Source organism: Streptomyces sp. NPDC052910 (assembly GCF_055585605.1).
The window spans coordinates 1-57,671 of sequence record NZ_JBVJJR010000017.1 but is presented as its reverse complement, the minus strand read 5'-3'; the positions used below and the strand labels follow the sequence as shown (position 1 = coordinate 57,671).

The following is a 57,671-nucleotide window of genomic DNA, read 5'->3' as shown; positions in this document are numbered from 1 at the left end:
TCTCGTTGACCGCGTGGATCTGGGCCTCGGGTTCGCTGAGGCCGATGAGGAGGATCTCGGTGGCGGGGTAGAGGGCGGCGAGGGTGTTGCAGAGGGGGATGGAGCCGCCCATGCCGGCGGTCTGCATGTCCTGGCCGGGGTAGGCGACGCGCATGGCGTCGGCCATCGACACGTACGCGGGGCTGGTGGTGTCGGCGCTGAACGCCTCGCCCTGACCGACCAGTTCGGTGGTCACCCGGGCGTTCCACGGGACGTGGGACTCCAGGTGGGCGCGGAGGAGGTCGGCCGTGTCGGCGGCGTTGACGCCCGGGGGGACGCGGAGGCTGATCAGGGCCGCCGCGTGGGCGTGGACGGAGGGGGTGGCGCCGACGACGGGCGGGCAGTCGATGCCGAGGACGGTGACGGCGGGGCGGGCCCAGAGGCGGTCGCCGACGGTGCCGGAGCCGATCAGGTCGACGCCGTCCAGGACCTTGGCGTCGGCGCGGAAGTCCTGCTCCGGGTAGTGCAGGCCCTCCCAGGTGCCGTCCGGCTCCAGACCGTCGATGACGGTCGAGCCGTCGGGTGCGCGCAGCGAGTCGAGGGTGCGGATCAGGGCCGCGAGCGCGTCGGGAGCCGCGCCGCCGAACATGCCGGAGTGCAGGTTGCCGGCGAGCGTCCGCACCTCCACCCGCATCAGCATCATGCCGCGCAGGCTGGCGGTGACGGTGGGAACGCCGAGACGGAAGTTGCCGGCGTCGCCGATGACGATGGTGTCGGCGGCGAGCAGTTCCGGGTGCGCCTCGGCGTACCGCTGGAGACCGCCCGTGCCCTGCTCCTCCGAACCCTCCACGATCATCTTCACGGCGACCGGCACACCGCCGTGGGCCTTGAGAGCGCGCAGCGCCGACAGGTGCATGATGAAGCCGCCCTTGCAGTCGGCCGCGCCGCGCCCGTACCAGCGGCCGTCGCGCTCGGTCAGCTCGAACGGCGGGGACAGCCACGCGTCCTCGTCCAGCGGCGGCTGCACGTCGTAATGCGCGTAGAGGAGGACGGTCGGGGCGCCCTCCGGGCCCGGCAGGTAGCCGTAGACGGACTGCGTACCGTCCGGGGTGTCCAGCAGGGCGACGTCCTCGAAGCCCTCGGCGCGCAGCGCCCCGGCCACCCAGCTCGCCGCCGCCTCGCACTCGCTCTTCGGGAACTGCGCCTCGTCGGCCACCGACCGGAACGCGACCAGTTCGGCCAGTTCGGCGCGGGCACGGGGCTGGAGGGAGGCGACGGTCGCGGCGAGCGCGGCCGAGTCGGGCCGGGGGGCCGGGGCGGTGTCCATGGAACGCTCCTCGGGGGCACCACGTCGTGGTGTACGGACGGGACGGATGACGGATGTCGCCTTCGATCCTTTCATGGCGGCCCGGGAGCCTCCGGCGGGCCGTCGCGGCTTCCCCGGGCGGGTGGCCCGGCGGCCGGGCCGTAGGATGCGGGCGGAACGGCCGGTACGGCCGGCGGCGGCTGACGAGCGGGAGCGGAAGCACAGGTGACCAGCGACAACACAGCCCGGGAGACGGGCCACGACGACGTGCCGGCGGACGGCGGGCCGGTGTGGGACGTGGTCGTGGTGGGCGCCGGGCCCGCCGGGGCCTCGGCGGCGCACGCGGCGGCCGGCGCGGGGCGCCGCGTCCTGCTCCTGGAGAAGGCCGAGCTGCCCCGTTACAAGACCTGCGGCGGCGGCATCATCGGCCCGTCCCGCGACGCGCTGCCGCCGGGCTTCGAACTGCCGCTGCGCGACCGCGTGCACGCCGTCACCTTCTCCCTCAACGGCAAGCTGACGCGCACCCGCCGGTCGAAGAAGATGCTCTTCGGGCTCGTCAACCGGGCGGAGTTCGACGCCGGCCTGGTCGAGGCGGCGAAGGCGGCGGGCGCCGAGGTGCGGACCGGTGTGACCGTCGCCCGCGTCGAACAGCACGGTCCGGCCGTCCCCGACCGGCGCACGGTCGCCGTCGTCCTCGGCGACGGCTCGACGGTCCTGGCCCGCGCGGTCGTCGGCGCGGACGGCAGTGCCGGCCGCATAGGAGCGCACGTCGGGGTGAAGCTCGACCAGGTCGACCTCGGCCTGGAGGCGGAGATCCCGGTTCCGGCGTCGGTGGCCGAGGACTGGGCGGGCCGCGTACAGATCGACTGGGGCCCGATGCCCGGCAGTTACGGCTGGGTCTTCCCCAAGGGCGACACCCTCACCGTCGGCGTGATCTGCACCCGCGGCGAGGGCGCCGCCACCAAGCGGTACCTGGAGGACTTCATCGCCCGGCTCGGGCTGTCCGGCTTCGAGCCGAGCATCTCCTCCGGCCACCTGACCCGCTGCCGCTCCGACGACTCCCCGCTCTCCCGCGGCCGCGTCGTCGTCTGCGGCGACGCCGCCGGACTGCTGGAGCCCTGGACGCGCGAGGGCATCTCCTTCGCGTTGCGCTCCGGCCGGCTGGCGGGGGAGTGGGCGGTACGCGTCGCCGAGGCGCAGGACGCGGTCGACGCCCGCCGCCAGGCGCTCAACTACGCCTTCGCCGTCAAGGCCGGACTGGGCGTCGAGATGGGCGTCGGCCGCCGCGTCCTCGCCCTGTACTCCCGCAAGCCCGGCGTCTTCCACGCGGCGGTCACCGGCTTCGGGCCCGCCTGGCGCGCGTTCGCCCGGGTCGTCCAGGGGGCGACCACGCTCGGCGAGATCGTCCGGACGCATCCGGTGGCGCGGCGCGTCGTCTCGGCGGCGGACCGGATGCCGGCCGCTCGGTCCTGAGGCGGGGAGCCGGGGCCAGGGCCGGGGCGGGGACGGAGATAGGAGCGGGGGATTGGGGTCGCTTCCGCGTCGGCGTCATTCCGGGGGCGGTATGCGGTAGCGGTGTGCGGTAGCGGTATGCGGTATGCGAGGGCGTTTCGCCGGTGTGGTCCTCCGGGGCGGTCCGAGTCTGTGTTCCGATCGGTCGGCTTGGGCTGGACGGGCTCGGGTCGGACCGGCTCGGCGTGGACCGGTCCGACTCGGACCAGTTCGGCTCGGCTTGAACCGGACCGGCTCGCACCGGCTGGCTCGGTTCGGGCCGGTTTCCCCGGGCGCCCGTTTCCGGCCCCGGTCCTGCCGCCGTCCTGGTCCCGCTTGCGGTTTCGTTCCCGTTCCCGTGCCGGCCGGTCCCGTTTCCGGTCCTCCGGGCCTCCGGTCCCGATCCCGATCCGTCGCGGGTCAGGCCGGTTCCTCCAGCAGGTCGTCGAGGTACTCGTTCAAGTCCGCCGGCAGGCCACCGCGGTCGATCGCGCGCAGGGGGGCGAGGTTGTCCGCGTCCGTGAACCCGCCGGCCCCCAGCTCGAAGAGGGCGTGCAACTGCGCCTCCAGCGCCCGGTGATCCGTCTCGCGGGCCGCGCACGCGGTCAGGGTGTCGACCAGGGTTCGCCCGTCGGCCGCCGAGTAGCCGGTCGGCCAATCGGCCGCCTGGTCGGCCCCGAGTGCCCTGTCGCGGGCGTCCGGCGAGGTGATGCGCCGGACCAGTTCGCCGAGGCGGCCGGAGTTCATCCCCGCACCTGCTTCCGTTTCTTCTTCCGGGTCTCTTCCCGGGCAGCGAATCGTCCCGCGTCAGGATCGTAGTGGGGTACCCCGGCAGCGGGGGTCCCGGCCGGGCGGCGGGGGAGGAAGACGGTGGGGGACACGCGCCGCAGACAAGGCGTGGTCCGCGGGCTAGGGTGTGCGCGTACGCGGCCGGCCGACCCCCTGGGGGCTCCTCGATGGCGCGCAGACTCCGCCCTGTGGGCGCCGATTTCGCCGGTCCGGAGGGCGGCCCGACGGCCAAGCGGGCCCGGCGCTCGCGCACGGCGGCCCCCGATGCCGTCGCGCCGCTGCGGTTGACGTTCGTCGCCCCGATGACGGCGCCGCCCGCGCGGGTGTACCGGGCGCTGGCCCGGGAGGTGACCGCCTGGCCCCACTGGTTCCGCGCCGTCACCCTGGCCCGGCCCCTGGACGGGGCGGGACGGCGGCGCCGTGAGATCCGGCTCGTGGGCGGGGCCCGGTTCCACGAGACGGTGGTGGCGGACGACGCGCCCCGCCGGTACGCGTACCGCGTCGACAGCACCAACGTTCCGTTCGTCCGGGCCGTCCTGGAGGACTGGCGGCTCACGCCGTCGGGGAGCGGCACCCTCGTCCGGTGGACGGTGGCGCTGGATGCTCCCTTGCCGGTCCGCTGCCTCGCCCTCCTCGGCCGCCCGGTCCCGGCCCGGGGCTTCCGTGACGCGCTGCGGGCCCTGGACGCGCGGTTGGCCGCGGAAGCGGTTCCGGCGGGGGAGCCGGGGGTGGAGCCGCAGCCTGAGCCCGAGCCGTAGGCGGGTGTGGGTCGCGGTGCGCGAGCGGGTGCGGTGTCTCGGCGTACGCCGGGCGCGGCGCCGCCTGTCCGGCCGCCCGTTGGGGTGGCGGCGTAGGACGGCTCGCGGCCGGAGCGCGGGCGCGCGCCCCGTGCCGGGTGTCCGGTCTGCGGAGGCCCGGTGCCCCCTTCGTGACGAGATGCTGTCGGCGTCCGGCACGCGGATTTCCGCCGTGCGTGCACGACGCGCCGTTCGCGCGGGAACGCTTGGACGCGCGCCTCGGCCGGGCGCGCGGTCGTGTGCGGGGCGCCGCCGGAGCGCCTTCGCGGAGCGCGAACGAGACGGAAATCGGACCCTGGTGCGGGCACCGGCGCGCGGGCACACTGCGCAGCAGACATCCATCGGCCGAGAGGCGGTGCACCGTGGGGGAACCCGATTTCCAGGCGACGGGGGTACGGATCGAGAAGTCGCTCCGCTCGCTCACCCGGGCCGGCCAGGTGAAGATTCACAACGGTCGTCTGGAGCTCCTGACCAGCTTCGGGGTGGAGATCGACAGCGCTCCGGTGGACGCGGTGCAGGCGCGCAAAGCCTGGTTCGCGGCGCGTGACAGGGCGCGCGCCACGCTCAACGGCAACCGGTACGTCCTCGATCTGGGCGAGTCGGGCCAGGATCCGGAAGCGGCGGTCCGCCGGTTCCTGGAGGCGGTCGAGGCCGCGCGCGGCGACGGGCCGGAGTGAGTCGCGCGGGGGGAGACATTCGGTGGGTGGGTGGGTGACCGGGCGAGTCGTCCGGACGCGTGAACGGTGAAGAGCGAGCGGTGAAGAGCGAACGGTGAAGGGTGATGGGGTGCCTGGTGCGGAGGGGCGGGGACGGGCGGGTGCTCCCCGGGCGGCCGTTCGGCAGCGCGCGTCCGGGCGGGTGCCGGGTGCTGGGTGCCGGGTGGCGCGTGCGGACGGGCGGCGCCCGGCAGTCGACGACTGCGTTCCGCATCTCGCGCGGTCCCCGACCGGAAGCCGGTACCCGCGAGGCGGCCAGGATCCACGACCGGCCAGGCCTTGCTACCCACGACCGCGACCCGCGCAGCCCCCGACCTGCGAGCCGCGAAACCCGCGAGGCGGCCAGGACCACGACCGGCCAGAACTCGCCCCCCGACCGCGATTCGCGACTCGCGCAACCGCCGACCCGCAAGCGGCGACCCGCGCGGCGGCCAGGACCACGACCGGCCAGAACTCGCCCCCCGACCGCGATTTGCGACCCGCGCAACCGCCGACCCGCGAGCCGCGACCCGAGCGGCCAGGGCCTACGGCCGGCCAGGCCTTGCTACCCCCGACCGCGATTCGCCTCTCGCGGAGCCCCCGACCCGCAAGCGGGGCCCGCGAGCCGCGACCCGCGAGACGGCCAGGGCCCACGATCGGCCAGGACTCGCCACCTACGATCGGCCAGGACCCGCGACCGTCGACCGGACGAAGCGAATGCCGCCACCCTCGCCCCGCCACCCTCGCCTGCGGCCCCGCCTATCCCCCCGCCCCGACCCGCGCCCCGAACCAGTCTCCCCGTCCGCTCGCGCACCCGCCGGAGCGAGCGCGCGACAGGGGCGGCATGGGTGCACGGTGGGGGCGCACGAGTTGCGTCGCCGACGGCGAAGGCCGACCCTTGAGGCGTACCAGCATCACTGAGGGTTCATCGACGGTCGCGTTCCGGATCGGTTCCGTCGTGCGGTCCGGCCCGCCCGCCGGACCGGGACGGGCGCGTACCGCGCCACGTATCTGCATCAGGCTAGCCCTACTTCTTCAGGGAGTCGCAGCCGTGATCAGCCGAGTGAACAAGCACTGCACCGTCGAGCTCCAAGCCCTGCCGCAGCGGATCCGGCAGGTGCGCAGAATCGTCTCTGCGCAGTTGCGTTACTGGCATCTCGATCCGCTCATCGATCCTGCCGCGCTCGGCGTCACCGAGCTCCTCACCAACGTCCACCAGCACGCGGAACCGGACAAGCGGTGCACGGTCGAGATCTCCCTCATGCTCGACCGGCTCACCGTGTCCGTACGTGACCACGACCCCCGGCTGCCGCGCGTCGGCGCTCCGGACGAGACCAGCACCCACGGGCGCGGCCTCGCCCTGGTCGCGGCGCTCAGCGCCGGGTGGGGTGTGCAGCCGCGGCACGACGGGGGGAAGGCCGTGTGGTTCACCCTCCTCGTGCCGGCCTCCACCCTCGCCGCCGACCCGTGGCGCGACCGCGGCGCCGAGCCGACGGTGACGTTCGAACGGGCGACGGCCTCCCTGACGTCCCTCGGCGCCGCGGCCTTCAACGAGCCCGCGGCCCTGCACCCGGCGGGCGCTGGGGCCGTGCCGGCGGTGGCGCGGGCGCATTCGGCGGTGTGAGGAAGTGCTGAGGTGACCGGTGTCGGCGACTGGCTGCCTCGCTTCCGTAGGGACGCTATATTGCCGCTATGGCGACGACGACGATCCAGGTCTCCCGGGCGACACGCGACCGCCTCGCGGAGCTGGCGAAGGAACAAGGGCTGAGTATCGGCCAGTTGGTGGAGCAACTGGCCGATCAGCAGTTGACCGCCGCTCAGCGGGCTGAGCGGGTGGCGGCCGATAGGGAGGTCATCCGCAGTCTGTTCGGCGTGGACATCAGCGACGAGGAATTCGAGGAGGCCCCGGACGTCCTCGGCAACATCTACAAGATCGCTGCGGAGAAGGTCCGGGCCGCCGCGCGGGGTACGGCCGCGTGATCGTCCTCGACACGGGCGCCGTAGTGGCGCTCGCGCGGGGGCACAAGGCGTTGCACCTGCTGGCAGGCAACGTCGCCAAGTCGCGGGGAGACCGGTTGGTGGTTCCTGCCACGTGCCTGATGCAAGCGGAGTCGGTCGACGACATCTCCCGGCATGCCCTCGCCCTTTCCGCTGTTTCCGTCGACGACTTGGACGCCGTCGCGGCGGTCACGGTGGGGACGATGATCCGCGACGGTTACGGCGGCCCGGACGTGTGTCACGCCCTGTACTGCGCGATGCCGCGGGCCGAGTTCGCGGGCATGTCCATCCTGCTCACCGACCGGGAGAGGGCGTACCCCCCGGGCGTGATCACGGTCGACATCGATTCCCCCGGGATGCTCGGTTTCTTCTGAACCGGCCGGGGTGCTGGGCTGAGGGCGGCCGCCCCCCGCCCTCAGCCCAGCACCCCCAGCGGATCGTCCAGCACCGGCTGCCACGCCGCCTCCGCCGCGCCGACGAGGCTGTTGTGGTCGAGGGTGGCGGGGAGGATGGGGACGCTGCCGCTGCGGCCCCACAGGCTGCGGTCGGCGACGACGGCGCGCAGGCGGTCCGGGTCGGCCGCGAGGAGCTCGCGGTGGAGGCCGCCGAGGACGATGCGGTCGGGGTTGAGGATGTTGACGAGGCCGGCGAGGCCCAGGCCGAGGCGGTCGGCGATCAGTTCGGCGGCCTCGCGGACGGACGGGTCGTCGTAGGAGCTCCGGAGCAGCTCGGTGGCCTGGTGCAGCAGGGAACTGTCCGGGCCCGGTGTGCGGCCTGCGGCGGTGAGGAAGGCCGCCGGGTCGGCTTCGACATCGAGGCAGCCGCGGCTGCCGCAGTGGCAGGGCAGCCCGGCCGGGTTGACCGTCAGGTGGCCGACTTCCAGGGCCAGGCCCGAACTGCCGCTGTGCAGGCGCCCGTCGAGTACCAGCGCGCCGCCGACGCCGCGGTGGCCGGTGGCCACGCAGAGCAGGTGCCGGGCGCCGCGGCCGGCGCCGTGGCGGTGTTCGGCGAGGGCGGCGAGGTTGACGTCGTTGCCGGCCACGCCGGTGACGGGGAGGCCGCCCGGGCCCAGGACGCCCGCCTTGGCCAGGGCCTCGGTGAACAGCGTGCGGACCGGCGCGCCGGCGGGCCAGGAGAGGTGCAGTGGGTTGAGGGCGGTGCCCTCCGGCTCGGCCACCGCCGACGGGACGGCGAGCCCGGCGCCCAGGCAGCGCCGGCCGGTCTCGCGCAGCAGCCCGGCGCCCGCCTCCACGACGGCGTCGATGATGCGCGCGGGATCGGCGGGAACCGTCATACAGCCGGGCGCCGTGGCGACCATCCGCCCGCCGAGACCGACGAGCGCGGCCCGGAAGCCGTCCGCGTGGATCTGTGCCGCCAGCACCACCGGGCCGTCGGGCGCGACGGACAGCCGGTGCGAGGGGCGGCCCTGCGACCCGGAGGACGCCGTCGGGCGGGCGTCCACCCGGATCAGTCCGAGCGCCTCCAGTTCCGCGGCGACCGCGCCGGCGGTGGCGCGGGTCACGCCGAGTTCGGCGGTGAGGACGGCGCGCGTGGGGGCGCGCCCGGTGTGGACGAGCTCCAGGGCGGGGCCGAGGGCGGCGCGGCCGCGCTCCAAACGTGTTGTCCGAGTCTGGGTCACGCCCCTATTCTGACTTTGTGCCGACGCTAAACAAAATACGGACGGCCCTTCGGGGGGACCAGCGTGTCATCCCGGCCGATCCGTCGCTCCGCCGCCTCCGTACCGCCCTCACCGTCTTCTTCGCCCTCGACGGCTTCCTCTTCGCCGGCTGGGTGGTCCGCATCCCGTCGATCAAGGAGCGCACCGGCGCCTCCGCCGGTGCGCTCGGCCTCGCCCTGCTGGGCGTCTCGGCCGGTGCCGTCGCCGTCATGATGCTGACGGGGCGGCTGTGCCGGCGCTTCGGCAGCCACCCCGTCACCGTCGTCACGGCCGCCGTCCTGGCCCTCGGCATCGCCCTGCCGCCCTTCGCCCGGTCCGCGCCCGCCCTCGGGCTCGTCCTCCTCGTCTTCGGCGCCGCCTACGGCGGCATCAACGTCGCCATGAACAGCGCGGCCGTCGACCTCGTCACCGCCCTGCGCCGGCCGGTGATGCCCAGCTTCCACGCCGCCTACAGCGTCGGCGGCATGCTCGGCGCGGGGCTCGGCGGGCTGGTCGCCGGACGGCTTCCGGTGACCCACCACCTCCTGATGCTGACCGCCGTCGGGCTCCTCGTCACCGCCGTCGCCGGCCGGGCGCTGCTCGCCCACCCGGCGCCCTGCCCGCCCGAGAGGATCGCTCCCGCCCCGGACGGCGCGTCGAAGCGACCGGTGGCGGAGCGGCCGGTGGCAGAGCGGGTGGCGTCGGAGCGGCCGGGCTCGAAGCGCCCCGCGCCGCCCGTGCGGGGGCGCGGCCTCGTCGTCCTCTTCGGTGTCATCGCCCTCTGCTCCTCGTATGGCGAGGGGGCCCTCGCCGACTGGGGAGCCCTCCACCTCCAGCAGGACGTCGGCGCGGGCGCGGGTGTCGCGGCCGTCGGGTACTCCGTGTTCGCCCTGGCCATGACCGTGGGCCGGCTGTCCGGCACCGCTCTGCTCGAACGGCTCGGCCAGACCCGGACCCTCGTCGCGGGCGGGGCGACCGCCGCCGCGGGCATGCTCCTCGCCTCCCTCACCCCGGCTCTGTGGGCGGTGTTCGCCGGATTCGCCCTGACCGGACTCGGGCTCGCCAACATCTTTCCCGTCGCCATCGGGCGTGCGGGTGAGCTGACCGGGCCCGGGGGTGTCGCCGCGGCGTCGACGTTCGGGTACGGCGGCATGCTGCTCGGGCCGCCGGCCATCGGGCTGCTCGCGGACCGCTTCTCGTTGCCCACCGCCCTCACGACGGTCGCCGGGCTGGCCGCCATGGCGGCCCTGATCAGTGGCGTTACGCGGCGGTGGACGCGGCGCGCCTGACGGCGAGGGGGGAGCCCCGGTCCCTCCCTCGGAGGGGGCACCCCCATCTCGCCGTTTCCCGGGACCGCGCCCCAGATCCCGCTGATCGCGGCTCCGCCGCTCGTCCTCAAGCGCCGGACGGGCCGGAGTCAGCCAGTCCGGCGCTTCGGGGTGCCGGAGCCGCCCCCCCCCGCGAGAAACGGTGAGTCCATGGCAGGGTGGCTCGACGGAAACCGCCTGCCTCCGGAGGATGAACAACAGCGATGGCACCCCCTGGCTGGCTCTGCGCCGGCCCGCGCTGGAGCGCGGACGGTCCGGCTCTGCTGTGGCTCCACCCCGAGCACGGTGAGCGCCGCTCCCCGCTCCCCGCGGGTCGGCCGCTCGCCTTCGTCACCGGTGCGCGGCGGTACTGCGTCGGCGTCCGGCGCGCCGGACGGTACACCCCGTGCCCCGCCGGTGCCGTCGTACCGGTCGGCGCGGTTTCCGCCCGGTGCCCGGAGTGCGCGCGACTGGACCGCTCCCACTCCGTCGCGGCCGATACGATCGCCGACGACCCGCGGCCGTACGACGTCTACCTGGCCTGGTTCGCCCCCGGGCTGGTCAAGGCGGGCATCACGGCCACGGAGCGCCAGGGCGTCCGGCTGCTCGAACAGGCCGCCCTCTCCTACGTCCTGCTCGGCCGCGGCCCGCTGATGGCGGCCCGGCGGACGGAGGCCGTGCTCGGTGCCGCGCTGGGCGTCCCGGACCGCTTCCCGTACGCCGCCAAGCGCGCGGCGCGCCACCCCGCGGCACCGCAGGACGAACGCGCCGCCGAACTCGCCGCGCTCCACGGGCGTGCCCGCGGCCTCCCGGGCTTGCCGGAGTCGCTGGACGTGCTGCCCTGCGCGCCCGTCCACCACGACCACGCCTTCCGCCTGGACCGCCTGGGCCGGCCCGGCTCCCGCCCCGGCGTCGTGGACCTCTCACCCGGGTGCGCGGTCGTCGGGCACGTCCTCGCCGTGGCGGGCCCCGACGTGTATCTGGAGACGACGGACGGCCGGCCGGTCCTGGTCGACGCGCGGCGGCTGGCGGGCTGGGCGGCGGAGGCCGCGCCGGCCGGGGCGCGGACCACGGCGACGGTCCGAGCCCCGGAACAAGGCGGTCCGGAGGGGCTGTTCTGACCCGCGGGGCGGTCCGGCGCCCGCAGCCGGGCGGGAACCCGCTCGACCGGGGCGTCTTCCGGCGGAGATGATCAGGCATGGAATTCCTCTGCTACCACCGCGACCGCCCCGGCTCCCGGCCGCTCCGCGACGGGCTGCTGGCGCGGCACCGGTCCTATATGGACCGGTACGCGCGGGAGATGATCGCCCGAGGTCCGACCTTCGCCGAAGACGGCGAGACCTGTACCGGCAGCCTGCACATCCTCGACCTGCCCGGCCCTTCCGCCGCCCGCGCGTTCGCCGTCGACGAGCCGAACCAGCAGGCCGGCGTCCACCGGGACGTACTGCTGCGACGGTGGCGCAACGCCCTGGGGCGCACCATGTGGGACTTCCGCGGCGGCCGGAGCGGCGGCGACCGGTTCTTCGTGCTCGGCCTCGACGAAGGCCCGGCCGCCGACCTCGCCCTGCCGTCCTGCCGGGACGAGTTGATCGCGTACGGTCCGCTGCTCTCCGACGACGGCACCGCCTGGCTGGGAACGGCGGCCCTGCTCCGGGCGCCGGACGCGGAGGCGGCACGCGCCGTCCTGACACCGGACCGGTACGCCTGCGTCGAGGTGCACGACTGGGAGTTCGGGGGGCGGCCCGAGGACGACCGGTGACGCCCCGGCCTGGCGGTACCGGGTCGGTGGTCGAGCGGTGCCGGTACGTCGATGGCCGGGCGGTGCCGGTACGTCGGCGATCCGGACCCCCGGTTCAAACTCCACGGTCCGGGCCCCACGGTCCGGGCGTCAACGATCGTCCTCGGGCCGGCCGGCCGGAGCCGCGGGGGCCGAACCCGCCTGCCCGAGCGGTCGCGTGGTGCGGCGGTCGCCCCGCGGTGCCGGCGGGGAGCCGCCGTCGCGGCGGGTGTCAGGCCGCCGGTTCCCCGAGCGTCTCGCGCCGCCGGGTGCGGAACCGCGGGCCGCGCAGGAGTTCGCGCGCCGACGGGCCGCCGAGCAGGCACCACAGGGCGATGACCGGGTCGCAGATCGCGCACCCGAGCGACGAGGTGTGCGCGAACGGGACGATGGGGTTGCCCTTGATGTGGTGCACGACGTCCCACGCCGTGTGCAGCAGCCAGCCGACGCCGACGAACGTCCAGGAATCCAGGGCGCGGTACGCGACGTACGTGGCCAGCGCGGCGAACGCGAACTCCCAGCCGCCCATCCCGCCGCCGCTGAGGTAGGCGGCGCCCGCCCCGGCGACCATGACGGCGTTGAGCCGCAGCCGGTGGGCCTCCCCGACGAGGGACATCACCAGCGCGTAGAGAAGGCCGATGCCGACGGGTGCGATGTACTGCAGATACTGCATGGGAGTGCCTTCCGTGGTGGGTGCGGGGTACGGCGCGGGCGGGCGGTGACGGGGGAAACCGGCGGCACCGCGCCGTACGGATCACACGGTAGGAAGGCCGGCCCGCAGGCCACAGGGGCATTGCCGACAGGTTCCGACGGATTACCGCCGCGCCGTCCCGACGCGGGCGGAGGTACCGTCCGTGCATGCACACGGTCGCCGTCCTCGCCCTCCCGCGCGTGATCCCGTTCGACCTCTCCACCGCGGTGGAGACGTTCGGCCGGGTCCGGCTGCCCGACGGAAGCCCCGGCTACGCGATACGCGTGTGCGCCGAGCGGCCGGAGGTCGACGCGGGGCAGTTCACCCTGCGGGCGCCCTGGGGGCTGGACGGGCTGCGCGGCGCGGACACGGTCGTCGTGCCCGGCACCGCCGACCCGACGGCGCCGCTCGGCGCGGCCGTCCGCACCGCGCTGCGCCGGGCCGCCGACGACGGCGCGCGCGTCGCCTCCCTCTGCTCGGGTGCCTTCGTGCTGGCCGCCGCGGGGCTGCTGGACGGGCTGCGGGCGACGACGCACTGGCTGGCCGCCGGGCGGCTCGCCGCCGACCACCCGACGGTCGTCGTCGACCCGGACGTCCTCTACGTCGACAACGGGCGGATCCTCACCTCGGCGGGCGCGGCGGCCGGCCTGGACCTGTGTCTGCACATGGTCCGCCGCGACCACGGGTCCGCGGTGGCCGCCGACGCCGCCCGGTTCTCCGTGATGCCGCTGGAACGGGAGGGCGGCCAGGCGCAGTTCATCGTCCACGACCACACGCCCGTCCCGGCGGGCTCCGCGCTGGAGCCCCTGCTGGGCTGGCTGGGGGACAACCTCGCCCGGCCGCTCACCGTGGACGACATCGCCGCCCGGGCCGGCGTCAGCGCCCGGACGCTGACCCGGCGCTTCCGGGAGCAGACCGGCACCACACCGCTCCAGTGGCTGCACCGCGCCCGGATTCGCCGGGCCCAGCAGCTTCTGGAGACCACCGTCCGGTCCGTCGAACACATCGGCGCGGAGGTCGGGTTCGGCTCGCCGACCGCCTTCCGCGACCGCTTCCGCCGCACCACGGGCGTCAGCCCCCGCGCCTACCGCCGCGCCTTCGCCGGGGAGCCGGCCCGGTGAGACGCCGCCGGTCCGGTGGGAACCGGTCCGGTGCGGCGGCGGTCCGGCGCGGCGCCAGGCCGGCCCGGGCCGGGGCCGCGACGGTGACGCGGTTCAGACCCGGCCACGCACCACCCTGACCTCCGCCACGCCCAGGAGCCCCGCCAGCGGCACCTCGGCCCTGGTCTGCCGCAGGTCCACGGTGAGGCCGTCGGCGCGCACCCGGTCCAGCAGCGACTCGGCCAGCGGCATCACCATGTGCCGGCCCCAGCAGCGTTCCGAGACGTGGCCGAACGGCAGGTAGCCCGGGTGGTCGTCCGGGTCCAGGCCGTCCCAGCGCTCGGGGCGGAACACCTCGGGGTCGTCCCAGAGGGCCGGGTCGCGGTGGCTGAGCAGCGGCAGCAGCAGGACGTCGTCGGACCGGCCGATCCGCGCGTCCAGGGCCGGGTACTCGGGGGAGGCGTGACGCAGGATGTTCCACGACGGGGGCAGCAGCCGCAGCGCCTCGTACAGGATGTTCCGGTTCGGCGTCCCCTCGGCGAACGGGGCGCCCAGCCACAGCGCGTTGGCGACGAGCGTGGAGACGGTGAAGCAGACGGGGGCCGCCGCGCGCCGGTACAGGCCCATGGCGTGACGGCGGCCCTGGTACCCGTCGGCGCGGGCGGTCAGGCCGGCGATGGCGGAGAGGCGAGTCCCCGGCCGGGGGCGGCCGGGGAGGGCGGCGCCGGCGGCGATGACCGTCCAGGTCAGCTTGGGCGTCAACTCCAGGTTGCGGTCCATGAGGACGCGCAGCCGGTACGGGTCGGGGCCGAGGACGAGGTCGCGCAGGAAGACGTGGCCGACGTGCGGCCAGGGGCCGGTGAGGTCGAGGTCCGCCGGGACCGGGCGGCGCAGGGCGGCGCGGACGTCGCGGCCGATGGCCTGCATGACGGTCGACGCCTCGGTGCGCGGGATGGACCGGCCGTGCAGGGGTTTGAACGTCGGGCGCTCGCGCTCGCCGGCCGGTCTGGCGGCCAGGATCCGGTCCGTCAGCGCCGGACCGGCGACGCCGACGGTGGTGGGGTCCAGACGGAAGAGGTCCTCGCCGAGGTGGCCGTCGAGGAGGGCCTGGAGCCGTGGGGCGAAAACGGTGGTGCGGGTGCGGGTGCGAGTGCCGGTGCCGGAGAGGGACAAGGGGGGCCTCCACAAGCGGAAGGCCCGCGCCCGGCGGTGGCGGAGCTCCGCCACCGCCGGGCGCGGGCCGCGGACGGAACGCGCCTACTGCGGCTGCGCGTTCGGGCGGACGGACCCTTCCGGCCTAGTACCAGTGGTACCAGGCGTACGCCTTCAGGCTCTTCTCCGGCGTCAGCTTGTCCTTGAGGGCGAACAGGAGCTTCACAACAGACCTCCCAAGTGGGGAAACGGTTCGGGTCGTGATCGCGATCATGCTCGTGCGGTGGTGCGTCCGGCCGTGCACGGGAACGGACTTCGTGTAGGAGTTCGTTTCCGTGTACTGCCGGGAAAAGTGAAGCTTGGAGGGAAAGACGTTGTCAATGGGTCGGTTTTCCGACATGGTCGCATTGGGCGGAACCGGTGGGCGGGACGGTGTCGATGCGCACATGGGACGAATCCGTCGAAAGGTAGACTCGTCGGGCACCGCGTTCCGAGAGGTCTCCCCATGCACACCGTCCGTTTCGAACTCGCTCACGCCGGCTCCGGCCGCGGCCGACTCCGGGTACGGACCTCGCACACCTGGACGGGGATCGTGCCCGGCTTCGGGCGCGTGGAGCTGGTCTGCCCCGCGGAGGAGGACCTGACCAGGGAGACGCTGACCACCTGGGTGACAGGGGAGGGGATCACCCCCACCAGCTTCACCGGTGTCGGCTTCCGGGGCCGGCCGCGCATGGCACGCATGAAACTGACCTCCGGCGGACGGGCGGCCCGGCTCAACCGCCGTCACCTCGCCGTCTCGGCCGCCCGGCGCGCCCTGCGCATTCGGATCGCCGGGCGCGACTACCGCTACCGGGCGCTCGCCGGCCGCCGGCACGAGCTGCGGCGGGACGGTGCCGTCGTCACCGTCGGACGGTCGGCGGAACGGCACCCGCGGGCCCTCACCGGCGAGGGCCGGGGGACGTGCGACGGCATGGACATCGGCCTGGCGCTGCTGCTGGAGGGCGTGTACACCCGCAACCTCACCTTCGGCGGGGCGCTGTACTCCTGGCCCGGCCGCTTCCTGACGCGGGTGGAGATCCCGGACTTCTGACGGGCGGACGGGCGGACGGGCGGGTGGAGGGACGGGCGGACACCCGTACTTACGCGGGGCCGCCGCTCGGACACCCCTCCGCCCACCCGTCACGGCAGCGTCGGCAGGTCCTCCGCGTACAGCAGGGTCAGGTCGTCCTTGCTCGGATGCGTCAACTGGGCCACCCGGCCCGCGTGGCGCTCCACCATGGCCTCGAACGTCTGGCGGGCCGTACGGCCGTTGCCGAAGGCCGGGCCGCGGGGAACCGAGCCGAAGTACCGGAGGAGGGCCTCGGCCGCGCCCTCGCCGATGCGGTACTCGTGCTCCTCCGCCTGCTGTTCGACGATCCGCAGCAGCTCCTCGGGCGCGTAGTCGCCGAAGGTGATCGTGCGCGAGAAGCGGGACGCCACCCCGGGGTTGACGGTCAGGAAGCGCTCCATCTCGGCGGTGTAGCCGGCGACGATCACCACCACCGCCTCCCGGTGGTCCTCCATCAGCTTCACCAGTGTGTCGATGGCCTCCCGGCCGAAGTCCCGCCCCGAGTCCTCCGGGGCGAGCGCGTACGCCTCGTCGATGAACAGGACGCCGCCCCGGGCCCGTTCGAACGCCTCCTGGGTGCGGATGGCCGTCGAGCCGATGTGCTCGCCCACCAGGTCGACCCGGGAGACCTCCACCAGGTGGCCGCGCTCCAGGACGCCCAGCGAGGCCAGGATCTCGCCGTACAGCCGGGCCACCGTCGTCTTGCCGGTGCCGGGGGAGCCGGTGAAGACCAGGTGCCGGCGGACCGAGGCGGCCTTCAGGCCCGCCTCCTGCCGGCGGCGGCCGACCTCGATCATGTCGGTGAGCGCGCGGACCTCCTTCTTCACGCTCTCCAGGCCCACCAGCGCGTCCAGTTCGCCGAGCACGGCCGTCGGCGGCCGGACCGGTGCCGCGTCCGGCCGCGACACCGACGCCGCGGCAGCGGGAGCGGACGGAGCGGCGGGTGGCGGCACGACGGGAGCGTGCGCCGGGGGAGTCGGCCGCGAGCGGTCCGCCCCGGTCGGGGCGGGAACCGCCGGGGCCGGGACGCGCAGCGGCACCGGCTCGTCGCTCGTGCAGCCCTCGCTCAGCGGACCCGGACCGCCGCCCTCCGGGTGTCCGGCACCGTCCGCGAACTCGTAACCGCCGCGCGTACAGCGCTCCGTGTGGCACCGGGTCAGCGTGGCCCGGCACCCGTCGATGACGTGGAAGCCGTAGCCGCCGCTCCCCGACACCCGGCAGTGCCGGAACGTGCCCCGGCCCTCGGCCGACACGTAGAACCCCGCCTCCAGCGGCGAAGTCACCGAACAGTCCTCGAAGGTGGGGTCCGCGCCCTTGGTGACGATCACGCCCGTGGCCGTCGCGTCCACGGCGCAGCCCGTCAGCGTTCCGCCGCTGCCGTGGTCCCGGAACCAGGCGCCGGTCGTCGCCTCCCGGATCCGGCAGTCGTCCAGCCGGGCGGTCGCCCCGCCGCTCACCGACACCGCCGTCCCGCGGATGCGCGCCAGATCGCTGTCCGTGACCTCCGCGCACGAGCCGCGGTCCAGGACGAACAGCGCGTCCGGCACGTCGTGCACCCGGCAGGAGGAGAGGACGGCCGTGGCGCCGTCACTCACCCACACCGCCGGGTAGTCGCCCGTGCTGTCCTGGAGTTCGCAGCCGACGGCCTCCGCCCGGGTGCCCGGATCCCACACCGACAGCCCGTTCCGCCCGAACCGGCGCACCGTGGACCGGGCCATCGTCAGCACCGAACGCGCCCTCAGGTCCACGGCGTTCTCGGGGACGTCGTGGATGTCGCAGTCGTCCAGCGCCAGTACGGCCCCGGTGTCCAGCGTCACGCCGTCCGCCGTCACCCGGTGCACCCGGCAGTCGGAGAGCCGGCCGGCCGCCCGCTCCGCCATCCGCACGCCGGCACCCCGGATCTCGTAGACCTCGCAGCCCACCGCCTCCAGCGTGCTGGCCTCGCCCGTCACCGACAGTCCGGCGCCCCGCGCGTGGTGCACCTTGCAGCGTTCCAGGCGCGGGCCGCCGCCGCCGTGCACGGATACGCCCGACTGCCCGGCCGCCAGCACCTCGCAGTCCTCGAAGATCCCGCCGGCCCGGTCCAGCACCGCCACGCCGACGCCCGCCGCGTTGTCGACCGCGCAGTGGCGCACCGTCGGCCGCGCGCCCCCGCGCACCTCGATGCCCACGGACGAACGCGTCACCACCCGCAGCCCGACGAGCTCCGGCGCGCCCCCGTCCACCAGCAGCGCGGGCACCGCCGCGTCCTGCCCCTCCACCTGGAGGTCCCGCAGGACCGCCGCCGACCGTACGGTGAGCGCCACGCCCTCCGGCGGGGCGATCCGCACCGAACCGGGCGCCCCGTCGGCCCCCCGCAGGGTGACCGAGCGGGTCACCACCAGGTTCTCCCGGTAGGTGCCGGGCGCGACGGACAGCACGTCGCCGTCCGCCGCCGCCTCCAGGGCCGCCGCGAGCGATACGTACTCCCCGGTGCGCCGCCGCCAACGCGACGGGCCGCCGTGCGTCACCTGGACCGAGCCCTGTGCCATGGTGCTGTCGCGCCCCCACCTCGTGCGTCTGCCGCCCGGGACGGATGTGCCGCCCGGGGCCGATGCGTACCGGCCGCTCCACCGTAGCGTGCGCGGGACACGGGAGTTGACCGTCCGGGCACCGCTCAGCTCCCCGCGTCGGCCCGGCCCCAGGTGTGCCCGGCCCGCTCCCAGGCGCGGTCCCACCGCTCGTACCGCCGCCGGGTGACCCGCCACATGACCAGGCGGCGCAGCCCGTGCACCGCGCCCGCCGCGGCCACGGCGGCGCCGGCACCGGCCAGCGCGGCGTGGACGGACGCCGTGGTGCCGTCCAGCGGCCGGCCCGCCAGTCGTCCCCGGTCGTCCGTCCAGAGCGGGAACCGGCGGCCGGGCGCCTCGGCGCCCCTGAGCGGTACGAGGCCGGTGCGCCGGCCGCCGTCCGGGCGGGGCCAGCGGGCCAGGATCCGGTGGTAGCCGTCCCGTCCCGGCACCCCCTCGCGGTCCCCGGCGGCGCCGGGCACCGGCTCCGGGCGCAGGGCGACCGCGGTCACCAGGTGACGGTGGGCCCGCTGTTCACGGGCCGTCTGCCGGAGCACCGCGTGGGCGGACGTGCCGGCCAGCAGCCCGGTCAGCGGTCCGACGACGAGCATCAGGAGCACCGCGGCCACCGCGATCCAGTTCTCCAGGACATCGGTGGGACGGCGCAGCGGGTTGCGCCGCCAGCGCCAGGCGGACCGCCGGGCCCAGGCCCGCATCCGGGACGTCGCGTTCATGAAGCTCACCCCCCTGCGTCTCATTACCTCACAACAGGCGGCGCATGCGGGAACACCCGACGTGGAGGGCGGAATCACTCCCGGCGGACGTCCGGGGGCCGCGCGTTGACGCGCCGGGGCGCACGGCGGCGCGCCGGCGCACGGGGGTTGAGGGGAGGGGAGAAACGGGGGCGTCGGGGTTTTCGGGCGCGGCCCGGTTCGCTCCGGTTTCGTGCCGTTCGCGGGGGCCGGGGGCCTTCCGGCCCGGCGTCCGGTGGTTCAGCCGAGGACCTCGAACGGGTCGCCGGCCCGCAGCACTCCGGGGTGCTCGGGGATGAGGTTCTGCCCGAAGACGAGTCCGGTCGCACCGCGCCGGTGACGGGCCAGGGTGTGCAGCGGCTCCCGGCCGCGCGCGGCCGTGCGCTGGTCGGTGGTGGTGACGACACAGCGTCCGCAGGGTTTGACGACCCGGAAGGTCACCTCGCCCAGTCGTACGCGGTGCCAGTCGTCCTCGTCCCACGGGGCGGTACCGCCGACCACCACGTTCGGGCGGAAGCGGTCCATCGGCAGCGGTCCCTCGTCCGGATGGTCGCCCCGGGCGATCAGCGCGTTGAGCGCCGCGAGCGACGCGGCGGAGGCGAGCAGCAGCGGGAAGCCGTCGGCGAACCCGACCCGGTCTCCCGGGCGCCCGTACCGGAGGTCGACCGGGCGCCGGACCGCCGGATCGTCCATGTGCACCAACCGGGCCCCGACACCGAGGAAGGCGGTCAGCCAGGCGTCCGCCTCGGGGCCCGCGGGCACCGCCTCGACCTTGTCCCGGAACACCTCGACGGTGACCGTGCCCCGCCGCGCGGGGTCGGGCACCGGCGCTTCCAGGGGCGCGATCCCCGGTCCGGTGATCCGCACCCCGCCCCCGGGCAGCCCGCGGGCGGCCCCCAACGCCAGCCGCGGGTGCTGCCGTTGGGTGAGGAACCGGCCGTCGGGCGTGGTCACCATCCACCGCCGGTCCCCGGCGAGCCCCCACGGCTCCACGGCCGCCTCCCCGGGAGAGCTCCCCGCCATCGACTTCACCGGGTGGACGTGGATCGACAGCAGGGTGGGCGAAGAACCGGAAGAGGCAGCCATGCGGCCATCCTGCCCGGCCGGACCGGGCGCGCACCCGCGGATACCGGGCGCGCACCCGCGGATACCGGGCGCGCACCCGCGGACGTCCGCGCGGTGCGTCCGCCCCGGGCGCGCCCCGGTCCGTCCCCCCTCGGCGCCGCCGGCCTTCCGTGCCGTCCGGGACCGCCCGTGCCGCCCCGCCCTCGTCGTCGGTCAGTAACCGCCGCCGGGGCCGGAGTACGGGCGCTGCTGGTACGGGTCCTCGTACGGTCCGGGCTGGCCCTGCTGCTGCGCCGCCGGGCCGGGAGCCGGACGCGGCGCCACCGGGCGCATCGCGTCGTAGCCCGCCGGGCCACCGGGCGTGGGCGGACGCTGCTGGTACTGCTGCGGGCCGGGGTAACCGCGCGGCGCCGAGGCCTGCTGCGGGATGTAGGGCGCCGGGGCCTGCTGGAGGCCGCCCTGCTGCGGGCCGCCGTGCCCGTACTGCGGGGGCTGCGGGGCGTACCCGCTCTGCAGCGGCTGCGGCACCTGCGCGGCCACCGGACCGGGGCCGTGGCCCGAGGGGCCCGAGGGCAGGGCGGGCAGCGCGGGGAGCTGACTCCCGCCGTCGAAAGGCGCCGACACCCGGATCGGGGCGATCTGCGGGGTGCCCCGCTCGGCGACGAGGCTGTCGTAGATAGGGGTGTCCGGGAACGACGACGCGGAGTAGTAACCGCTGCCGTAGGCACTGCGGGGGGAGGTCATAGCCCTTAAGTTAAGCCCACGATGTGCCGGTTGGGGAGTCAGGTACCCGGGTTGGTTCCGGAGGCCCCTGCGGCGCCGACGACCAATCGGGGCGAAGGCGGAGAATTCGGGGACCACGGTACGTTGGACCGGTGTAAGAGACCGGATCGTTCGGGGCCCGACCAGGGGCCCGTCCGGGAATCGCGCTACAGGGGTGGCAGATGGGGATGCTGAAGGGCACCAATGTCCGGATTCCGGCACCGGCGGTGCGGATAGAACTGGGCTGGCGGACCGGCCCCGGCGTACCCGACGTGGACGCCTCCGCGCTGCTCCTCACCGGCGGCCGGGTCCGCTCCGACGCGGACTTCGTCTTCTACAACCAGGCCGTGCACACCTCCGGCGCGGTACGGCACGAGGGCAAGGTGCCGGCGGCCGGCGCGGTGACCGACACCCTGGCCGTCGACCTGACCTCGGTCGAGCCCGAGGTGGAGACCGTGGTGCTCGCGGCCTCCGCCGACGGCGGCACGTTCGGGCAGGTGCCGGGACTGTACGTGCGGGTCTTCGACGCCGCGGGCGGCGCGGAGCTGGCGCGCTTCGACAGCGAGGACGCGACGGTCGAGACCGCCTTCGTACTCGGCGAGCTCTACCGGCGCCAGGGGGAGTGGAAGTTCCGGGCCGTCGGCCAGGGGTACGACAGAGGGCTCGCCGGGCTCGCGTCGGACTTCGGCATCTCGGTGGACGATCCGGAGCCCGCGCCCGCGCCCCCGCCCGCCCCCGCCGCGCCGCCGGCCCCGGCGTCCGCCCCCGTGGCTCCGCCCGTCCCCGCCGCCCGGCCCGCTGAGGCGCCGGAGTCCGCGGCCCCCGCCGCCCGGGCCGTGAACCTGACCAAGGTCACGCTCACCAAGGAGGCCCCGTCCGTCTCGCTGACCAAGCAGGGCGGCACCTCCGGCGCGCTGCGCGTCAACCTCAACTGGCAGATGCGGCAGCAGGAGCCGGCCAAGGGCGGCGGCTGGGGCCGCCGGCTCACCCGGGCCCTCCAGGGAGACCTGGACCTCGACCTCGGCTGCCTCTTCGAGCTCAAGGACGGGACGAAGGGCGTCGTCCAGGCCCTCGGCAACTCCTTCGGTTCGCTGCAACGGCCGCCCTACATCCACCTCGACGGCGACGACCGCACCGGCGCGGCGGCCCAGGGCGAGAACCTCACCGTCAACCTCGACCACAGCCGTGACTTCCGGCGCATCCTCGTCTTCGTCACGATCTACCAGGGGGCGACCAGCTTCGCGGGCCTCCACGCCACGGTCACCCTCCAGCCGCAGCACGGCGCGCCCATCGACTTCTCGCTCGACGAGTGCACCGTGCCGTCCAACGTCTGCGCGCTGGCGCTCATCACGAACAACGGCGGCGACCTCGTCGTCCAGCGCGAGGCCCGCTACCTGGTCCCCGACCGGGGCGTCAGCCCGCAGCGCACGCTGGACCGCGCCTACGGGTGGGGCATGAACTGGACGCCCGGCCGGAAGTGATGCCGGGCGTCCGCGTGCGGGGCCTCAGGGCTCCCGGGGCGCGGCCTCGGGGCGGGCGTACGTCCGCCCCTTCCAGGCCGCGCCGCGGCCCCGGTAGTGCTGGACCGCCGAGTCGACCGTCATCAGCAGGTACAGCGCGGCGGTGAACGGGAGCAGCGGCGCGAGCCACGGCGGCTGCCGGTAGTAGCGCAGCATCGGCAGGTACGTGCCCGTCATCACCGCCCACGCCGCCGCCCCGGCGGCCAGAAGCGGGGCGTCCCCGGTGACGGCGCCCGCCACCGCGGCCGTCGGCGGGGCGAGGTAGACCACGGCCAGCCCCGCCACCGTGGCGAGCAGCAGCAGCGGCTGGTAGAGGAGTTGCGCATAGGCGCTGCGCGACACCATCCGCCACAACTGTCCCAGGCGGGGGTAGGGACGGATGCTGTCCACCCGTTCGGCGAGACCCAGCCAGATCCGACCGCCGCCGCGCTTGACCGCCCGCGCCAGCGTCACGTCGTCGATCACCGCGTGCCGGATGGCGTCCGGGATCCCGGCCCGTTCCGCCGCCTCCCGGCGCAGCAGGACACAGCCGCCGGCGGCCGCGGCCGTCCGGCCGCCGGGCCGGTTGACCCAGCGGAACGGGTAGAGCTGCGAGAAGAAGTACACGAAGGCGGGAACGATCAGCCGCTCCCACGGGGTGACCACCCGCAGCCGGGCCATCTGCGACACCAGGTCCAGGTCGGCCGCCCGGGCCGCCTCGACCAGCGCGCGCAGGCTGCCGGGGGCGTGCGCGATGTCGGCGTCGGTCAGCAGCAGGTACTCGGCGTCGGTGCGGGCGCGGGCCAGCGCCATGCCGTGCCGGACGGCCCACAGCTTCCCGGTCCAGTCGGGCCCGGGCTCGCCGGGGGAGTCGACGGTCAGCGGCAGCCCGCCGTGACCGGCCGCCAGCGAGCGGGCCAGGTCACCGGTGCCGTCCGTGCTGCCGTCGTCGACCAGGAACACCTCGGCCCGGCCCGGATAATCCTGCGCCAGCAGCGACGGCAGGCTCTCCGGGAGCACTTCCGCCTCGTCCCGGGCCGGCACCACGATCGCCACGGAGGGCCAGCCGTGCGGTAGGCCGCCGTCGGATGGCCCGTCGTCGGATGGCCCGCCGTCAGGTGGGCCGTTCTCTTCCCGCGGCTCGCTCCCCAGTGGCCGGCTGCCCGACGGGCCGCCGTCCGGTGGGCGTACGCGGGTGCGGCCGTCCGGCAGGCGCACGTCCGTGCGCCAGAAGAAGCCCTGGCCCAGCAGCAGCCACAGCCACGCGGCCAGGGAACCGACGGAGATCCATGTCAGCGCGTTCACCCGTCGCAGTCTGCCCCACGGGCCGCCCGGGCCGGGGTGCCCGGAGCGGGGGAGTCGGGGAGGAGTCAGGGGGAGTCGGGGGACGAGCCGTGGCGGAGACGCGGAGGAGTCGGGGCGAAACGGGCGGCGAAACGGGCGAGGGGGGCGGGCTTCGGACACCGTCCGCCGTCCCCGGTGGGCCGTTCGCCACCCCCCGGCGAGCCGTCCGCCGTTCCCTCCGCGAGCCGTCGGCCGTTCCCCCACCTACCCGTGTGCCGCCCATCCATTAAAGTGACCGGGTGAAGATCGCGCTTATGGACTCCGGCAACGGCCTCCTCGCGGCGGCGGCCGCCGTGCACCGGTTGCGGCCCGACGCCGATCTGGTCCTCTCCTCCGACCCCGCCTCCATGCCCTGGGGCCCGCAGGCTCCGCAGGACATCATCGAACGCGCCCTGCGCTGTGCCCGCGCGGCCGCGGCGTACCGGCCGGACGCCCTGATCATCGCCTGCAACACCGCGTCGGTCCACGCGCTCGCCGCCATCCGGGCCGAGCTGGAGCCCGGCCTCCCGGTGATCGGCACCGTGCCCGCGATCAAGCCGGCCGCGGCCGGCGGCGGGCCGGTGGCCATCTGGGCCACCCCGGCCACCACCGGCAGCCCCTACCAGCGCGGCCTGATCCGGGACTTCGCGGCCGGCGTCGAGGTCACCGAGGTGGCCTGCCCCGGGCTCGCCGACGCGATCCAGTGGGCCGACGACGCGGCCGTCGAGGCCGCCATCGCCTCGGCGGCGGACCGCACCCCGCGCGACGTCCGCGCCGTCGTCCTCGGCTGCACCCACTACGAGCTGGTCGCCGAGCGCATCCGCGCCGCCGTCCAGCCGCCCGCCGGGCCGCCCCTGGTCCTGCACGCCTCGGCCGGTGCGGTGGCCGCCCAGGCGCTGCGCCGGATCGGCGCCGGCCCGGCGCCGGACGCGGAGCCGACGGGGCGCCTGACGGTGCTGCTCGGAGGGCGCGAAGACGTCCTCGACGCGGCTTCGCTGAGCTACCCGGAGGGCCGCGCCCTGACGACCGTGGGGGCGGGCCGCCCGTAGGGAATGCGCGGTGCTCCCCTGGGGCATCCCTGGGGGGAGTACCGGGTGAGCACCAGGGGGACGCCCTTGGGGGACGGCGGCCCGGCGAGTCCGGGCCGTCCCCGTGGAGACCCCTGCCGCCGGGGCGGAACCTCGGTACGCTGCCTGGTATGAGGGACCAGCCGAAGGCCCCGAAGGGCCACGACAAGGGTCACGATCAGGGGCGCGAGCAGGGGTACGGGGACGGCGAGCCCGCCGTCTGGACGGGCCGCGCCACCAACCGTGTGCAGTGGCTGCTGGCCGCCGCCGGAGCCGCCTGCATGGCGCTGGGCATCGACCTGGCCGTCGCCCACCCCTGGACCTCAGGCGTCATCCCGCTCGTGATGTCCGTCGTCGGCTGTGTCGCCGCCGGTCTGCTCATGCTCTACGGGACGATCGCGTTCGTGCACGTGGCGGTGCGGGTCGACCAGGAGACCCTGGAGGTCCGCTGCGGCCACATCGGGCTGCCGCGGACCCGTATCCCCCTCGCCCAGGTGGTCGACGCGGTGTTCGCGCCCCGGGTCACCCCCCGCCAGTGGGGCGGCTGGGGTTACCGCTGGCGGCCGGAGCAGGGGACGGCGGTCGTGGTGCGCCGGGGCGAGGGCTTCGTGGTCCGGCTCGGCGACGGCCGCTCGTTCACGGTCACGGTGGACGACGCGGAGGCCGCCGTGCGGGTGATCCGCGACCGTCTCGGCCTCGCCGGCGGGCGACCCGCTTCCGTCTGAGACACCCCTCCTCCGGACCCCTCAGGGCGTTCCCCGGATCTGAATGCCCCCGTCGTGTGACGTGTGCCGGGCGCCCGGGCCCGCCGCCGCATGACGCACCGGCCGTCGGAGGCCAGTTCACAGTACGCGAGTTCCAGCGTTCGAAGAAAAACGCGGAAACAAATTCGGCCACTCCCCGGCCGTGTCACTTGAAGTCCCCGACCTCCGCTCTATCCGGAATCCGTTTGCTTTGCTAACGTGTGGGGTGCGTATTCTTCCGAGCGCAGTCGGGAGTCGTTGAGGATGCACCGCAAAAGCATATGATCGACCGCTCGATCCCACGTCAGTGAGTGCGGCTTTTCCCGCCGGGTGACAACCCGCGGGAAGAGCATTCTGACGAACCGGACGGCGGGGGTGCCGCGGCCTCTGATCGCCTCTGTCGATCAGGATGAAGCCCGAGGTCAGGACGGCAGCCGTCCCTATCGCATTGCGCACTGTCAAACCCTCCGGGCCTTATGCCCACCTCGGTTCAGGGAGCTTATTCTCGCCTGTTCGAGCTGAATGCAGGGACGCGCATGAAAGCTTTTCGGGTCACTCGCGAGTTTCCTCTCGCATTGCGACTGCTACTGATCAACCAGTTTGGCATCGACATCGGGTTCTATATCCTCGTGCCATTTCTCGCGGCATATCTGGGACAGGAACTCGGAATGTCCGACGCGCTCGTCGGCCTCGTGCTCGGCGTGCGCAACCTCGGCCAGCAGGGCCTGTTCCTCCTCGGCGGCTCGGCCGCCGACCGGCTGGGCCCGCGCGCGGTCATCATCACCGGATGCGCGCTGCGCACACTGGGCTTCTCGCTCTTCGCCTTCGGCACCACGCTGCCGGTCGTCCTCGGGGCCTCGCTGCTCAACGGACTGGCCGCCGGCCTCTTCTATCCCTCGGCCCGGGCCTACGTCGCCCTGGAGGCGGGTGACCGCAAGGCGGAGGCGTTCGCCCTGCTCAACGTCTACGCGACCATCGGCTCACTGATCGGCCTGCTTCTCGGCAGCGTGCTGATCCGCGCCGACTTCCGGATCTGCGCCGTGGCCGCAGCCGCCGTCTACGCGCTGCTGACCATCGTCCAGGCCATGGTCATCCCCGACCGGCCGGCCCCCGCCGCCGACCGCAGCACCGTGCTCGGCGACTGGCTGGAGGTCTTCGGCAACCGCCGGTTCCTGCTGTTCTCCCTCGCCACGACCGGCATGTTCACCGTGGAGAACCAACTCTGCCTGCTGCTGCCCGCCGGGGCGAAACAGGCGTCCGGCTGGGAGGGGGCCGCCGGGGTGCTGCTCGGGGCCGGAGCCGCCGTCAACCTCTTCCAGATGCCCATCACCCGGGCCCTGGAACGGCACGGCGGCGGCAGCCGGTGGGTCGGCGGCGGGCTCGTCCTCATGGGCCTGGGCTTCGTCCCCCCGCTGCTGATCTGCACCGACGGTCCCCCCGACGGGCTGCGGGAGGTCGTGCCACGGATGACGATCATGCTGATCGGATCGCTGCTGCTCTTCGTCGGCACCATGGTCGCCCACCCCGCCGTACTGGAGATGATCCCCCGGTTCGGGCGCGAGACGCTCGCCGGCACCTACTTCGGACTGTTCTACGTCTTCGCCGGGTTGACCGCCGCCGGCGGCAACGCCGTCGTCGGCTGGACGATGGACATCGGCAAACAATACGAGTGCCCGTGGCTGCCCTGGATCGGCTGCGTCGCCTTCGGACTCTCCTCCGCCCTGGCCGTCACCCTCCTCTACCGCACCAGGCTGCTCCCGGACCGCCCGGCGGCCTCCGCGATGGAGGGCACCGTCATCCCGTCCGGACTGCCCGAGCGAGGCGGCGCGGTGGCCGCGGAAGCCACCTCCGGCCCGGCCGGACCGACGGGCGAGAGCGTCGGGCGCTGGGACGCGGGCCTCTTCGGCCGCACCCGGCTCCCGGGCCCGAGCCGCCCGGCCCGGGCGGCGGACGAGACACGGGAGAAGCCACCGCGATGAGAGGCGCCCGGGCGGCGCGCCGGTGGTGTCGGGGGTGGGGGTGGGTGGGCGGTTGGGGCGGGTGCTCGTGGGGGAGGGGGTGTCTTTTACGGGTGCTCGTAGGGGTGGGGCCCGGCCCTGTGGGCCGGGCCCTGCCTGCGGGGGCGGGCCTTGTCCGTGGGGGGCGGGCCCGGTACTTGCGGGGCGGCCCTTGCCCCAGCGGGTGGGGCTTTGTTCCTGTGGAGCGGGCCTTGTACCTGCGGGTCGGGCCTTGTCCCCGTGGGTGGGGCTTTGCCGCTGTGGGCCGGGCCTCGCCCCTGTGGGTCGGGCCCTGCCTCTGCAGGTAGGGCCCGATCTCTGCGGGTAGGGCCTGGTGTCCGCGCCCACCGGAGCGGCGTCGGGGCCCACCGGAGCGGTCCGCGCCCACCGGTACCCCACCCGGTAGCCCCCCGGTATACGGGCCGCCTTGCGCGGGCAGGCGGAGCGCCGCAAGGTCGAGACGAGGAGACCCGGTACTGCCCCGGTGCCACCCCGTCGTCGTCGCCCCGGCGCGCGGCCGGGCGGAGGCGGGGGCGCCGAGCCGCCGTCGGGTGCCCGATGAAGGCACCGGCACCGGCACCGGTACGGGTCGCCGAGCCGCCGCAGAGGAAGGACGCCCATGCCCATCGCCACGGTGAACCCCGCGACCGGCGAGACCCTCAAGACGTTCGAGGCCCTGACCCCGGACGGGATCGAGCGCCGGGTGGCCGCCGCGGCCGCCGCGTTCCGCCACCACCGGACCCGGGACTTCGCCGAGCGGTCCCGGCTCCTCCGCCGCGCCGCCGACCTCCTGGAGGAGGACGCGGACGACATCGCCCGCACCATGACCCTCGAAATGGGCAAGCCGCTCGCCGCCGCCCGCGCGGAGGCGGCCAAGTGCGTCAAGGCGATGCGCTGGTACGCCGAGCACGCCGAGGCCCTGCTCGCCGACGAGCACCCGCCGGACGACGCGGTCGCCGACTCGGGCGCGTCGGCCGTCCGCGTCCACCACCGCCCGCTGGGCCCCGTCCTGGCCGTGATGCCGTGGAACTTCCCGCTCTGGCAGGTGATCCGGTTCGCCGCCCCCGCGCTCATGGCCGGCAACGTCGGGCTGCTCAAGCACGCCTCCAACGTGCCGCAGACGGCCCTGTACCTGGAAGACCTCTTCCGCCGGGCCGGCTACCCTGAAGGCTGCTTCCAGACGCTGCTCATGGGATCCGGCGCCGTCGAGTCCGTCCTGCGCGATCCCCGGGTGGCCGCCGCCACTCTCACCGGCAGCGAACCGGCGGGCCGCTCGGTCGCGGCCGTCGCGGGCGACGAGATCAAGAAAACGGTCCTGGAACTGGGTGGTAGCGACCCGTACGTGGTCATGCCCTCCGCCGACCTGGCCCGTGCCGTACGGACGGCGGTGACGGCCCGCGTGCAGAACAACGGCCAGTCCTGCATCGCCGCCAAGCGCTTCATCGTCCACGCGGACGTCTACGAGACGTTCCTGGAACGCTTCACCGCCCGCATGGACGCCCTGACCGTCGGCGATCCGCTGGACGAGGCCACCGACGTCGGTCCGCTCGCCACCGAGCAGGGCCGCGCGGACGTCGAGGAACTGGTCGACGACGCGGTGCGACTGGGCGCGACGGCCCGCTGCGGCGGCGGCCGGCCCGCCCTGCCGGGGAAACTGGCCGACGGCTGGTTCTACGAACCGACCGTGCTCAGCGACGTCACCCCGGAAATGCGGATCCACCGCGAGGAGGCGTTCGGCCCGGTGGCCACCGTCTACCGCGTCGCGGACCTCGACGAGGCGGTGGAGGTGGCCAACGACTCGCCGTTCGGCCTCAGTTCCAATGTCTGGACCCGGGACGAGGACGAACAGCGGCGCTTCGTGCGCGACGTGGAGGCGGGCGGCGTCTTCTTCAACGGCATGACCGCCTCCCACCCGGCCTTCCCCTTCGGCGGCGTCAAACGCTCCGGGTACGGCCGTGAGCTCGCGGGGCAGGGCATCCGCGAGTTCTGCAACGTCACCACGGTGTGGTACGGAGCGGACCCGGGCGCGGACGGCTGAACCGGCGCCGGCTCAGCACCCCCAGCGCAGGGCGGCCGTCCGCACGGGCGCGTCCCACCACCGCAGCATCTCGTCGTCCACCTGACACAGCGTCACCGAGGCGCCGGCCATGTCCAGGGAGGTGACGTAGTTCCCCACCAGCGTCCGGGCCACCGGCACCCCGCGCTCGCGCAGCACCCGGTGCACCTCCGCCGCGAACCCGTACAGCTCCAACAGCGGTGTTCCACCCGCCCCGTTGACCAGGACCAGTACCGGACCGGTGGGGTGCAGGTCGTCCAGCACCGCGTGGACGGCGTAGTCCGCGATCTCCCCGGACGTCATCATGGCCCGGCGCTCCCGGCCCGGCTCCCCGTGGATCCCCACCCCGAGCTCCAGCTCACCGTCCGGCAGGTCGAAGGTGGGACCGCCCTTGCTCGGTGTGGCACACGCCGACAGCGCGACCCCGAAGCTCCGCGACGCCTCGTTCACCCGCCGCGCGACCGCCTCCACACGCGCCAGCGGCGCCCCCGCCTCGGCCACCGCACCGGCGATCTTCTCCACGAACAGCGTGGCCCCCGTACCCCGGCGTCCGGCCGTGTGCGTGCTGTCGGTCACCGCGACATCGTCGTTGACGAGCACACTGGCCACCTGGATGCCCTCGTCCTCGGCGAGCTCGGCGGCCATGTTGAAGTTCAGGACGTCACCGGTGTAGTTCTTCACGACGAACAGCACACCGGCCCCACTGTCCACGGCAGCCGCCGCCCGCACCATCTGGTCAGGCACGGGACTCGTGAAGATCTCCCCAGGGCACGCGGCATCCAACATCCCCGGCCCCACGAACCCCCCATGCAACGGCTCATGCCCCGACCCACCCCCCGACACCAGCCCCACCTTCCCCGCCACCGGCGCGTCCCTCCGCCGCACGACCCGCCCCTCGACATCCACGGAGAGCTCGGGGTGAACGGCGGCCATCCCCCGCAACGCGTCGGCGACGACGGACTCGGGAACGTTGATCAACATTTTCACAGGGGGCTCCTTCGGTGACGGGCGGTTAGGTCTCTGACCTACATTTCCGCAGGTCAGGTGAGGTGACAAAAGTGATTGATCTTGGCGGACTCTGGCGGCTGTTCACGGTCTGTGGCGGTACTGATGCTGACCTAATGCTGACTTTTCTGATGGGCCATCAGTTGCTGCGGCTTGTCACTGAGCGTAATAGAGGCACGGTAGCCAAGAGTGACAGCAGGTGGAAGCCGACTGAAGTGGCTCGCATCGTGCGTGCCGACTGGTTGTGGCAGCCATCCGTTCTTCGAAGGCCGGTCGGGTCACAGAACCTCGCCCAGTGTCGTTGCGGCTGAGGTCATGCGGTCGCGCTGGTCGACCCCAGCCGGATCGAGCCCCGTGGGGATGCCCGTGCCGCGTGTCGGGACCGGCATGGGGACGCGGACGAGCTGACCGGGTACGGACGATGAAAAGGCCGACCCAGCCGTGCAGGCTTGTCGCGACGCCGCGGGTGCGCTCGATGATCCAGTCCAAATGCTCGGCTCCAGAACGTACTTGCTTTCGCCCTGGCCGCCGAGCTGCGGAACCTGCAGGTTCTTCGTCTGCTGGTGGTACACGACCGTACTCGCTTTTGACCTGCGACAACGGGCGTAAGCGCCCGCTGCGGCGTCGGGTTGGCCCGCACCGGGTCCGGATCTTGGCACGTGGTGTCACAGCGGAGAACCTTCCTGCGGTACCACATGGCACAGGTAGGCGGAAGCGTCTTCTGGCGTCCACGTGGTCCAGGGCGCTGCCGTTCATGCAGGTAGGGCCGCCGTGGTCCAGGTGTGTCGACGGTGTTGGTGACAGCAATGTGACAGGTGATGGCCACTGAGATTCCCGCCGGGCAGGTGTCGACGGGGAGTCTTGCGGTCGGGGACTGTTTGGTTCGCGGTGCTCGGCGCGATCTTGCTGTGCTCGGCTCACCGTTCACTACGCGACGGAAGGGGCGAGGCGGCGGTCGAGGTGACGCGTTGACGGCGCATTTTGGCGGCTGGGGGTCGCGATGCGCGCGCGGGCGCCCTGTTCTGTGGTGACGAAGATCGTGGGGGCGCGTGGGCGCTGCTGGGCTTCGGCAGGGAACGCCTCGGTGAGGGGCAGCGGTGTACTGGTGATCTGCAGGTGGAAGGGATGGCAGCGTTACTGCCGTCGTGCCGTGATCTGGCTCCTGACTTTTCTGACCGAAGTGTCCTGACGATCCTCCGGCGTTCGCGGGGCGAGGCAGTGCGCACAGACGCCGGCCCGGGTGAGCGTGTCTGGAGGACTGCCGTGCGTGAAAATCTGCACCGTGTCACCGACGACCGCTCTCCGGGCCAGTGGCGACGCTGATGCGCAACTACTGACGGGAGTGGATGAACGATCGAATCGACAAGCTCTGCTCCTTCCACGGTTCCTCCTCCGGGTGCGGAAGAGGTGATTCTTGGGGTGGACACCCACCGAGATGTTCACGTGGCTGCCGTGATTTCGATGACGGGGAAGACGCTGGCCATCGAGAGCTTCTCGACCACCGTGACCGGGTATTGTCAGCTCGCGCAATGGCCATCTCGGTTAGGTGTCGTTCGGCGTGCGGGGGTAGAAGGATCTGGCAACTACGGGGCGGCCCTGTCCCGGTATCTGCTGTCGCAAGGCATCGATGTCATCGAGGCCCCTGGGCCGGGGCGTGCCGCTCGTCGCCGGCAGAGCAAATCCGACCAAGGCGATGCAGAAGCTGCCGCTCGTGCCGTGCTCAGTGGCCGTGCGTGCTCCCGAGCGAAGTCAGGGAACGGCCCGATAGAGATCGCGCGTATGTACAACGTGGCCAGGGACTCCGCTGTCAAAGCCTGCACCCAGGCCACTAACCAGCTCAGGGCGGTCCTGGTCACTGCCGATCCAGCGCTGCGGGAAGAGCTGGCCGGCTTGAAGCGCCGAGCCCTCATTCGTGCCTGTCTGCTGCTCGGCGAGGAGGCCGGCGGGACGGATCCTGTACTGCGGGCTACGAGGTTCACGTTGCGCACGCTGGCTGAGCGAATCGAGCAGCTCAACGTGCAGGCCCGAGAACTGCAACAGCGTCTGTCGGAGTTGATCGAGGAGCACTACCCCCAGCTGTTCGCCGCTGTGGGGGTTGGACCGCAGAGCGCCGCTGTTTTGCTGGTCGCCATGGGGGACAACGCGGGCCGCTTGCGCGGTGAAGCGTCATTCGCTGCTTTGTGCGGGGCGAGCCCGGTTGAATACTCCTCGGGCAGTAGATGCCATCGTCGGCTCAACCGTGGCGGAAACCGGCAGGCGAATGCTGCCCTGTACCGCATTGTGTTGACTCGGCTGCGCTGGGACCCGCGTACCCAGGTGTATTACGAGAGGCGGGTTACGGAAGGGAAGACCCGGCGTGAGATCATCCGCTGCCTGAAGCGGTATGTGGCCCGGGAGATCTACCGTCTCGTCCAGGGGCAGCGCCAGGGCCCGGGTTGCTCATGAACGCCCCTTGAGCGCGCTCTGACTGAGGGTGCGGGGAGCGGCGCGACCGGCCGCGGACGGCGCACTGGTCTTCCAGCGGAGAGCTGCGCGACGGTCGGCAGACCGCGGGAACTTCGATTGTCAGTGGCCGCCGCTAGCCTCGTCGTACGAGCTGGATCACGCGAGCGGCAGGGGGCCTGCAGCTGTGGGGATGTCGTGGCGGGACCTCGTCCTGAGGCAGAGCCTCGTCGAGGCGCGGTGTTACTTGGCGGATGAGGCGAGCGGGCGGTCCACTGCCCGTGAACTCAAGGCGCTCGTCGATGAGATGATCACGCCTGGGTATGAGGGACGCGTCCTGATAGAGCTGCTGCAGAACGCGCACGACGCACATCCGGCGAACCAGCGCAGCGGTCAGATCGAGTTCCAGTTGTGCGAGGACGAGGGTGAGCACGGCGTCCTTCATGTGGCCAACGGTGGACGGCCGTTCAGCACCCAGGACTTCACGGGGGTCTGCACGGTCGGCCTGTCGCCCAAGAGTCCCGACGAAGGCATCGGGCACAAGGGCATCGGCTTCAAGAGCGTCCTTCAGCTCACCGACGCTCCCGAGATCTACAGTGTGTCCCGCCAGGATGCGCGCACCTTCGACGGTTTCTGCTTCCGCTTCGCCCAGCCGGCCGACTTCGACCAGATCGCCGAACAGGTGGCGCCTGGAAGTCCCGCGGCGGCGCAGCAACTGCGCGACGGGGTCAGCGCCTTGAAGCTGCCGGTGCCAATGGACGACGTCCCGGAGAGCGTGCGGTCGTTCCGGCGGCGAGGTTTCGTCACCGTCATCCGGCTTCCGCTGCGCTCGGCGCAGGCACGCGCGGAGGCCGAGCGGCAACTCGCCGATCTCACCGCTCCTCAGGCACCCTTCGAGCTGTTCCTGCACCGCCTGGCGAAGGTAACCATCGCGCGGCGCGGCGGTAAGGACAAGAAGCGGGTGCGCCCCGAGACGTATGAGAGGAAGGTCCGTACCCTCGTCTCGGCCGACGGGCTGCGCGTGCAGGAGGTGGTGTTGCGGCGCCGCATGCGTCTCATCGTGGTGCAGACCCAGGTGGACGAGGGCACGGCTCGGGAGGCGATCGAGCGGGCCGTCGACGCGCGCGTGATGAGCAAGGTCTGGTGTTCGTGGCGAGGCGCGGCGGAGGTCAGCGTGGCCGTTCCGGCAGGCGACCCCTTGGACACAGGACGGCTGTACGCGTTCTTGCCGATGGGGGACGAGGCACCCTGTCCTGTGCCCGCGTTCGTCAACGCACCGTTCTTCACCACCTTCGAGCGCCGGTCGTTCTCCGAGGCCGTGTCGTGGAACGCTCTTCTGCTCGACGCGGCGGCCCAAGCGTGTGCACTGGCGGCGCTGCTGCCCGGAGAGAGCCGGGTGTGCATTCCGCCGGCCGCGCTTGTCGACCTGTTGTGCTGGCGCGTTTCGCAGGTGCACCGGCTGGAGTCCGCGATGCGGGTGCTGGGCCAGCAGCTCGACAAGGTCGCGTTCCTGCCGGTGCTTCACCCAGCTGGCGATCACACATCGCTCGCGTGTGGCTTCGTGTGGCAGAGGCCCGAGAAGGCGAGGGTGTTCACTCCGGAGGCGCTGGCTGCAGCGGGCGTTGAGGATCTCATCGATCCGAGGCTCCATCCGACGCGGCTGCAGCGTCTGAAGATGCTCGGCCGACGGTACAACCTGCGCCTTGAGCCATGCACGGAGGAGCTTGCGGACTGGGCGGAGCAGCTCGCCACAGCGTTGCACAGCAGCCGTATAGACCTGGATACGTGGGCGGATTTCTACTCCGATCTATCGCTCTGCCTCGCAGACGACGGCCGTGCGCTGCGCGGCAGGCGGATCATCCTCGGCTCCGGTGGCGAGCTGCTGCCTGCCGGGGGCACGGGAGTGTTCCTGCCACAGCCGAAGAAGCCGGCAGCCACAAGCACGGCTGCTCCCGCTGGCCCAGCCACAGACACGGCTGTCGCCGCCATTGCGCCGGTGCCTGGGCGGCTCGCGGAGCACATCCGATTCGTGCACGGCGGAATTCCCTGGTGCGGGAAGCGGGCCACGCGTCGCACGCAAGGGCTGCGCTGGCTGGAACAGCAGGATCTGGTACATGCGTATGCACCCCAGGCAGTCCTCGACGTGGTGGCCAAGGCCATGGCCGACGAGCGAGGCGACGATGGTGCGCTGCGCGAGTACCTGAGGTACGCATGCGTGGTGTGGGCGGCGAGCTTCGCGGAGTCGGGCGGGGCCGGTCTGCGGGTGAGCGGACTGCTGGGGCCGGCGAGGGGTGGTTGGATCACGCTGGACACTGCGATGTTTGGTGCGGGCTGGCCGGGAGGCCAGCGGCACGTTGACGATGTTCTGGTGCGTTTCCTCGCCCGGGAGTCTGCCGGGTCGGAGGAGTTGGCGCGGCTTGCGGGGCGCGTCCTCGAGTCACCGGAGGAGATCCTCGGGTCCGGCGACGCGGCCGGTCTGGATACCGGCACGCTGCAGCGTTTCCTGGAGCGGCAGGGCGTCAGCCATGGACTGCGGCCACGGCGGCATGCGGCAGACGGGCCGTCCGACTATGTGAAGGGCAGCATCCTCAACTTGCCCTACAGCTTCTCCGGGTTCCCCAGCCTGCCGCTGACGCGGCAGGAGCTGATTAACTGGCGTTCGGCGGCGGTCCGCTGGCCGCGTCGGCGGCGGGGGCTCTACAGCACGGTGTCCTACCAGTCGCAACAGCCGCTGCACACACTGCCCGGCCAGAGCGACTACGAGGAATTCGACGACGACAGCCGCAAGCTGTACGCGGAGTTGATCCTCCACGGCCTCAACGCCTGGCCGGACACCGTCTTGGAGACGACCTATACCGGCGGCTCCGACCGGCACGGCACGCCCTGGCCGACACCGCTGGCGGGGTTCCTCGCCCAAGCGCCTTGGATCCCACAGCAAGATCCCCGCCCCGAGGCCGAGCAGACCGCAGAGTCCTGCTTCGCGGATGCGAGCAGCGCGTGGTGGTCGGGCGAGGAAGCGCCACCCGAGTACCTCACCACGGCGCCCGCCTCCCTGCGCGCGCGAGCCACGGACCGCGTCCGCGCGCGCCTTGCCCTGCTGGGCGTGCGCAGTTGGGACGACCCGGATACCGCGCTCGCCCGGCTTGATCACCTGGCCGAGCTGGTCTCGTCCACGCCGAGCCTGCGGCACGGACGGCTCGGCCATCTGGTCCGTAAGGCCAACGAGAAGGCGTGGAGCGATCTGCTGCCCGCGCACGGGCCGGCACCCTCGGCCGTCGGGAAGGTCACCGATCTTGTGGTCTCGCGTGAGGGCGCACTCGAAACGCTCGGAGAGCGGGCAGACCCGGAACGGGGACGGAGCGCGGCGCAGGGCGAAGGAACGCCGGAGGACGGACGTGCCGATGAAGCCCACCAGCCCGAGACCGTGTACGTCCCCGATGATCAGGGCGCCATCGAGCGCAGACTCCTCGACACCGTCGCGGTCCCCGTGCTGCCGATCGGCACCGGTCCCCTTGCCGACCGCGTCAACTCCCACCTGAATCACCACAGTTCATTTCCCATCCGCCGGGCCAGCGCAGCCAAAGTGGAGGTCCTTGCGGACGGACTGCCCTTGGACCACGCCTCCGGTGATCCACTGGCGGAGGTGGCAGGGCCATGGCTGGGTACGCTGGTGGCGGGACTCGTGGAGTTCGATACCGAGCGGGCCTTGCGGCTCATGGATGTCTCGCCCGCCTCGATCACGCAGCGGATCGGCACCTGCCGGCTCATGCGGGCCACGCACACGGTGCAGTATGTCGACGGTCACGCCGTGCCCAGCGAGACGACGGAACGATCGCTGTTCCTGGGGACACCGGAGCAGGGGCTCGTCGTAACGGTCCACCCCGAAGGCGACCACGCTCCGGAGTGGGAGATCCTCCAAAACGCGGCCCCCGCAGTGGCAGTGCTCGTAGGGGCTCCGGTTCTTGGCGAGCGTCTTCAACTGGCCCTCTTCAAGCTGGCCCAGCGATGTGCCGAGCCGCGTGACATCGGTGAGGCGGACCTCGCGGACGTCCTGCGCGTCCCCGTGGGCAAGCTCGAAGCCGTGCTCTCCGACCGGTCCTCCGTGCGCTCCGGCAGCGCGCGCCTCGTCCCGCTCCTGGCCTGCGTGGATACCGCATGCGCCGAGGAACTCCAGCGCCTGCACGAGACATTCCCCGATCGCGCTCAGCTCCACGACTGGCTGGCCTCCCGTGTGGACCCCAGAACCACCCGCACGCTGATGCGTCTCATAGATGACGACGACTGGCAGCGCAGGCTCACCACGCTCGGAGTCGAACTGGCCGACGCGAACCGCGTATGGCGGAGCCTCGGACTGGCACCCGTGCACAACAGAGCGGGTCACGCCCGCCAGTTCGCGCATTGGCTGCAGCAGAACCGGGCCCGTCTCGTCGATCACGTACGCGATGCCTTCATCCCGTCGTATCGCGCCGGGGCGGCGCTTGAGGCATATCTCAGACTGCGCGAGCTGCCCGGGCTTGAAGCGGCACCGGAGTGGCTCGACATGTACTGGGATGTGCCGGCCGATGTCCTCTCCGCGCACGCGGAAGAATGGGCCCGCTCTCACCTGCCAACCCCGCCCCCTGCGCAGAGCAAGAAGCCAGGCAAGAGCGGCGCCTCGACGCGCACGGTCGCTGAGCTCCGCGACGCGTCCATGGGAGTCCTGCACGAGCAGCTTCCGCGACTGCGCACTCTCATGAACACATGGGCACGCATGCATGGCGCCGCACTTACTCAGGAGCTCCCCTCCATCGCGGAGGTCACGCGGGCCATGGACGCGGAGGGGCTCCTCGACTTCGAGCGACTGAGCAAGCGACGGCTGACGCGCTGGCTGAGCGACCACGGCCACTGGCCCGACGGCATGCCTCTCACCCACCGCTCCACCGACCTGGGCCCGGACACATCCCACTCCGCCGGACAAGACGAGCCGCAGGCCCTCCTCGCGGGAGCGCGGCCGATCGCCGCGCGCCCTCACGTGCTGCTCAGTGGAAAACGCCTGCTCATAGGTCGGGACGACCTGCGCGTGCTGGCCCGCGAGGTGGCAGCCGATGTGACCGAGGATCAACTCGCCGTTTCACCGGCGCCGTTGGCCATGTTGCCGCCGACGATCCCCCGGCCCCGGGGGGAGCGCGGCGAAAGCGGTGAGGGCTACACGGTGACGCCTGCGGATCCCGAGACGAAACTGGCCATCGGGCTTGCCGGAGAGAGGATCGTCGGCGCGTGGCTGCACCGCCACTACGGTGTACCGGAGCAGGAATCGTGGCGCTCCGGCCTGCGTGCGCACGTCTATCCGGACGGCATCGGGGACGACCGGCTCGGCTACGACTTCCGTGTCAGCACCCCGGAGCGGACCCTGTACTTCGAGGCCAAGGCGTCCACGGGCGCCGACGGAGAGATACAGCTGGGCGAGTCCGAGGTCGAGCGTGCCCGCACCCTCAAGGCTGACGAGACGTACATCATCGTGTACGTCTCGCATGTGTGGGACGGCGCCCGTCGCTGCATCACGCCCTTGCCCAACCCCTTCGGGGCGCCCGGACTTGCGGGGTACCGCCTGGTGGGCAATGCGTTGCGGCTGCGGTTCACATTGCCCAGATCGTAATGGCCGTCCAGGGGAGCCCAGCCGGTCCAGGAGGGGTACTCAAGGCCAGGTCAGGGCCTCATGTCTCGACGTCCATCGCACCCCCTGAGCTGGGGTGTTGCGACTACCACTAGAACCCAAGGGGTGCTGGATGGGGTTCCAGCGTCCGAAGACTGCCTGCTCCGCGACGTTCGGCGTGATCTTGCTGTGCTTCGGATCACCGTTCTCAACGAGACGCGAGGGACGAGGTGGTGACTGAAGACGCCGCATTGAGAACGTATCCCGGCAGCGGGGGTTTGCGTGCGCGCGGGCGCGCTGCATCCACATTCCCCCGACTTGAGGCTATTCAGGATGAAAGAAGCTCAGCGCGTTGGTGCCCCCGCGGTCCTTGCGCCCCGACCCGAAGAAGCGATTCCGTTTGGGCCCCGTACGTTCCGGGTGTGTTCCAGCGAACGGGGGCATCAACCTGGAGACGGGTACGGTCACCCGTCTGCGAATTCAAACGTCGAGTTCCGGACGTCCAAGCCGCCCTGCCCCCCTTAGTCATTGATGGTCAGCACTTGGTCTTTCTATAGTGACGGCCGCTACCTCGGGGACGGTTCGGCACTGTTGTGGGAAGGGTTAACGATGTCACCAGGCGACGAGGCGCTGGACCAGCTGATCGCCCGCGATGGCCCGCTCCCACCCGAAGCCGTAAGGAAGTTGGCGGTGCGGCTTGCCGCAGCACTGGCGCCCTTGCACGCTGCCGGTGGCGCCCACGGCGGCTGCACACCGGCCGGCATTCTGATGACCCAGGCTGGCCCCCGGCTGACCGGCGCCGGTACCCCGGCCACCGGCAGCAGCGCAGCCGAGGACATCCATGCCCTCGGCGCGGTCTTGCACTTCGCGGCAACCGGCATGCCGTACCCGGGCCCACACCCGCCGGACATACCCGACCCCGCTTTACGCACCTTGATCCTCGACTGCCTGGTCCCGCGCCAGGCCGCCCGGCCCACCGCCCCACAACTGCTCCAGCGCCTGCAGCACCCGGCTGTGCCCGCCCCGCCCCCGTACCCTCCAACTCGCCTACCGGGCAGTCGAATGCCAGGATGGCGCGGCCCCACTGCCCTGCTCGCCGGAGTGCTGGCCGCGATCCTCGGTATCGCCGTCGGCCTGGCCTACTGGACCACCGACTCCTCCGCCGGCTCCCCACCATCCGCCTCCGTCCGTCCCGGCACTTCCCCCCATCACCGGGCGGGAGGCTTCACTTGGTCACTGACCGAGGGGGATACCGGAGCTTTCGTGGGCCTGTGGAAGACCGCCTCCTCCGTAGTGCTGGGCACCAGATCCGGCCTGACCGCCTACAACGCGGCCACCGGGCACAGACTCTGGTCCTGGAAACCGCCGAACAACGGCATGTTGTGCAATATGAGCCACAACGCCCCCGATGGGGCCGGCGCATTCAGCTACGGCACGTTCGTCCCCAAGCCCGGTATCGAGAAGTGCGACCAGTTGCAGACCATCTCCCTGGCCTCCGGCAAAACCAGCTGGGCACAGGCAGTGAGCCTGGTGGGCCGCGGATCGACCGGCTTCCCGGACCTGACCGGTGGTGCCTCGCTATCCATCGGCGACGGCGTGGTGACCGCGTCCTTCGCCGGACCCAGGACTCATGAGCACGGCAGCAGCGGCCTGCTGATCGCCGACGCACGAACCGGCCGGGTGCGATGGTCCGCCGACGCCGACGGAAACGCGCTGCCAGGCGGATGCCAACTCAGTGGCCACGCACAGGCCGTGCTGAACAAGGTCTATGCCCTTGCCAACTGCGTCTCCCATGCCATGCTCTTCTCCTTCCCTGGCGATACCGACACCCCGGCTCCCCAGCCGGTAAGAATGCCGATCGATTGCAGCGGCCCCATCAGCAACAAGACCATCTCCGGCATGATGACCGCCAACGCTAGCCATCTCCTGATCGGTTGCGGCCCGGACTACCCGGCAGGCCGGCTCTTCACCGTGTCCGCCGCCACCGGTGACCTACACCGCGTGGCTACCAACGGAGTCGCCACCGGCACCGTCGCCTATCTCTACGGCGGCGCCCATGCCCCGGTCAACCTGCTGATGAACGGTGACACCCTCTACCTCCTCAAGGGCGGCAACAGCATGGGCGGCAGCCGCAGCGATGGCGTGGTGGCCGTGGACCTCAACACCGGCCTCCAGCGCTGGAGCAGCTCTCTGCCGGCAGTCTCCTCGGTGACACTGCTGGCCCCCACATCCTCGGGCGTGGAGGTACTGGCGAGCAGCGGGGACCAGCGGTCCCGGTACACCGTGACCGGAGCCGGTCAAGCGGTGAAGGGCCCCCCGCTCAACGCCGACCAAGACAAGGTCTTCGCGGCGGCCACGGGCTCCAACACTCCCTATGCCGTGCTGGCGGGCGACTACCTCGCGGTGGGGTTCACCGGCTCATACCGGCCGGACCAGACGATCCTCGGCATCCTCCCCTCGGCGGTGCGCCATGACTGACCCCACGCCGCCGGAACCGCCCGGCTACCAACGGGCCCCGCACTACCGGCTCCTGCTCGGCTGCGCGGTGGCCTCCGCCGTGCTGGCCGTGGGCGCGGCGGTGGTGAACTTCGGGCTGCAGCCGGACCCCGACCTGCCCACCGTTCCCGGACTCCCGACAGCACCCCACGGCCTGCCCTCGGGACTGCCTACCGGCCTCCCCAAGGGCCTGCCCACCGGTCTGCCAAGCCTCCCCACGGACTTGCCCACCAACCTGCCAGGCTTCCCCCAAGACCTGCCCACCAGCCTGCCGACCGGCCTCCCGGGCCTGCCCGGAGGATCGTCATGAGCCAACTCCCCCCGCGGCCCCCGGCCTCCGACCCCCGGATGCGCGGAGTGCTGCTGATCGCGGTCCTGTTCTCCGCCCTCTACGGCCTTCAGGTGGTCATCGACCTGCTGCGCCCGCACCTTCCCTTCGAGGAAGCCCATGCCCTGGTGGGCTGGTTCAACCCGCCCCCGAAGGGAATGCCCGATCCTCCCTTCGCCTGGTACCGGGTGTCGTTCTGGTGCTACGTACTCAGCCTCCCGGCGGCCCTGGGCCTGTACCTCACCGGCCGCCGGGGCGGGCGCTACTTCCCCCACTGGCAGGCGGCCGCCGCCGTGGTGCTCTTCTTCCCCTATCCCTTCTGGACACTGGACACCTTCGCCCACAGCCTGACCAGTCTCCTGCTCTGTCTGCCCAGCACCGCCTATGCGCTCTGGCTGGTCCACCGGATGCAGCGCTTCTCCCGCCTCCCGGTGCGGCTGCTGCTGGCCATGGCGGGCTGGGGCGCGGTGATGGGCACTGGCTTCAGCGGCTCGATGAACCATTGGTGGTTGGATTACTCCTCCAACTATCTTCTGTCGGGTCGGGATCACCTGATGCCGCTCGACCTGGCCCGGATCCACGACCAGGTGGTCGCCGTGGGCCTGTTGCACGCCGGCCTCTTCGAGGAACTGGGCAAGGGGGCCGGGATGGCCATCGTCTTCCTGCTGCTGCGCAGGCACATTGACGACATCGTCTCCGGGATTGTGCTGGGCGCCGCCGCCGGCCTGGGCTTCAATTTCACCGAGAGCGCCCAGTACATGACGGCACACCATGGCGCCGATGCCTCCACCCAGTACTTCCTGCGCCAGTCGCTGGGACTGCTGACCGCCCACATGGCGTTCACCGCCGTAATAGGCGCGGGTTTCGGCATCGCCCGCCAGCTGTCCGACCGGCGTTCCCGACGCATCGTCATCGTCTGCGGATTCGGCATTGCCATGGCCGCGCACTTCGCCAACGACGTGTTCATCAGCTACTACAGCCGGGTCAAGGAGGACTGGTTCTCCCCTAGCCACGTCATGGATCTGCTGGTGCTCACCCCGCTCAGCTTCGTGGTCCTGCAGGGACCACTGGTGCTGCTCTACCTGCTCCTGCTCCGGCGTGGGTTGCGTGACCAGGCGGCAGCACTGGCGGTCGAACTGCGCGCAGAGGCCGCCACCGGCCACGGGGCGGTGACCGCCGCCGAGGTGCCGGTGCTGCTGCGCCCGGCCCGCCGCTTCTACCTCCGGCTGCACGCCCTGCGCCACCAGGGTTTCGGCGCCTACCGGCAGTTGGGCCGCCTGTACGCCGCACAGCTGCGGCTCGGCATGGCCCGCTGGCACCGCAGCCGGGACGAGTACGACCCGTTCGCCCCCGACGAACAGGCCCTGCGCCGACACGTTCTCGGCCTCAAACACCAGCCCCGTCCTGCCGTTGCGGCCGGCCGTCCCCTTCAGGCGGCGTCATGAGAACCCGCGAGGTGACGCTGCGCTCGGCCGCGGTGGCCGGCCTGCTCTGCGCGCTCTGGCTGTTCGTTCCGGCTCCCGCCGCCTATGCCGCGCCCTGCGGCCAGGTCAGCTATGACGACGGTGGTCCGGGCAAGCCCCCCGTCTTCCCGGGCGTTCCGGCCACCGACCCCTGTGCCGAGCAGGCCCACACCGGCACGGCCGTGGTCGCCGCCGGAGCAGCTCTGGCGGCGGCAGCCGCCGCCGCGGCGGGCATCAGCCGAGGCCGAGTGCCCGACCCGGCGGAACTGGCGGCCAGCCCGCAGGCAGCCGCCGCACCGCCCTCTCCCGCTGTCGTCGGCACCGGCCAGGCCGCTGACGGCAATGCGCGATGCCGAACCGGCGGCGACCCGGTGGACGTGGTCTCCGGCCAGATGATCACCGATGCAACCGACATCGAACTGCCCGGACTGCTCCCTCTGTTACTGCGCCGCGCCTACGCTTCCGGCTACTCCGGCGGACGGCTGTACGGCCCTGGCTGGTCCTCAACGCTCGACCAGCGCCTGGAGTTCGATGCCCAAGGTGTCCACTACTTCGGCGATGATGCCCAGACCCTGCGCTACCCCTACCCCGCCCAGCCCGGTCAGTCCGTCCTGCCGGCCGAGGGCGCCCGCTGGCCCCTGCACTGGGACTCCGACGGCACCATCCGCATCGAGGACCCGCAACTCGGCCTGACCCGCCACTTCACCGCATCCGCCCAGCCCGCCATCCACCTGATCAGCGCCCTCTCCGACCGCAACGGCCACCGCATCACCGTCCACCGCGACGAGGACGCACCGGCACAGGTCGAGCACTCCGCCGGCTACCGGGTGACCGTCGACACCGCCACCACCCCGGCCGGACCCCGAATAACCGGTCTGCGGCTGCTGGACGGACCCGACGACCCCCAGGGCACCGTCCTCCGCCGCTTCGGCTACGACGACCTCGGCCGGCTCACCACCGTCACCGACCCCACCGGTGTGCCCTTCCGCTACGCCTACGACCAGCACCACCGGATCACCTCCTGGACCGACCGCAACGGCTTCACCTACGAGTACCGCTACGACGACTCCGGCCGGGTCGTCCAGGGCACCGGCCCCCGCGACCATCTCTCGGCCGCCTTCGACTACCACCCACTGCGCCGGTGCACCATCGTCACCAATTCCCTGGGCGAGCGCACCGAGTACCACTACGACCGCCACCACCACATCACCCGGACCGTCGATCCGCTGGGCCACAGCGTGCTCACCGAGTCCGACCGCTACGGCCGTCTCATCGCCCACACCGATGAACTGGGCCGCACCATCAGCTACACCCTCGACGACCACGGCAACCCCACCCGTATCGAGCGCCCCGACGGTGTTTCCCTCCACTTCCATTACAACGAACTCCACCTCCTCACCAAGGTGACGGGACCGGGCAGCACGACCTGGCAGTACGACTACGACCCCCAGGGCAACCTCCGCACCGAAACCGACCCCACGGGCGCCCGCACCACCCACAGCTATGACGCCCAGGGCCGCCACACCGCCATCACTGATCCCCTCGGCCATGTCCAGCGCATCCACACCAACCTCGCCGGCCTCCCCCTCGCCCTCACCGACCCCCTGGGCCACACCACCCAGGCCCTACGCGATGCCTTTGGCCGAATCACCGAACTCCGCGACCCCTTGGGCCACCGCACCATCCTGCAGTGGACCCCCAACGGCCAACTCTTCTCTCGTACCCACCCCGACGGAGCAGTCGAGCGCTGGCACTATGACGCCGAGGGCAACCAGACCGCCCACGAAAGCGCCGAGGGAGCCCTCACCGCCACCACCTACGGCCCCTTCGCCACCCCGATAACCCGGACGGCCCCGGACGGTGCCTGCTACACCTTTACCCATGACACCGAGCTTCGCCTCCGCCAGGTCACCAACCCCCAGGGACTGACCTGGACCTACCACTACGACTCCGCCGGGCGCCTGCACTCCGAGACCGACTTCGACGGCCGCACCCTCACATACGGCCATGACTCAGCGGGCCAACTCACCAGACGCACCAACGCACTCGGCCAGAGCGTCACCTACCAGTACGACCGGCTCGGCCGCCTCACCAGTAAGGACGCCGACGGCGTCCTTACCAACTACACCCACGACGCCTTCGGCAATCTTCACCGGGCGGCCACTCCCGACGTCACCCTGACCCGCCACCATGACGCCCTCGGTCGTATCACCTCCGAAGCCGTCAACGGCCGCACCGCCAACTACACTTACAACGCTCTCGGCCACTGCACCAGCCGCACCACCCCCACCGGTGCGCTGAGCGCCTGGACCTACGACCCCGCAGGGCGGGCCACCTCCCTCACCGCCTCCGGCCACACCTTCACCCTGGAACGCGACGCCATGGGGCGGGAGACCGCCCGCCATTTTGGCCAGGGCCTCATGCTCACCCAGACCTGGGGCCCTACCGGCAGCCTCACCACCCACACCCTGACGGACCCCACCCACACCCTGCACCAGCGGTCCCATAGCTACCACCGCGACGGCTATCTCACCACCCTCACCGACTCAACCACCGGTACCCGCACCTTCGACCTAGACGTGGCCGGCCGCGTCACCGCCGTCCACGCTGCCAACTGGACCGAGCACTACGCCTACGACCCAGCCGGCAATCAGGCCGAAGCTGACTGGCCGTCCCACCACCCCGGCTCGGAAGCCCACGGCCCCCGCGTCTATGCCGGCACCCGAATATCCCTCGCCGGCGCCGTCCGCTACGAACACGATGCCCAGGGCCGCGTCACCCTCCGCCAGAAGACCTACCTGTCCCGCAAACCGGACACCTGGCACTACACCTGGGACGCCGAGGACCGCCTGACCTCCGTCACCACCCCCGACGGCACCCGCTGGCACTACCTCTACGACCCCCTGGGCCGCCGCGTCGCCAAGCAACGCCTCAACGCCGTAGGCGAATTGGCCGAGCGCACCGACTTCACCTGGGACGGCCTCACCCTCGCCGAACAGACCACCACCCCCGCCGGACCCGGCAACCCCGTCACCCTCACCTGGGATCACGACGGCCTGCGCCCCGTCGCCCAGACCGAACGCATCACCCTCTCCCAGCACCAGGTCGACCAGCGCTTCTTTGCCATCATCACCGACCTGGTAGGCACCCCGACCCAACTGATTGACGAATCCGGTACCACCGCCTGGCACTCCCGCGCCACCCTCTGGGGCATCACAGCCTGGTCCAGAGACAGTACGGCCTACACTCCGCTGCGCTTTCCGGGGCAGTACTTCGACCCGGAGACGGGGCTGCACTACAACTTCCATCGGCACTACGACCCCGAGACGGGGCGCTACACCTCACCCGACCCTCTGGGACTCGCCCCCGACCCCAACCCCTTCGCCTACGTCCACAACCCCCATACCTGGACCGACCCGCTGGGGATCGCGTCATGCGCCAAGGAGGGCTGGGAACAGAAAGCAGACTTCTCCAGCAAAAAAACGATGTCCAAGAAGTACCATGCGCACGCGTCCGAATTCCTCGACAATCCCGGTAACATGAACAACGCCAGTCTCAAAGCCTTTGAGCAGTCGATGCGCCAGCATATGACGGCACCGAACACCAAGATCTACCGGTACAACTACCACGGTCAGGGACAGGCGGTGGGGTTCATCGACCCGCAGACACGCACCATGGTCATGCTGCACTCAGACGGCAGGTTCTGGTCAGGGTGGACCATCAGTGATAAACAGTTCACCGACATCGTGGACAGGGGATTCCTGTGGTGACAGACCCGAAACGGGACCCCCTCACCGGTACACAGCTCTCCGCCGAGCTCCTCAATGGCTGCTCCTTCAGGCCCGAATGGCTCGCGGCGGGCGAGAAAGAGAGCGCCCCACTTGCCTCCGGTACCGGCATGGGCACTCAACTGGCCAGGCGCTTGAGCACAGGTGCGCGCCGCACCGGCCATGGCTACATCATTGCCGCACGCTTGGCAGGCAAGCACGGCTCAGAACCTGCACTCCGGATCCCGTCGAGCCAGGAGTCCCTGCTGGCTCAGCTGACATGGCCCGGCGAACCCTTTGTGGCGGCCCTCCCTGATCTGTCCGGGGCCCTGCTGGTAACCGGTCACCTCTACGCCGTGATCGGTGGAGGCGGAGAATTTCTCCAGTACAGTTTGTCCGAAGGCGTGGAGCAGGCTCGCGCCAACTTCCAGCGCTATGCCAAGCGGATCGGCGCCAAGCGGCCTGAAGTCGCCGAGGCCGCAAAGCTGTTCCCGCTCCGCCAGCGGGCCTGGGCGAAGAAGGACGACGTGCTCGCTGGCTCGGCCACGGCAGAGCAGCTGGCACTCATGGAAGCCTTTGCCTCCGGAGACCTCAACGGACCTGGTTTCGCTATGGCTTGGCTATCCGCCCGACGACGCTCCCTTATCGCGAGCGAGCGGCTGCGTGAACCCCTGGAAAACACCTTGGCCGAGATCTTCTACGCCCTGGACAACTACTCGATCGACCCGGCCCTCCAGGAACCCGGCGACCTCACCGACGAGCAACTGAAGTCGGTGGTGCGCAACGCCCTGGCCCAACTCGACTAAAGATTTTTTCGCAACCCGGTAACTGTGCTGTAACGGCAAGGCTGTTGCAATTTCTGGTTCAGGTCAGTCGGCGAAGGCGAGGTTGTGTAAGTTGTAAAGCGTCCGGGGGGCGTCCAGCTAGTCCAGGAGAGGCGTTGAAGGCCAGGTCAGGGGAGCCCGTGCAGTTGGTGAGGCGCCTGTGATGGCTGGTGAGACGACGCCCCCACTGGAACGGTCCGGCGGGGACGTCGCGGACTACGACTGGGCGCAATGTTCGGTGCTGGTGCCGTTGTACTCAGGCTCTCCGCTCTCGAGTACCCGGAGCAAGGACGCAGTGACGACACGTGTGCTGCGGCCGATGCGCAGCACTCGGCACGGGAACTCCCCGCGGCGAGCCAGGTCGTAGCCCTTCGCCCTGGAGAACCCGAAGGCCCGGGAAGCGTCCTCGATGCTGCCGGTTCCGCCCCAGGTGGCGCGGATCCGCGCGGGGCTGTGCTGGGCGTCCGTATCCGATGTCACGTTGTTCTGGCTGTGCATGGGTGACTCTTCGGTTCCTTTCAAGACGGCTTCGGCCGCGGAAATATCCCCGAACTCTGTGACGTTCCTCTCTGGCAACGTGATCACGGAGGGGGAGTGGTGAGCCTGAAGCTGTTCAACACGGCGGGCGGCGTGAGTGAGGTCAAGCCGCGTCTGGCTGTGGTCGAGGCGGATGTGCAGGACGTCGTCGAGGCGCACATGGAGACGATGCTGGGGGTCAGGTTCCTGGCGAGCGAGTTCGTCATCGACTGTGCCGGTGGCGGGCGGATCGATTCGCTGGGAATTGACGAGAACGGGGCTCCGGTGATCGTCGAGTACAAGCGCGGCACCGACGCCGGTGTGATCAACCAGGGCCTCTATTACATGGCCTGGCTGACGGACCACAAGGACGTCTTCCGGCACTTGGTCCGCGAGCGGCTCGGGGCCACGGCTGCGTGCCAGATCCTGTGGAGCGCACCCCGGCTGATTTGCGTGGCCGGCGACTTCACCCGCTACGACGCACATGCCGTACGCGAGCATCGACGCTCGATCGACCTGGTCCGTTACCGGTACTTCGGCAGCGATCACTTCGGCCTTGAGACCGGGGCCTCCGTCATGGGGCACTCGGCACCGGCCAAGCGGGTCCGCCGTGGTGCGGCCGGGGCGCCGCCGGGCCGGAAGCAGGACGGTGCGATGGCCGAGCTGGCCGAGGCGGTCGATGAAGTCCTTGTCGGGCTTGGGGACGGTGTCACGCGGGTGCAGCGCAAGCAGTACCGCGCCTACCGACGGCTGCGGAACTTCGCCAGCGTCTGTCCGCCGCAGCAGACCAAGATCCTCGTCTACCTCAAGGCCGACCCGAAGGACGTCGACCTCGTCCCCGGCTTCACCCGGGACGTGACGGGGCTCGGTCACCACGGCACGGGGGACCTGGAACTGCAAGTGCGTACGGAGCGGGACCTGGAGCGCGCTGGAGACCTTCTCCGCCTCAGCTACGCCGCGGCATAGAGACCTCTCGCCGAGGTGTTGGCCCCAACGGGGGGTGGAGTTGGGGGCTGTTGTCGTCGTGGTGCTGCCTTTCGAAGCGACGGGAAGGGAATGGCGGTGGACCACTAATGGTGCGGAGGATCCCCGGTTTCGCTAACCGGGGATCCCGTGGTAAAAGCCGCCGAATGCTCCACTCTGCCTGCGGACCGCAACCGCCTGTGGAGTCAGCGAGGCGTGTTGTTCGTCAGACGCGCCGGCAGTCGCCGGTACAGCCGCCGCCGCGCCTCGTAGTCGTCCCGGTCATCGGCGAAGCGCCGAGCCCTGCTGCCGACGCGGCGGGAGAAACGCACCTGCAGACAGCCGGGGCGGCCGGTGGCGCTGTGCGCATAGACCCGGCATCCATAGCCGTAGCCGGCGGGGAGGCGACATCCGCAGTCCAGGTCCGTCACCGTGATCGGCAGTCCGCATTCCGGGTCGGTCAGCAGGCTGATGAAGTCTTGGTGATGATACGGCGCTTGGACCAGCGGTTCGTGGATGTAGTCGACGATCCACTCGTGGCCTCCGCGGTCCCGGTCCAGGTTGCTCCAGGCGGTGGTGCTCAGAGGGATGCCGATCGTCCGCAGGAGTGGCGCGCGGCGGAGCATGCCGCTGGCCATCCAGGATGAGGCGCTGAGCAGGCGGTTGCGGCGGGCGTGGACTGTGTGGGCTTTCGTGCTGCAGTAGGGCTTTTCGCTGTTGTGCCACTGATCGGGGGCTTTGTCCTGGCACAGGGCAGTGCCGTCCGAGTCGTAGTCGCGCGTCTGGAGTTCGAGGGCAGTGAGCCAGTCCTCGACGTCGACGCCGGCCAGAATGATGGAGCCCGCAAGATCGACTCTGCGCAGGACGACGGCGCCGTCCTCGATGAAGAAGCGGGCTCCTGGAATGCCCCTCAACTCGCCTTCAGAGATGTGAGGCAGCAGGCGGACCAGTTCCCTGGCCATCGATTCGCCGGCGAATTCGCGATTGACGTCTTCGTCCTCGAAGGTGAGGACCAGGGAATCCGGCCGAGGATCCGTGGAGCAGATGCCCCACGGATTTCGTGTGGAGATGAGTGGCCAGGCGCGCTGTTCCAGGAAGTACGCTTCGAGAAGCGCCTGTTCTGGCTGAGCTTCGGGAATCAGGGGTGCGGTGGGAGCCAGCTTCCTGGCACGCTTCAGGGCTTCCGCCCATGCTAGTCCGGTAGCCACCTGGAGTTTCTCGGCCCGGCGTTCGAGACGGGTGCGTTTCACGGTCATTTTCCCGCTCCGCGTTCCCGTCCCGACCCAGGTCGCGCGGTGCGCTTCCGTGAGGCACAAACTGAACCGACACGCGACACCAGCCGAGTTGGCTCGTCGCACAGTGCCCCGTCGGGTTGCCACTGCGCAAGTAGGGCCTCGCCAAGCCCTACGCCGAATGTTAGGCGGGCCGCCGAGAATCGGTCCGTGTCCATGCCGATGGTTCACCCGAACAGCCGATCTCGTCTCCCTCGTGGGTGGGTGATCGTTCAGAGGGGCTGGGCGAGAATGAACGAAGCAAAGACTGTGCCCCGTCGATTTCTGCTGCCAGCAGGAACGCTGCGCGGACTTACGGGTGTGCCGCAGGTGATACAGGGCTGACGTTGGCCCTCCGAGAATCCCCAGTGCCCCCGAGGGTGAGCGTGACAGGATGCGGCAGCCCATCGGCTCGGGAGGCAGTGGGAATCCTTCGGAGAATCGACTTCCACAGTTCGGGGCTGAGAGACTTAGATGGCCTCTCGGTGGAAGTGCGCAGCTCGACTCTGGCGGTCTTGCCGGAGTCTTCGAGTACGAAATGCTGGTCGCTGCCGTAGCTTTCGTCGGTGTCGCCACGGAATCTGATCAGCCGCAGTGGCACGCCGTAATCGGGGTAAAGGAGTGCGGCGACGAGATGTTGGGCACCCGGTCCGTACTGAGGGGCGTGCGAGGACCGCATGACCCATCTCATCGCATCGAGCCCCGATCCGCGGTAGCCATCGACGAAGTAGGTGTTAGCCACAGTGTGGAGCACGGCTACACGGCGCAAGAGCGCGCTGCCTAGCCAGCCCCCGCGCAGACACCTCCGAATGAACGGATCAGAATCGTCTTCCCACATGGTCATGTGCTCACGCTCGGCTTGGGTCCACGTCTTGGGCGCGGTACGCCAACAGAGCTGCATGGCATCTGGATCGATCCAGTTGGTGAGCATGATCTGTTCTGCGCGATGCCACAGTGAGGACGGCAGACCGCGCAGCCGAAGCCGCGCGGGCTGATCCAGCACCTGCAGGTCGATCGCGGAGTGCAGCCGCTTGACGATGCGGAGCCCAGGCACCCCGTGCACTTCTTCGCCAGGGGCATGGGCAGGGAGAAGGGCGAAGAGGATCTCAGAAGCCCGCTCTACGCTCTCCACGCGGAGTGTGATCCCGTCCGGTGCGGGCTGGACCGCCTCAATTCCCAGGGGGTACCGGGTGTAGAGGTTGCGGTGTTCCAGAAGCTTGAGGAACACCCTTGCCTCTAGTTGCTCTTGGGTAGGGCTTTGTGGAGCTGGGATTGGTGGCGCGCCAGTGGTCAGCCGTTCGACGGCTCGACGAGCCTGCTGGTATGTCTCGCCGGTGTATTGGCGACGACGCAGGGCAACGGACTGAACACAGTGTTCTTCAGCAGGCATGGCTCTCCTGAACGCCTCGGCCTAGGGCGTCTGACAGGTCGAGATCCGATGCGAATCCGTACAGTTCCGTTTGGTGCTTGACCGGTTCACCCGAGCTTGGAGTATTAGGCCGAAGGGTCTCCGGGGAGCGGTGGTCGTGCCGCATGGACACCTTAGTGCTGCGAGGTGCGTGACTGGGGTCAGAGAGCCGAGAAGCCACATCAACATCACACAGTTGGCGCAGTACCCAGTGGGAGCGTCATCGTGGCGCGACATGGGGTAAGCAGCGGTTGAGAAGCAGCCTCAGCTTGGGTAGTTGTTCCTCGCCTGTCCAGCCAGGCTTCGTGCGGTGGCCAGGGCGCCGAGGCACACCCAGACCGTGGTCATCTGCAGGGCAGGGGCTCACCGGCTTCGCCCGGGAAGCGGCGTGGCCGGGGGAGACGCTGCCACCGGAGCGGGTGCTGGCGTGGCGCGGAGCGCCGGACCGTCAGGCGCTGTAGGGCGTGCGAGGCGGGTGCCCTGGCCCTCGGCCATTTCAAAGGCGATCTCCTGCACCAGGACTGCCGGAGCGCTCGGGGACAGTTGGAGCGCCCAGGTCGGCTGGTGGACGGCGTGGCCGCCCCAGATGGTCCATGTGGGAAGAGAACTGTCGGCTTTCTGGGCGGCGAAGGCATCGAACTGTATGCCGCCTTCCTGGGCGCCGGGGGCCTCCCAGGTGATGCAGCGCCCGTCGATGGTGTGCTTCCACCCGGCGTCGGTGAGCGGACTGGTCGCCTCGGTGATGGCGGTCTCCGTGGTGCTGAGGGAGAGGCCGCGGCCCCATGCGTTCTCGGTGGCTACCGCGTCGAGAAGGGCGCTCACGATCGCGGTCGGCGTGGAGGCGGTGGCTGTGGTTCAGCCAGAGCATGGGGTAGTCGGTCCAGGTCCATTCGGTGTCGATGTCCTCCTGCAGGCTGGGCGTGACCTCGACGGCGATGCCTGTTTCCCGTAGGGCGCGGGCAGCCTGGTTGGCGTAATAGGGCTCCTCGTGGTCGATACGGGCCAGGATCATCGTCTGTTCGCTGGTGGGGCGGAAGCCGTAGACGCTGAGCACGGCGCAGGCCGTGTAGGTGTCGATGCCGTGGTGGTGGCGGTCACGGCGCTGGGGTGTTCGGGGTGTCGGCCGAGCCGGACGCGGGCTTGAAGGGTGGGGTCGGGCAAGTGGGCTCGATTCGCGAGGCCCGGACGGACGGGTGCCGGCCGAGGGTGTGGGGTTATCGGGTGATGCGCTGCGTGGGGGATGCGGGAGGGCGGGTGACGCGGGGTGGTCCGGCCCGGGCGGCTGTCGGTGCAGGAGGCGTGAGAGGTCGGGTCGGTGGCGGTGGGGGTGTGATGGCGCGTTGCCAACGAGTCCGGATGGCAGTCAGCTCGGCGAGGGTGCGGCGGCTGCCGGTGATGAGCTGGTGGGGGCTGTTGGTCGGATCGTCCGTGAACGCCTGGATCCGCAGGGCGGCGAGGTGGGTGTGCGCGAGCAGGGCACGTCGAAGGATGCGCTCGCCCCAGTGTTCCGGCGAGCCGACCGGGGTCGACACCAGGGCCATGAGGTGGGCCGGTGTGAGGTCGGCGGTGAGCAGGCCGCGGTGCTGGGCCTCCCAGAGCACCGTGACCGGATCGACGGGATCACCCCGGTGGGCCAGGGCTGTCAGGCCGCGGAAGAGGGCGCCGTGCAGGGGCAGGGTGAAGTCGTCGGCCTGCAGCCACCGCATGGTCGCAAGCTTGTCCGGGTGCGCGGTGGCGGCGGCCATCAGCAGCCGTTCTTCGGACAGCGCCTCCTCACCACCGTCACGTCGTGGTTGCGGGGGCAGCGGGGTGCGGGGGAGGGAGCCGGGGTGCGGGGGGAAGCGGCCGGCGAGGTCGTCTAGGAAACGGGTCAGCGAGTCGGCTTCGGCGAGGACGGTGGCGACCGGGTTGGGCCCGGTGGTGTCGGTGGTTGCCTGGGCCAGGCGCTGCGCGTGCATGCGCAGGGTCCGGCGGGCGTGATCGGCGAGGACCATCCGCGCGTACGCCGCCGCGTGCTGGGGCCGGGGACAGGTATCGACCAATGTGTGCAGATAGGACGCACACAGCCCGACGGCTTCGGGGCGCGCTGCCGCCAGGACGGCGTTGAGCCAAGCCGGCTCCTTGTGGTGGATCTCGGCTGCGGGAGCCGGCACGGTGTGCATGGCCGCGAAGAGGGCACTGTGGGCGGGATCGCCGAAGTGCTCGGGCGTGAGAGCGGTGACGGCCTGGAGGCGGTGCGGGTCGAGGAGCAGCGAGCCGAGCAGGGCCTGCTCGGCATAGTGCACGGCCGGCGAGGGCACCGGCCCCTCCAGGCCGGCTCCCTCGTGCGGTGGTTCGGGGCGCGACATCAGGCGGCCAGGGTGAAGTCGTCGCGGCTGACGGTCTTGCCGACGTGCGGGGCGAGCAAGTGCACGGCGAGCCGGGGCGGGACCGCGTTGCCGATCTGGGAGAACTGCTGACCTTTGTTCCCCTGCCACGGATAGTCGGCGGGGAAGGTCTGCAGTCTCCCCGCCTCGGCCGCGGTGATCCGGATCGACGCTGGAACCGGCGCGGCCTCACCGTCCTGGTCGGGAGCGGGTTGGGCGACCCATACGCACTCGTTCGCGCGGTGCCCGAAGAACAGCGTCCCGGCCGGCTCGTCAGCCCGCCGCACCGTGGCGTTCGCCTGGTTGTTGCTGCGCAATGCCCATCGCCAGGGGGTGGCCGTGCTGGTGGAAGCGGTAGTCGGGTTGTCGGCCTGTCCGGGGGTTTGGGCGCCGGGCCGTGCATTTCCACCCGCGGCGCGAGTCTGGGGTTTGCAACTGCCTTGGTGGCGGGCGGTGGTGAGTGCCTTGCGGGATCCGGAGGGGAAGGGTTCGGGCCCTCCGCCCGGCCCGCCGCCGGCGCACACCGTGGGGACGGGGCGGTCGGTGGCGCCCCAGCCGAGGGCCTGCGCCATGGACACCCACCGGGCCCGGCCGGGCCCGAACAGCGTGGGTGGCTCGGCGACCTTCGCGTGCGTCGGGTCGGGCGGTTCGGCGGCACGAATGCGCGAGGCGAGCAGGATCGCCCGCCGCCTTGTCTGCGGCACGCCGTAGTCGGCCGCGTTGAGGATCCCGGCCCACACGGAAAAGCCCCAGCTACGCAGGATGGCGGCGTACTGCTTCCACAGCGGCAGGACGTCCGGGACCTCCTCCATCGCCACCCATTCCGGCTCGCCGGCGAGGTTGAGCGCGTAGAGGTAGCGCATGGGCTCGGCGGCCAGCAGGGACCGCTCGTCCCGGCACGCGCTCAGCAGTGCGGTGCGGGTGTCGCGGCCCCTGGGAGAGGTCGGCGACGGCCTGGTGAACGAGGGGCTGGTCGACCAGGCCGAGGCGCTTGCCGGCCATCGACCACGCCTGACACGGCGGACTCGCGATGAACCCCACCGTCTTCCCGACGAAGGGCGCGACCGGGTACAGCGCCACATCGGTACGAAGGGTCAACTGCCCCGCAGTCGCTCGCGTCTTGCACGCCCACGCATCCCATTCCAGCCCCACGTCCCGTATGCCCAGCAGGGACAGCGCGTGCGACCATCCACCGCAGCCATTCTGTCGGTAGAGGTTGTGTCCCTCGGCGTCGTGTCGCTTTGAGTGGCGGCTGGGGGTGTGGTGTCGGGTCTTGTCACCGTGTTGCTTTCGTCGGCGGACATGAGTGGCGTGCGTGATGAAGGTCACCTCCGGGAGGTAGGGGAGCGGGAGAAGCACCGATGTCAGAGGGATCTGCGATGGTGCTTGCGTGGACGAGTTGATTGAGCGTGTGGACGAACTGGATCAGGTGCTGACGGTGGTAGGCCGGGCCGAGGCTGTCCGTCGGGGCTGGTTGCATCGGATCGCGGCGACGGTGTGCCGTGACCGGGCGGGGAGGGTCCTTGTCCATCGCCGGTCCGAACACCTCACTCGGTTCCCGGGGCACTACGAACTGATGGTCGGCGGCGCGGTCGCGGTAGGCGAGTCCTATGAGGAGGCGGTCAGCCGGGAGTTGGCTGAGGAACTGGGCGTTCACGCTCCGGTCCAATTCGTCCTCAAGTTCCTGAACCGGAGTGGTCTCAGCCCGCACTGGCTCGGCATCCATGAGGCCATGCTGCTCACCAGGCCGAAGCCCGATCCCGAAGAGGTGATGTGGCATGACTGGTTGCCGGAGCCGGAACTGCAGCGGTTCATCGAGCGGTACCCGTTCACCCCGGACAGCATCGAAGCGTTCAGCCGATACGCGCATGTGAAGGCGGCCGCAGGTGAGCACCCACGTGGCCGTTAGTAGTGTTAGCTGCACGAGCCCATGACACCGGTGCTTTCCCGTCGGGGTAGCGTGGCTACGTTCGGGTTGGCTGTGGTCTGCTCGCGCAGACGCTCGATCTCGAGGTGCTGGGCGGTGATCCGCGATAGCGCGAGCTGCTTGAACTCCTGGAGTTCGGCCAGTTCGGCCTCGCGCAGTTCCAGGCGCTTCTTGAGCGCGGTGTTGGCCTCCTTGAGCCGCTCGATCTGCGCGGCCTTCGGGTCGGGGATCGCTCCGGCCTGGTGAAGGGTCTCCAGGCGACGGTCGAACTCCTCGGCCAGATGCTGGTAAGGCCCGGGCCGTGGGGTACCGTCGCGGTTCTTCTTCGGGTAGAAGCCTGTGCGGGGCACCTTGGCCATGCGTGCGAGGGTCTTCAGGTCGGTGCTGCCGTCGGGTGGCACATCTCCGCTGAGTAGGCGTTCCATCGCGGTGCGTATGGCTTGCTCGTTCCGGGCCCGGGTCTCTGCGCTGATGCGGGTCATCTGGCTTGTTTCTCTTTCATGTGGTGGCGTCGATGGCGGCGAGGACGGCAAGGTCGCGCTCCAAGCCCGCCTGAAGTCGGGCCTTTTCGGATTTCTGTCGGCGGGCGATGGAACCGATGAACGCCTGCTTGGTCTGGGCGCTGGTGGCCCAGACGGGCCGGTGGCAGGGATGATGGGTGGCCTGGGGACAGCGCGAGGAATCACACATGCCCACTAGGGGCTTCGTCGCCTCGGGGGTGCCGGCCAGCTTCAGGCACAGTGCCTTGGACGGGTCGGTGAACCAGCAGTAGTTGGCCACCCCAAGGTGTAGGACCTCGGCGCGGGAGGCCAGGAGGTCGCGGACCTGCTGATCGCTGTCCACAACGACGGAGTCCTCGGCGCTCGTGCGCGCGAGCCGCCCGTCGACGCCGGCGAAGAAGTCGATCAGGTCGCGAGCGCCGGGGCCCGCGGGGAGGTGCCCTTGCTGGTAGCGTCGGAATTCGGTCAGGACGAGGTCCTTGTTGCGCTCGTTCTCCTCCGCGTTGACTTCGGCCAGGAATTTGGCCTGAGCGCCGCCCGGACGCGCCGCGTAGCCCTCGGTTGTGACCACGGACAGGTGCTTGAGCTGCACCTTTGCTGCCAGGAGGCCGCCGGGCCGGTAGGCGATTTCCAGGGCGAGCGTGCGCCGCAGCATCCGTGCGCTGAGGGGGCCGTCGGGGATGGGTGCCAGTCCCAGTCGCTGGCCGGCGGGTCCGTTCACCCAGTTCCGGAACGTGGTGAAACGGGTGCGATCCAAGGGACCGGTAACCAGCGGGTCGCCGATGTCGGCGCCATCGCCGAGGAGCTGTTCGGCGACCCCGGCCGCGTCGTACGCTTCCTTCACCACGACCCACTCGTCCGCGACGCCGCCCAGCGGCTTGTCCTTGACGACGCGGCTGGCCAGCTTGTAGCGCACCAGCCCCGGCCCGGCTTCCACGGGTGGGACGCGGCAGCCGACGTTCATCTCGCGCAACTCGCTCTGGCGCATCCCGGACAGCGCCACGATCACTAGGCCGTCTCTTTCGGATCACTTTCACTGGCGTGCGATAGGTTGCCCGCCATGACTGGACTCGGATCCGTTGCCTGGCCACCTGCCCCGATAC

At 71.4% G+C, this 57,671-nt stretch carries 44 protein-coding genes and 1 pseudogene (1 of these 45 running past the window's edge); 25 read left to right on the top strand and 20 right to left on the bottom strand.

Annotation, left to right across the window (positions count from 1 at the left end; all coding sequences use genetic code 11):
• Positions 1-1,306, bottom strand: partial view of a M20/M25/M40 family metallo-hydrolase gene (locus tag ACZ6X9_RS33235; RefSeq protein ID WP_469781772.1) — the 5' portion only. The gene continues 80 nt to the left of window position 1, outside the view; 1,306 of the gene's 1,386 nt are visible here — the first part of the coding sequence; its start codon is at positions 1,304-1,306; its stop codon lies beyond the left edge, outside the window.
• 246 nt (positions 1,307-1,552) lie between these two features.
• Here ACZ6X9_RS33235 and ACZ6X9_RS33230 point away from each other — a divergent pair, with 246 nt between their 5' ends.
• Complete coding sequence (locus ACZ6X9_RS33230; RefSeq protein ID WP_469781783.1) at positions 1,553-2,758, top strand: geranylgeranyl reductase family protein; 1,206 nt, start codon at positions 1,553-1,555, stop codon at positions 2,756-2,758.
• Positions 2,759-3,196: 438 nt separating this feature from the next.
• On the opposite strand, the gene ACZ6X9_RS33225 is transcribed toward ACZ6X9_RS33230, so the two are convergent.
• Positions 3,197-3,523 (bottom strand): hypothetical protein, encoded by a 327-nt coding sequence (locus ACZ6X9_RS33225; protein ID WP_469781771.1) that lies wholly within the window; start codon positions 3,521-3,523, stop codon positions 3,197-3,199.
• Positions 3,524-3,753: 230 nt separating this feature from the next.
• Here ACZ6X9_RS33225 and ACZ6X9_RS33220 point away from each other — a divergent pair, with 230 nt between their 5' ends.
• The 5 genes from ACZ6X9_RS33220 to ACZ6X9_RS33200 all read left to right on the top strand — a co-directional run bounded on the left by ACZ6X9_RS33220 (position 3,754) and on the right by ACZ6X9_RS33200 (position 7,429).
• Entirely contained in the window at positions 3,754-4,323 is a 570-nt protein-coding gene (locus ACZ6X9_RS33220; protein ID WP_469781770.1) for an SRPBCC family protein, read from the top strand.
• Positions 4,324-4,724: 401 nt separating this feature from the next.
• Positions 4,725-5,039 carry a hypothetical protein gene (locus ACZ6X9_RS33215; protein ID WP_469781769.1) on the top strand — a complete coding sequence of 105 codons (315 nt, stop codon included), beginning with the start codon at positions 4,725-4,727 and terminating at the stop codon, positions 5,037-5,039.
• 1,069 nt (positions 5,040-6,108) lie between these two features.
• The gene (locus tag ACZ6X9_RS33210; protein ID WP_469781768.1) at positions 6,109-6,681 is read left to right on the top strand and encodes an ATP-binding protein; all 573 of its coding nucleotides are present in this window, start codon (positions 6,109-6,111) and stop codon (positions 6,679-6,681) included.
• Positions 6,682-6,749: 68 nt separating this feature from the next.
• Positions 6,750-7,037 (top strand): hypothetical protein, encoded by a 288-nt coding sequence (locus ACZ6X9_RS33205; protein ID WP_469781767.1) that lies wholly within the window; start codon positions 6,750-6,752, stop codon positions 7,035-7,037.
• Positions 7,034-7,429: a PIN domain-containing protein gene (locus ACZ6X9_RS33200; RefSeq protein ID WP_469781766.1), complete on the top strand. Its 396-nt coding sequence runs from the start codon at positions 7,034-7,036 to the stop codon at positions 7,427-7,429. The genes ACZ6X9_RS33205 and ACZ6X9_RS33200 overlap by 4 nt, the downstream gene beginning before the upstream one ends.
• A 41-nt stretch (positions 7,430-7,470) precedes the next feature.
• Here the strand turns inward: ACZ6X9_RS33200 and ACZ6X9_RS33195 are convergent, their stop codons facing one another.
• Complete coding sequence (locus ACZ6X9_RS33195) at positions 7,471-8,694, bottom strand: ROK family protein (protein WP_469781765.1); 1,224 nt, start codon at positions 8,692-8,694, stop codon at positions 7,471-7,473.
• A 17-nt stretch (positions 8,695-8,711) separates the two neighbouring features.
• On the opposite strand from ACZ6X9_RS33195, the gene ACZ6X9_RS33190 reads away from it, so the two are divergent.
• The 3 genes from ACZ6X9_RS33190 to ACZ6X9_RS33180 all read left to right on the top strand — a co-directional run bounded on the left by ACZ6X9_RS33190 (position 8,712) and on the right by ACZ6X9_RS33180 (position 11,778).
• Complete coding sequence (locus ACZ6X9_RS33190) at positions 8,712-10,001, top strand: MFS transporter (protein ID WP_469781764.1); 1,290 nt, start codon at positions 8,712-8,714, stop codon at positions 9,999-10,001.
• A 242-nt stretch (positions 10,002-10,243) separates the two neighbouring features.
• Positions 10,244-11,140, top strand: a complete 897-nt coding sequence (locus ACZ6X9_RS33185; protein ID WP_469781763.1) for a DUF2797 domain-containing protein — start codon at positions 10,244-10,246, stop codon at positions 11,138-11,140.
• Between the two features lie 77 nt (positions 11,141-11,217).
• Positions 11,218-11,778 (top strand): YciI family protein, encoded by a 561-nt coding sequence (locus ACZ6X9_RS33180; RefSeq protein ID WP_469781762.1) that lies wholly within the window; start codon positions 11,218-11,220, stop codon positions 11,776-11,778.
• A gap of 250 nt (positions 11,779-12,028) precedes the next feature.
• Here ACZ6X9_RS33180 and ACZ6X9_RS33175 read toward each other — a convergent pair whose 3' ends face one another.
• Complete coding sequence (locus tag ACZ6X9_RS33175; protein ID WP_469781761.1) at positions 12,029-12,469, bottom strand: DUF6010 family protein; 441 nt, start codon at positions 12,467-12,469, stop codon at positions 12,029-12,031.
• A gap of 185 nt (positions 12,470-12,654) precedes the next feature.
• On the opposite strand from ACZ6X9_RS33175, the gene ACZ6X9_RS33170 reads away from it, so the two are divergent.
• Entirely contained in the window at positions 12,655-13,608 is a 954-nt protein-coding gene (locus ACZ6X9_RS33170) for a GlxA family transcriptional regulator (protein ID WP_469781760.1), read from the top strand.
• A 93-nt stretch (positions 13,609-13,701) separates the two neighbouring features.
• On the opposite strand, the gene ACZ6X9_RS33165 is transcribed toward ACZ6X9_RS33170, so the two are convergent.
• Both ACZ6X9_RS33165 and ACZ6X9_RS33160 read right to left on the bottom strand, forming a co-directional pair.
• Positions 13,702-14,760 carry a cytochrome P450 gene (locus tag ACZ6X9_RS33165; protein ID WP_469781759.1) on the bottom strand — a complete coding sequence of 353 codons (1,059 nt, stop codon included), beginning with the start codon at positions 14,758-14,760 and terminating at the stop codon, positions 13,702-13,704.
• 124 nt (positions 14,761-14,884) lie between these two features.
• Positions 14,885-15,013 carry a tryptorubin family RiPP precursor gene (locus ACZ6X9_RS33160; protein WP_469781758.1) on the bottom strand — a complete coding sequence of 43 codons (129 nt, stop codon included), beginning with the start codon at positions 15,011-15,013 and terminating at the stop codon, positions 14,885-14,887.
• A 231-nt stretch (positions 15,014-15,244) separates the two neighbouring features.
• Between ACZ6X9_RS33160 and ACZ6X9_RS33155 the strand changes: the two genes are divergently transcribed.
• Entirely contained in the window at positions 15,245-15,829 is a 585-nt protein-coding gene (locus ACZ6X9_RS33155; protein ID WP_469781757.1) for a hypothetical protein, read from the top strand.
• Positions 15,830-15,918: 89 nt separating this feature from the next.
• Here the strand turns inward: ACZ6X9_RS33155 and ACZ6X9_RS33150 are convergent, their stop codons facing one another.
• The 4 genes from ACZ6X9_RS33150 to ACZ6X9_RS33135 form a co-directional block, all read right to left on the bottom strand.
• On the bottom strand, positions 15,919-18,378 hold the full coding sequence (locus tag ACZ6X9_RS33150; RefSeq protein ID WP_469781756.1) for a right-handed parallel beta-helix repeat-containing protein: 2,460 nt from the start codon (positions 18,376-18,378) through the stop codon (positions 15,919-15,921).
• Positions 18,379-18,503: 125 nt separating this feature from the next.
• Positions 18,504-19,130: an Rv1733c family protein gene (locus ACZ6X9_RS33145; RefSeq protein WP_469781755.1), complete on the bottom strand. Its 627-nt coding sequence runs from the start codon at positions 19,128-19,130 to the stop codon at positions 18,504-18,506.
• A gap of 258 nt (positions 19,131-19,388) precedes the next feature.
• The gene (locus tag ACZ6X9_RS33140) at positions 19,389-20,234 is read right to left on the bottom strand and encodes an MOSC domain-containing protein (RefSeq protein WP_469781754.1); all 846 of its coding nucleotides are present in this window, start codon (positions 20,232-20,234) and stop codon (positions 19,389-19,391) included.
• 192 nt (positions 20,235-20,426) lie between these two features.
• On the bottom strand, positions 20,427-20,957 hold the full coding sequence (locus ACZ6X9_RS33135; protein WP_469781753.1) for a DUF6643 family protein: 531 nt from the start codon (positions 20,955-20,957) through the stop codon (positions 20,427-20,429).
• Positions 20,958-21,157: 200 nt separating this feature from the next.
• On the opposite strand from ACZ6X9_RS33135, the gene ACZ6X9_RS33130 reads away from it, so the two are divergent.
• A complete protein-coding gene (locus tag ACZ6X9_RS33130) occupies positions 21,158-22,456 on the top strand; it encodes a TerD family protein (protein ID WP_469781752.1) in 1,299 nt (432 codons plus the stop codon).
• A 24-nt stretch (positions 22,457-22,480) separates the two neighbouring features.
• Here the strand turns inward: ACZ6X9_RS33130 and ACZ6X9_RS33125 are convergent, their stop codons facing one another.
• Positions 22,481-23,779: a glycosyltransferase gene (locus ACZ6X9_RS33125; RefSeq protein WP_469781751.1), complete on the bottom strand. Its 1,299-nt coding sequence runs from the start codon at positions 23,777-23,779 to the stop codon at positions 22,481-22,483.
• Between the two features lie 278 nt (positions 23,780-24,057).
• Between ACZ6X9_RS33125 and ACZ6X9_RS33120 the strand changes: the two genes are divergently transcribed.
• The 4 genes from ACZ6X9_RS33120 to ACZ6X9_RS33105 all read left to right on the top strand — a co-directional run bounded on the left by ACZ6X9_RS33120 (position 24,058) and on the right by ACZ6X9_RS33105 (position 29,642).
• A complete protein-coding gene (locus ACZ6X9_RS33120; protein WP_469781750.1) occupies positions 24,058-24,846 on the top strand; it encodes a glutamate racemase in 789 nt (262 codons plus the stop codon).
• Between the two features lie 149 nt (positions 24,847-24,995).
• Positions 24,996-25,589 (top strand): hypothetical protein, encoded by a 594-nt coding sequence (locus ACZ6X9_RS33115; RefSeq protein WP_469781749.1) that lies wholly within the window; start codon positions 24,996-24,998, stop codon positions 25,587-25,589.
• A 593-nt stretch (positions 25,590-26,182) separates the two neighbouring features.
• Positions 26,183-27,586, top strand: coding sequence for an MFS transporter (locus ACZ6X9_RS33110; protein ID WP_469781748.1), 1,404 nt, complete (start codon positions 26,183-26,185; stop codon positions 27,584-27,586).
• 637 nt (positions 27,587-28,223) lie between these two features.
• The gene (locus ACZ6X9_RS33105; RefSeq protein WP_469781747.1) at positions 28,224-29,642 is read left to right on the top strand and encodes an NADP-dependent succinic semialdehyde dehydrogenase; all 1,419 of its coding nucleotides are present in this window, start codon (positions 28,224-28,226) and stop codon (positions 29,640-29,642) included.
• Between the two features lie 12 nt (positions 29,643-29,654).
• Here ACZ6X9_RS33105 and dhaK read toward each other — a convergent pair whose 3' ends face one another.
• A complete protein-coding gene (gene dhaK, locus ACZ6X9_RS33100) occupies positions 29,655-30,647 on the bottom strand; it encodes a dihydroxyacetone kinase subunit DhaK (RefSeq protein ID WP_469781746.1) in 993 nt (330 codons plus the stop codon).
• Positions 30,648-32,072: 1,425 nt separating this feature from the next.
• Here dhaK and ACZ6X9_RS33095 point away from each other — a divergent pair.
• The 7 genes from ACZ6X9_RS33095 to ACZ6X9_RS33065 all read left to right on the top strand — a co-directional run bounded on the left by ACZ6X9_RS33095 (position 32,073) and on the right by ACZ6X9_RS33065 (position 47,599).
• Positions 32,073-33,110 carry an IS110 family RNA-guided transposase gene (locus ACZ6X9_RS33095; protein WP_469781745.1) on the top strand — a complete coding sequence of 346 codons (1,038 nt, stop codon included), beginning with the start codon at positions 32,073-32,075 and terminating at the stop codon, positions 33,108-33,110.
• A 244-nt stretch (positions 33,111-33,354) separates the two neighbouring features.
• Entirely contained in the window at positions 33,355-38,742 is a 5,388-nt protein-coding gene (locus tag ACZ6X9_RS33090; RefSeq protein ID WP_469781744.1) for a sacsin N-terminal ATP-binding-like domain-containing protein, read from the top strand.
• Between the two features lie 606 nt (positions 38,743-39,348).
• Positions 39,349-41,217: a PQQ-binding-like beta-propeller repeat protein gene (locus tag ACZ6X9_RS33085; RefSeq protein ID WP_469781743.1), complete on the top strand. Its 1,869-nt coding sequence runs from the start codon at positions 39,349-39,351 to the stop codon at positions 41,215-41,217.
• Positions 41,210-41,545, top strand: a complete 336-nt coding sequence (locus tag ACZ6X9_RS33080) for a hypothetical protein (protein ID WP_469781742.1) — start codon at positions 41,210-41,212, stop codon at positions 41,543-41,545. Before ACZ6X9_RS33085 ends, ACZ6X9_RS33080 begins: the two co-directional genes overlap by 8 nt.
• Positions 41,542-43,008, top strand: a complete 1,467-nt coding sequence (locus ACZ6X9_RS33075) for a PrsW family intramembrane metalloprotease (RefSeq protein ID WP_469781741.1) — start codon at positions 41,542-41,544, stop codon at positions 43,006-43,008. The genes ACZ6X9_RS33080 and ACZ6X9_RS33075 overlap by 4 nt, the downstream gene beginning before the upstream one ends.
• Positions 43,005-46,796 carry an RHS repeat-associated core domain-containing protein gene (locus tag ACZ6X9_RS33070; protein WP_469781740.1) on the top strand — a complete coding sequence of 1,264 codons (3,792 nt, stop codon included), beginning with the start codon at positions 43,005-43,007 and terminating at the stop codon, positions 46,794-46,796. Before ACZ6X9_RS33075 ends, ACZ6X9_RS33070 begins: the two co-directional genes overlap by 4 nt.
• Positions 46,793-47,599: a colicin immunity domain-containing protein gene (locus ACZ6X9_RS33065; protein ID WP_469781739.1), complete on the top strand. Its 807-nt coding sequence runs from the start codon at positions 46,793-46,795 to the stop codon at positions 47,597-47,599. The genes ACZ6X9_RS33070 and ACZ6X9_RS33065 overlap by 4 nt, the downstream gene beginning before the upstream one ends.
• Positions 47,600-47,833: 234 nt before the next feature.
• Here the strand turns inward: ACZ6X9_RS33065 and ACZ6X9_RS33060 are convergent, their stop codons facing one another.
• The gene (locus ACZ6X9_RS33060; protein ID WP_469781738.1) at positions 47,834-48,115 is read right to left on the bottom strand and encodes a helix-turn-helix domain-containing protein; all 282 of its coding nucleotides are present in this window, start codon (positions 48,113-48,115) and stop codon (positions 47,834-47,836) included.
• A gap of 96 nt (positions 48,116-48,211) precedes the next feature.
• Between ACZ6X9_RS33060 and ACZ6X9_RS33055 the strand changes: the two genes are divergently transcribed.
• A complete protein-coding gene (locus tag ACZ6X9_RS33055; protein ID WP_469781737.1) occupies positions 48,212-49,099 on the top strand; it encodes a DUF5655 domain-containing protein in 888 nt (295 codons plus the stop codon).
• A 203-nt stretch (positions 49,100-49,302) separates the two neighbouring features.
• Here the strand turns inward: ACZ6X9_RS33055 and ACZ6X9_RS33050 are convergent, their stop codons facing one another.
• The 5 genes and pseudogenes from ACZ6X9_RS33050 to ACZ6X9_RS33030 all read right to left on the bottom strand — a co-directional run bounded on the left by ACZ6X9_RS33050 (position 49,303) and on the right by ACZ6X9_RS33030 (position 55,293).
• The gene (locus ACZ6X9_RS33050; protein ID WP_469781736.1) at positions 49,303-50,352 is read right to left on the bottom strand and encodes a hypothetical protein; all 1,050 of its coding nucleotides are present in this window, start codon (positions 50,350-50,352) and stop codon (positions 49,303-49,305) included.
• A 328-nt stretch (positions 50,353-50,680) separates the two neighbouring features.
• Complete coding sequence (locus ACZ6X9_RS33045; protein WP_469781735.1) at positions 50,681-51,757, bottom strand: hypothetical protein; 1,077 nt, start codon at positions 51,755-51,757, stop codon at positions 50,681-50,683.
• A 381-nt stretch (positions 51,758-52,138) separates the two neighbouring features.
• The gene (locus tag ACZ6X9_RS33040) at positions 52,139-52,597 is read right to left on the bottom strand and encodes a DUF317 domain-containing protein (RefSeq protein WP_469781734.1); all 459 of its coding nucleotides are present in this window, start codon (positions 52,595-52,597) and stop codon (positions 52,139-52,141) included.
• 392 nt (positions 52,598-52,989) lie between these two features.
• Entirely contained in the window at positions 52,990-54,123 is a 1,134-nt protein-coding gene (locus ACZ6X9_RS33035) for a DnaB-like helicase N-terminal domain-containing protein (protein WP_469781733.1), read from the bottom strand.
• Positions 54,123-55,293: pseudogene (locus ACZ6X9_RS33030) on the bottom strand (DNA cytosine methyltransferase). The gene ACZ6X9_RS33035 and the pseudogene ACZ6X9_RS33030 overlap by 1 nt, the downstream one beginning before the upstream one ends.
• Before the next feature lie 238 nt (positions 55,294-55,531).
• Here ACZ6X9_RS33030 and ACZ6X9_RS33025 point away from each other — a divergent pair.
• Positions 55,532-56,050, top strand: a complete 519-nt coding sequence (locus tag ACZ6X9_RS33025) for an NUDIX hydrolase (RefSeq protein WP_469781732.1) — start codon at positions 55,532-55,534, stop codon at positions 56,048-56,050.
• Positions 56,051-56,055: 5 nt separating this feature from the next.
• Here the strand turns inward: ACZ6X9_RS33025 and ACZ6X9_RS33020 are convergent, their stop codons facing one another.
• Positions 56,056-56,550: a hypothetical protein gene (locus ACZ6X9_RS33020; RefSeq protein WP_469781731.1), complete on the bottom strand. Its 495-nt coding sequence runs from the start codon at positions 56,548-56,550 to the stop codon at positions 56,056-56,058.
• 16 nt (positions 56,551-56,566) lie between these two features.
• Positions 56,567-57,577: a hypothetical protein gene (locus ACZ6X9_RS33015; RefSeq protein ID WP_469781730.1), complete on the bottom strand. Its 1,011-nt coding sequence runs from the start codon at positions 57,575-57,577 to the stop codon at positions 56,567-56,569.
• Between the last annotated feature and the right edge of the window lie 94 nt (positions 57,578-57,671).

Excerpts from the sequence above, each read along its gene's own strand:
- ACZ6X9_RS33060 (WP_469781738.1), bottom strand. The coding sequence starts at position 48,115 with ATGCACAGCCAGAACAACGTGACATCGGATACGGACGCCCAGCACAGC.
- ACZ6X9_RS33045 (WP_469781735.1), bottom strand. The coding sequence starts at position 51,757 with ATGCCTGCTGAAGAACACTGTGTTCAGTCCGTTGCCCTGCGTCGTCGC.
- ACZ6X9_RS33160 (WP_469781758.1), bottom strand. The coding sequence starts at position 15,013 with ATGATCGCGATCACGACCCGAACCGTTTCCCCACTTGGGAGGTCTGTT.
- ACZ6X9_RS33145 (WP_469781755.1), bottom strand. The coding sequence starts at position 19,130 with ATGAACGCGACGTCCCGGATGCGGGCCTGGGCCCGGCGGTCCGCCTGG.
- ACZ6X9_RS33205 (WP_469781767.1), top strand. The coding sequence starts at position 6,750 with ATGGCGACGACGACGATCCAGGTCTCCCGGGCGACACGCGACCGCCTC.
- ACZ6X9_RS33155 (WP_469781757.1), top strand. The coding sequence starts at position 15,245 with ATGCACACCGTCCGTTTCGAACTCGCTCACGCCGGCTCCGGCCGCGGC.
- ACZ6X9_RS33170 (WP_469781760.1), top strand. The coding sequence starts at position 12,655 with ATGCACACGGTCGCCGTCCTCGCCCTCCCGCGCGTGATCCCGTTCGAC.
- ACZ6X9_RS33225 (WP_469781771.1), bottom strand. The coding sequence starts at position 3,523 with ATGAACTCCGGCCGCCTCGGCGAACTGGTCCGGCGCATCACCTCGCCG.
- ACZ6X9_RS33185 (WP_469781763.1), top strand. The coding sequence starts at position 10,244 with ATGGCACCCCCTGGCTGGCTCTGCGCCGGCCCGCGCTGGAGCGCGGAC.
- ACZ6X9_RS33080 (WP_469781742.1), top strand. The coding sequence starts at position 41,210 with ATGACTGACCCCACGCCGCCGGAACCGCCCGGCTACCAACGGGCCCCG.
- ACZ6X9_RS33140 (WP_469781754.1), bottom strand. The coding sequence starts at position 20,234 with ATGGCTGCCTCTTCCGGTTCTTCGCCCACCCTGCTGTCGATCCACGTC.
- ACZ6X9_RS33115 (WP_469781749.1), top strand. The coding sequence starts at position 24,996 with ATGAGGGACCAGCCGAAGGCCCCGAAGGGCCACGACAAGGGTCACGAT.
- ACZ6X9_RS33175 (WP_469781761.1), bottom strand. The coding sequence starts at position 12,469 with ATGCAGTATCTGCAGTACATCGCACCCGTCGGCATCGGCCTTCTCTAC.
- ACZ6X9_RS33085 (WP_469781743.1), top strand. The coding sequence starts at position 39,349 with ATGTCACCAGGCGACGAGGCGCTGGACCAGCTGATCGCCCGCGATGGC.
- ACZ6X9_RS33130 (WP_469781752.1), top strand. The coding sequence starts at position 21,158 with ATGGGGATGCTGAAGGGCACCAATGTCCGGATTCCGGCACCGGCGGTG.
- ACZ6X9_RS33050 (WP_469781736.1), bottom strand. The coding sequence starts at position 50,352 with ATGACCGTGAAACGCACCCGTCTCGAACGCCGGGCCGAGAAACTCCAG.
- ACZ6X9_RS33180 (WP_469781762.1), top strand. The coding sequence starts at position 11,218 with ATGGAATTCCTCTGCTACCACCGCGACCGCCCCGGCTCCCGGCCGCTC.
- ACZ6X9_RS33020 (WP_469781731.1), bottom strand. The coding sequence starts at position 56,550 with ATGACCCGCATCAGCGCAGAGACCCGGGCCCGGAACGAGCAAGCCATA.
- ACZ6X9_RS33105 (WP_469781747.1), top strand. The coding sequence starts at position 28,224 with ATGCCCATCGCCACGGTGAACCCCGCGACCGGCGAGACCCTCAAGACG.
- ACZ6X9_RS33135 (WP_469781753.1), bottom strand. The coding sequence starts at position 20,957 with ATGACCTCCCCCCGCAGTGCCTACGGCAGCGGTTACTACTCCGCGTCG.
- ACZ6X9_RS33150 (WP_469781756.1), bottom strand. The coding sequence starts at position 18,378 with ATGGCACAGGGCTCGGTCCAGGTGACGCACGGCGGCCCGTCGCGTTGG.
- ACZ6X9_RS33075 (WP_469781741.1), top strand. The coding sequence starts at position 41,542 with ATGAGCCAACTCCCCCCGCGGCCCCCGGCCTCCGACCCCCGGATGCGC.
- ACZ6X9_RS33035 (WP_469781733.1), bottom strand. The coding sequence starts at position 54,123 with ATGTCGCGCCCCGAACCACCGCACGAGGGAGCCGGCCTGGAGGGGCCG.
- ACZ6X9_RS33070 (WP_469781740.1), top strand. The coding sequence starts at position 43,005 with ATGAGAACCCGCGAGGTGACGCTGCGCTCGGCCGCGGTGGCCGGCCTG.